45 protein-coding genes and 1 pseudogene (1 of these 46 running past the window's edge) are annotated in these 57,671 nt (G+C 65.0%); 17 read left to right on the forward strand and 29 right to left on the reverse strand.

The features are described 5' to 3' along the window. Positions 1-75 precede the first annotated feature (75 nt). Positions 76-2,013 (reverse strand): annotated as a pseudogene (locus AC0L2F_RS20145) (GAF domain-containing protein); the annotation flags it as partial. Positions 2,014-2,127: 114 nt separating this feature from the next. Beyond that, complete coding sequence (locus tag AC0L2F_RS20150; protein ID WP_473249717.1) at positions 2,128-3,783, reverse strand: thiamine pyrophosphate-requiring protein; 1,656 nt, start codon at positions 3,781-3,783, stop codon at positions 2,128-2,130. 262 nt (positions 3,784-4,045) lie between these two features. Here AC0L2F_RS20150 and AC0L2F_RS20155 point away from each other — a divergent pair, with 262 nt between their 5' ends. Further along, a complete protein-coding gene (locus tag AC0L2F_RS20155) occupies positions 4,046-6,556 on the forward strand; it encodes a cation-translocating P-type ATPase (RefSeq protein WP_473249599.1) in 2,511 nt (836 codons plus the stop codon). Between the two features lie 38 nt (positions 6,557-6,594). Here the strand turns inward: AC0L2F_RS20155 and AC0L2F_RS20160 are convergent, their stop codons facing one another. The 4 genes from AC0L2F_RS20160 to AC0L2F_RS20175 all read right to left on the reverse strand — a co-directional run bounded on the left by AC0L2F_RS20160 (position 6,595) and on the right by AC0L2F_RS20175 (position 11,184). Beyond that, complete coding sequence (locus tag AC0L2F_RS20160) at positions 6,595-6,921, reverse strand: hypothetical protein (protein ID WP_007608273.1); 327 nt, start codon at positions 6,919-6,921, stop codon at positions 6,595-6,597. Positions 6,922-7,133: 212 nt separating this feature from the next. Next, positions 7,134-8,729 (reverse strand): MBL fold metallo-hydrolase, encoded by a 1,596-nt coding sequence (locus AC0L2F_RS20165; protein ID WP_473249600.1) that lies wholly within the window; start codon positions 8,727-8,729, stop codon positions 7,134-7,136. Next, positions 8,726-9,646, reverse strand: coding sequence for a ribose-phosphate diphosphokinase (locus tag AC0L2F_RS20170; RefSeq protein ID WP_473249601.1), 921 nt, complete (start codon positions 9,644-9,646; stop codon positions 8,726-8,728). The genes AC0L2F_RS20165 and AC0L2F_RS20170 overlap by 4 nt, the downstream gene beginning before the upstream one ends. Next, positions 9,643-11,184, reverse strand: a complete 1,542-nt coding sequence (locus AC0L2F_RS20175; RefSeq protein ID WP_473249602.1) for a thymidine phosphorylase family protein — start codon at positions 11,182-11,184, stop codon at positions 9,643-9,645. The genes AC0L2F_RS20170 and AC0L2F_RS20175 overlap by 4 nt, the downstream gene beginning before the upstream one ends. A 243-nt stretch (positions 11,185-11,427) precedes the next feature. Here AC0L2F_RS20175 and AC0L2F_RS20180 point away from each other — a divergent pair, with 243 nt between their 5' ends. Further along, positions 11,428-12,873: a hypothetical protein gene (locus tag AC0L2F_RS20180; RefSeq protein ID WP_473249603.1), complete on the forward strand. Its 1,446-nt coding sequence runs from the start codon at positions 11,428-11,430 to the stop codon at positions 12,871-12,873. Between the two features lies 1 nt (position 12,874). Here AC0L2F_RS20180 and AC0L2F_RS20185 read toward each other — a convergent pair whose 3' ends face one another. From AC0L2F_RS20185 to ku, 7 genes are all read right to left on the reverse strand, one after another. Beyond that, on the reverse strand, positions 12,875-13,570 hold the full coding sequence (locus AC0L2F_RS20185) for a class I SAM-dependent methyltransferase (protein ID WP_473249604.1): 696 nt from the start codon (positions 13,568-13,570) through the stop codon (positions 12,875-12,877). Beyond that, positions 13,567-14,562 (reverse strand): glycosyltransferase family 2 protein, encoded by a 996-nt coding sequence (locus tag AC0L2F_RS20190; protein WP_007608284.1) that lies wholly within the window; start codon positions 14,560-14,562, stop codon positions 13,567-13,569. Before AC0L2F_RS20190 ends, AC0L2F_RS20185 begins: the two co-directional genes overlap by 4 nt. A 160-nt stretch (positions 14,563-14,722) precedes the next feature. Next, complete coding sequence (locus tag AC0L2F_RS20195; RefSeq protein ID WP_473249605.1) at positions 14,723-16,285, reverse strand: hypothetical protein; 1,563 nt, start codon at positions 16,283-16,285, stop codon at positions 14,723-14,725. 175 nt (positions 16,286-16,460) lie between these two features. Then, positions 16,461-16,625 carry a Flp family type IVb pilin gene (locus tag AC0L2F_RS20200; RefSeq protein ID WP_007608286.1) on the reverse strand — a complete coding sequence of 55 codons (165 nt, stop codon included), beginning with the start codon at positions 16,623-16,625 and terminating at the stop codon, positions 16,461-16,463. Positions 16,626-16,816: 191 nt separating this feature from the next. After that, positions 16,817-16,999 carry a hypothetical protein gene (locus AC0L2F_RS20205; RefSeq protein WP_035973941.1) on the reverse strand — a complete coding sequence of 61 codons (183 nt, stop codon included), beginning with the start codon at positions 16,997-16,999 and terminating at the stop codon, positions 16,817-16,819. Positions 17,000-17,172: 173 nt separating this feature from the next. Continuing rightward, on the reverse strand, positions 17,173-17,409 hold the full coding sequence (locus AC0L2F_RS20210; protein ID WP_007608288.1) for a hypothetical protein: 237 nt from the start codon (positions 17,407-17,409) through the stop codon (positions 17,173-17,175). 58 nt (positions 17,410-17,467) lie between these two features. After that, a complete protein-coding gene (gene ku / locus AC0L2F_RS20215; protein WP_063993055.1) occupies positions 17,468-18,451 on the reverse strand; it encodes a non-homologous end joining protein Ku in 984 nt (327 codons plus the stop codon). A gap of 233 nt (positions 18,452-18,684) precedes the next feature. Here ku and AC0L2F_RS20220 point away from each other — a divergent pair, with 233 nt between their 5' ends. From AC0L2F_RS20220 to AC0L2F_RS20285, 14 genes are all read left to right on the forward strand, one after another. Further along, positions 18,685-18,840: a hypothetical protein gene (locus AC0L2F_RS20220; RefSeq protein WP_007593402.1), complete on the forward strand. Its 156-nt coding sequence runs from the start codon at positions 18,685-18,687 to the stop codon at positions 18,838-18,840. Between the two features lie 231 nt (positions 18,841-19,071). Next, complete coding sequence (locus tag AC0L2F_RS20225) at positions 19,072-19,743, forward strand: response regulator transcription factor (protein WP_007608293.1); 672 nt, start codon at positions 19,072-19,074, stop codon at positions 19,741-19,743. 122 nt (positions 19,744-19,865) lie between these two features. Beyond that, the gene (locus AC0L2F_RS20230; protein ID WP_473249606.1) at positions 19,866-21,242 is read left to right on the forward strand and encodes an ATP-binding protein; all 1,377 of its coding nucleotides are present in this window, start codon (positions 19,866-19,868) and stop codon (positions 21,240-21,242) included. Between the two features lie 160 nt (positions 21,243-21,402). Continuing rightward, positions 21,403-22,803 carry a hypothetical protein gene (locus AC0L2F_RS20235; protein WP_473249607.1) on the forward strand — a complete coding sequence of 467 codons (1,401 nt, stop codon included), beginning with the start codon at positions 21,403-21,405 and terminating at the stop codon, positions 22,801-22,803. A gap of 101 nt (positions 22,804-22,904) precedes the next feature. Beyond that, positions 22,905-23,174, forward strand: coding sequence for a hypothetical protein (locus AC0L2F_RS20240; protein WP_007593394.1), 270 nt, complete (start codon positions 22,905-22,907; stop codon positions 23,172-23,174). Between the two features lie 131 nt (positions 23,175-23,305). Further along, entirely contained in the window at positions 23,306-24,421 is a 1,116-nt protein-coding gene (gene ccmI / locus AC0L2F_RS20245) for a c-type cytochrome biogenesis protein CcmI (protein ID WP_473249608.1), read from the forward strand. A gap of 40 nt (positions 24,422-24,461) precedes the next feature. Next, a complete protein-coding gene (gene ccmE / locus AC0L2F_RS20250; RefSeq protein WP_063993052.1) occupies positions 24,462-24,971 on the forward strand; it encodes a cytochrome c maturation protein CcmE in 510 nt (169 codons plus the stop codon). Then, the gene (locus tag AC0L2F_RS20255) at positions 24,968-26,950 is read left to right on the forward strand and encodes a heme lyase CcmF/NrfE family subunit (RefSeq protein ID WP_007608306.1); all 1,983 of its coding nucleotides are present in this window, start codon (positions 24,968-24,970) and stop codon (positions 26,948-26,950) included. Before ccmE ends, AC0L2F_RS20255 begins: the two co-directional genes overlap by 4 nt. A gap of 4 nt (positions 26,951-26,954) precedes the next feature. Beyond that, entirely contained in the window at positions 26,955-27,434 is a 480-nt protein-coding gene (locus AC0L2F_RS20260) for a cytochrome c-type biogenesis protein (protein ID WP_007608308.1), read from the forward strand. A gap of 141 nt (positions 27,435-27,575) precedes the next feature. Further along, on the forward strand, positions 27,576-28,919 hold the full coding sequence (locus AC0L2F_RS20265; protein ID WP_473249610.1) for a methyl-accepting chemotaxis protein: 1,344 nt from the start codon (positions 27,576-27,578) through the stop codon (positions 28,917-28,919). Positions 28,920-29,141: 222 nt separating this feature from the next. Next, complete coding sequence (locus AC0L2F_RS20270) at positions 29,142-30,725, forward strand: Do family serine endopeptidase (RefSeq protein WP_473249611.1); 1,584 nt, start codon at positions 29,142-29,144, stop codon at positions 30,723-30,725. A 295-nt stretch (positions 30,726-31,020) separates the two neighbouring features. Further along, positions 31,021-31,701, forward strand: a complete 681-nt coding sequence (locus AC0L2F_RS20275; protein WP_473249612.1) for a response regulator transcription factor — start codon at positions 31,021-31,023, stop codon at positions 31,699-31,701. Then, on the forward strand, positions 31,685-33,139 hold the full coding sequence (locus AC0L2F_RS20280) for a sensor histidine kinase (protein WP_473249613.1): 1,455 nt from the start codon (positions 31,685-31,687) through the stop codon (positions 33,137-33,139). Before AC0L2F_RS20275 ends, AC0L2F_RS20280 begins: the two co-directional genes overlap by 17 nt. After that, positions 33,136-36,123: a bifunctional [glutamine synthetase] adenylyltransferase/[glutamine synthetase]-adenylyl-L-tyrosine phosphorylase gene (locus tag AC0L2F_RS20285; RefSeq protein ID WP_473249614.1), complete on the forward strand. Its 2,988-nt coding sequence runs from the start codon at positions 33,136-33,138 to the stop codon at positions 36,121-36,123. The genes AC0L2F_RS20280 and AC0L2F_RS20285 overlap by 4 nt, the downstream gene beginning before the upstream one ends. On the opposite strand, the gene AC0L2F_RS20290 is transcribed toward AC0L2F_RS20285, so the two are convergent. From AC0L2F_RS20290 to AC0L2F_RS20310, 5 genes are read right to left on the reverse strand one after another with little or no spacing between them, the layout of a single operon-like run. Beyond that, positions 36,080-36,313 carry a formate dehydrogenase subunit delta gene (locus AC0L2F_RS20290; protein ID WP_007608319.1) on the reverse strand — a complete coding sequence of 78 codons (234 nt, stop codon included), beginning with the start codon at positions 36,311-36,313 and terminating at the stop codon, positions 36,080-36,082. The two genes, AC0L2F_RS20285 and AC0L2F_RS20290, sit on opposite strands and share 44 nt — an antisense overlap. Next, positions 36,303-37,130, reverse strand: coding sequence for a formate dehydrogenase accessory sulfurtransferase FdhD (gene fdhD, locus AC0L2F_RS20295; RefSeq protein ID WP_007608320.1), 828 nt, complete (start codon positions 37,128-37,130; stop codon positions 36,303-36,305). Before fdhD ends, AC0L2F_RS20290 begins: the two co-directional genes overlap by 11 nt. A 4-nt stretch (positions 37,131-37,134) precedes the next feature. Beyond that, positions 37,135-40,020: a formate dehydrogenase subunit alpha gene (gene fdhF, locus AC0L2F_RS20300; protein ID WP_473249615.1), complete on the reverse strand. Its 2,886-nt coding sequence runs from the start codon at positions 40,018-40,020 to the stop codon at positions 37,135-37,137. A gap of 10 nt (positions 40,021-40,030) precedes the next feature. Beyond that, positions 40,031-41,587, reverse strand: coding sequence for a formate dehydrogenase beta subunit (locus tag AC0L2F_RS20305; RefSeq protein WP_473249616.1), 1,557 nt, complete (start codon positions 41,585-41,587; stop codon positions 40,031-40,033). Then, on the reverse strand, positions 41,584-42,060 hold the full coding sequence (locus tag AC0L2F_RS20310; RefSeq protein ID WP_007608325.1) for a formate dehydrogenase subunit gamma: 477 nt from the start codon (positions 42,058-42,060) through the stop codon (positions 41,584-41,586). Before AC0L2F_RS20310 ends, AC0L2F_RS20305 begins: the two co-directional genes overlap by 4 nt. 224 nt (positions 42,061-42,284) lie before the next feature. Here AC0L2F_RS20310 and AC0L2F_RS20315 point away from each other — a divergent pair, with 224 nt between their 5' ends. Next, positions 42,285-43,178, forward strand: coding sequence for a LysR family transcriptional regulator (locus AC0L2F_RS20315; protein ID WP_473249617.1), 894 nt, complete (start codon positions 42,285-42,287; stop codon positions 43,176-43,178). A 3-nt stretch (positions 43,179-43,181) separates the two neighbouring features. Here the strand turns inward: AC0L2F_RS20315 and AC0L2F_RS20320 are convergent, their stop codons facing one another. The 11 genes from AC0L2F_RS20320 to AC0L2F_RS20370 form a co-directional block, all read right to left on the reverse strand. Next, entirely contained in the window at positions 43,182-45,512 is a 2,331-nt protein-coding gene (locus AC0L2F_RS20320) for a PAS domain-containing sensor histidine kinase (protein WP_063993042.1), read from the reverse strand. Positions 45,513-45,739: 227 nt separating this feature from the next. After that, positions 45,740-47,113: a cation-efflux pump gene (locus tag AC0L2F_RS20325; RefSeq protein WP_007608330.1), complete on the reverse strand. Its 1,374-nt coding sequence runs from the start codon at positions 47,111-47,113 to the stop codon at positions 45,740-45,742. Between the two features lie 286 nt (positions 47,114-47,399). Further along, on the reverse strand, positions 47,400-48,368 hold the full coding sequence (locus AC0L2F_RS20330; RefSeq protein WP_473249618.1) for a quinone oxidoreductase family protein: 969 nt from the start codon (positions 48,366-48,368) through the stop codon (positions 47,400-47,402). 25 nt (positions 48,369-48,393) lie between these two features. Further along, the gene (locus AC0L2F_RS20335) at positions 48,394-49,389 is read right to left on the reverse strand and encodes an NAD(P)H-dependent flavin oxidoreductase (protein WP_007593350.1); all 996 of its coding nucleotides are present in this window, start codon (positions 49,387-49,389) and stop codon (positions 48,394-48,396) included. A gap of 989 nt (positions 49,390-50,378) precedes the next feature. After that, positions 50,379-51,026 (reverse strand): hypothetical protein, encoded by a 648-nt coding sequence (locus AC0L2F_RS20340; protein ID WP_473249619.1) that lies wholly within the window; start codon positions 51,024-51,026, stop codon positions 50,379-50,381. Between the two features lie 70 nt (positions 51,027-51,096). Further along, the gene (locus AC0L2F_RS20345; RefSeq protein ID WP_007608336.1) at positions 51,097-51,297 is read right to left on the reverse strand and encodes a hypothetical protein; all 201 of its coding nucleotides are present in this window, start codon (positions 51,295-51,297) and stop codon (positions 51,097-51,099) included. A gap of 235 nt (positions 51,298-51,532) precedes the next feature. Further along, positions 51,533-53,605, reverse strand: a complete 2,073-nt coding sequence (locus AC0L2F_RS20350) for a phospholipase D-like domain-containing protein (RefSeq protein ID WP_473249620.1) — start codon at positions 53,603-53,605, stop codon at positions 51,533-51,535. Between the two features lie 175 nt (positions 53,606-53,780). After that, positions 53,781-55,187: a hypothetical protein gene (locus AC0L2F_RS20355; protein WP_473249621.1), complete on the reverse strand. Its 1,407-nt coding sequence runs from the start codon at positions 55,185-55,187 to the stop codon at positions 53,781-53,783. A 283-nt stretch (positions 55,188-55,470) separates the two neighbouring features. Next, a complete protein-coding gene (locus AC0L2F_RS20360; protein ID WP_473249623.1) occupies positions 55,471-56,259 on the reverse strand; it encodes a fumarylacetoacetate hydrolase family protein in 789 nt (262 codons plus the stop codon). Further along, on the reverse strand, positions 56,256-57,275 hold the full coding sequence (locus tag AC0L2F_RS20365) for a 2-dehydropantoate 2-reductase (protein WP_473249624.1): 1,020 nt from the start codon (positions 57,273-57,275) through the stop codon (positions 56,256-56,258). The genes AC0L2F_RS20360 and AC0L2F_RS20365 overlap by 4 nt, the downstream gene beginning before the upstream one ends. Positions 57,276-57,378: 103 nt before the next feature. Next, positions 57,379-57,671, reverse strand: partial view of a CBS domain-containing protein gene (locus AC0L2F_RS20370; RefSeq protein WP_007593342.1) — the 3' portion only. The gene runs 133 nt beyond the window's last position; only the last 293 of its 426 coding nucleotides appear in the window; the start codon falls outside the window, past its right edge; the stop codon is at positions 57,379-57,381.

Genomic DNA, 57,671 nt, shown 5'->3' on the forward strand with positions numbered 1-57,671 from the left:
TCTGGTTCGCCGTTCTCTGGCTCGGCGGGGTGAGCGCCGTCACCATCATTTCGTTCGGTCTCAGGCTATGGCTTGCGAGTCGGCGCGCCTGCCGTGCTGCACGATTTTCGCGAGATTGTCCTTCAGGAGCCCGGTCAGCTCGTCGACCTCGCTGCGGACGTCGTCCGCAAGCGGGACAGGCGCGAGCGCCTCGTTCAGCTCGTCCGTCAGCTCGGCGGAGAGCGATGCAAAATTGTTGACGAAGTTGAGCGGGTTCTTGATTTCGTGCGCGATGCCGGCGGTGAGCTGGCCGAGTGAGGCCAGCTTCTCGGTCTGGACCAGCCGGTCCTGGGCCGCGCGCAGGCCGTCGAGCGATTTGGCGAGGTCTCTGGTGCGGTCCTGCACCTCGTTGAACAGGCGCGTGTTCTCGATGGCGATCACGGCCTGGTCGGCGAAGGTCTTGAGCAGGGCGATCGCTTTGTCCGGGAAGGGACCGGGCTCCGGCCGCGTCACGCCGATGGTGCCGATCGCGACGCCGTCGCGCAGCATCGGGATCACGAGGATGCTGCGGTAGCCTCGCGTCCGCGCCAGCTCTCTCATGGCGTCCGTGAGGTCGCGCTCGTTCTGCATGTCGCCGCGGAATGCGAATTCTCCACTCGTCGCCACCCGGCTGTGAATGCCGGACGCCGACAGCGGCGCCGGGAACGAGCTGAGCAGCTCTTCGTTGCCGGCTTCGTTGTCGGTGCTGAAGGCGGCCAGGTGCAGCAGGCCGTCAATGACGCGCGTGACGGTGGAGGAATGTCCGCCGACCAGGGTCTTGGCGCTGTCGGAGATCGCCTGGAACACGGGTGTCACATCCGCGGGCGAGGCCGCGATCACCTTGAGGATGTCGGCGGTCGCGGTCTGCCGTTCAAGCGCTTCCCTCGTGGTGTTGAACAGGCTGACATTCTTGATCGCGATCACCGCCTGGTCGGCGAAGGTCTGCAGCAGCCGCACATGATGCTCGCCGAACGCGCCGGTCGCGCGCCGCGTGGCGATGATGATTCCGATGGCCTCGCCGTCGCTCATCAAGGGCGCGAACAGCATGCTGCGGTAGCCGCGGGCGCGCGCGATGTTGCGGGCCGCCGGTTCGACCTCGGTGTCGGGCAATTGCGCCGCCACACCACCGGCCACGAGTTGGTAGGGCGGGAACTGCGCGAATGGCGCCGGGAACGAGGACTGCAGCACGCGATCGCCGGCCGGATCGGTCGGCGTGAACGCCGCAAGGTGCGCGGCGCCGCCGATGTAGCGCAGCACCGCCGTGGAGAAGCCGCCGATCAGCCGGTTGGCGTTGGCGGCGATAGCGTCGAACACCGGCTGTACGTCGGACGGTGAAGCGGCCATCACTTTCAGGATGTCGGCGGTGGCGGTCTGGCGCTCCAGCGTCTCGCGCGTCTCGTTGAACAGCCGCGCATTCTCGATCGCGATTACCGCCTGGTCGGCAAAGGTCTGGAGCAGCTGCACGAGGTCGGCTGCGAACGCGCCGGGCTCGGCGCGCGTGACGCTAATCATGCCGACTGGCGTCCCCCGATTCATCAGCGGCATGAACAACACGCTGCGGAAGCCGCGCAGTCGCGCAAGGTTCCGGTTCAGCTCCGGGACCTCCACGGCTTCGCTATCGGGAAACTGGATCGTCTCGCCGCCGCGCACCAGCGCGAAGGTCGGAAAGTCGGCAATCTTGCGCGGGAACGACGTCTTCAGCCCTTCGTCCGCCTCGGGGCTCGTTGGTGTGAACGCCACGAGGTGGAGCTCGTCCTCGATGAACTGAAGCACGGTGGCGGAGAAGCCGCCGAGCAAACGCCGGGAGCTGGACGCAATCGCCTCGAAGACCGGCCGGGCATCGGACGGAGAGGCCGCGATGGTGCGCAGAATCCCGGCGCTGGCGCTCTGACGATCGCGCGCAGTCGCAAGCTCGCTTCGAAGCTGCGCGTTCTCGGCTGCGGCCGACTGCAACAGGCGCTCGAGTTCATCGACATCGTTGGAAGGGGTGGTCATTCGCATTCCGGCTCGATGCCGCGACATGCGCGGCACCAGGGCGGATTATCACATCTTCTGTGGCCGGAGCCAGCTGCCGCGACAGCGAGTTTTGCTGCCGGAATTCGGCCTGCTTCACGTGCCCGGCCGCGACACCTCGGTCTCCTTGCTGGTGATGAACTCCAGCAGCACGGGAACGCCTTCCTGCGTCTTCTGGATGCCGCGCCTGATCGCGGGGATGATGTCCTCAGGTTTCGTCACCCGCTCGCCATAGCCGCCGAAGGCGCGTGCCATCGCGGCGTAGTCGCCGGAAATGTCGGTCGACCGATATTTCTCGGTCGAGACCGGCATCACCTTCAATTCGATCGCCATCGAAAAATTGTTCAACAGGATCGACATGATCGGGATGCGCTCGCGCACCGCGGTCTCGAAATCCATACCGGTGAAGCCGATCGCCGCGTCGCCCCAGACATTGATGCAGAGCTTGTCGGGCCTTGCGAGCTTGGCGCCCATGGCCAGCCCAAGACCGTAGCCGAGTTGAGTCGTCTTGCCCCAGCCGAGATAGGTGAGGGGCTCGACCGACTTCCAGAACGGCGAGAGCTGGTCGCGCGGGCTGCCCGCATCGTGGGTGATGATGGTGTTGTTGATGTCGAGGGTGTGCTGCAAGTCCCACAGCACGCGATAGGGGCTCAAGGGCGCATCATTGCTGGTGAGCTTCGGCATCCATTTCGCCAGCCACTCCTTGTGCGAGGCCGCGATCTCGGCCGCGACCGCCGAGGCGTCGCGATCCCCGGTGACGGTCTTGCCGATCTCCTCCAGCAGCGCGTCGAGCACGAGCCCGGCATCGCCGACGAGGCCAATCCTGGCTTCCACGTCCTTGTTGAGATGGTTTGGATCGAGTGTGGAGTGGATGATGGTCTTGTCTTTCGGCATCGCGATGCCGAAGTTTGTTTCGGTGAAGGAGCAGCCGATGCCGAAAATGACGTCGGCGTCGGCCAGGAACTTCGGCACCGCGCGCGGCACCGCAAGGCCGCCGGAGCCGAGCGAGAGCGGATGCGTTTCCGGAAAGGACGATTTGCCTCCAAGGCTGGTTGTCACGGGAATGGCGAGCCGTTCGGCCAGCCGTTTCAGTTGCGGCCAGGCCTGCGCGTAATGCACGCCCTGGCCCGCATAGATCACCGGACGCTTGGCATTGACGAGCAGGTCGGCCGCTTCCCGCACATGAACAGGGTCCGCCCCAGAGCGGGTGCGCAGCACGGGCGTGTAGTTCAGCGGCTCCGGCACCTCCTCGTTCCACATGTCCGCAGGGATCTCGACGATGACGGGTCCGCCGCGGCCGTTCTTCAGCTTGGTGAAGGCGCGGCGAAAAATGTTGGCGACTTCCGCGGCGAGGATGATCGGCTCCGACGATTTCGAAAATGCTTTCATCGCCTCGCTGGAATTGAAGTTCGGCTCGATATGCGCGAGCCGGCGCTGATAGCCCATCGGCAACACCAGCACGGGAACGGATTCGCCGTAGCATTGCGCGACGCCGCCCATCGCATTCTCCGCACCGGGGCCATGCTGCATGCAGAACGCGCCGATCGAACGTCCCGATGTCACCCGCGAGATCGCATCCGCCATGTGGATGCCGACGCGCTCCTGCCGCACCATCACCGGCCGGATATCGGCCTTCGCCGCATGCTCGATCAGATGGTTGACCGGATAGCCGCAGAGGATCTCGATCCCCTCGCGCTTCATGATTTCCGCAATCGCGGTGCCGAGCTTCATGGCGTCTCTCTCCCTGGGCAGGCCGGTTAGCCCGGCTGATTAGGGGAGAGAGGATCAGGAAACTGGCGGAGGGTAAAGCGCGGCTCCATGCCCGCGCAGGTAGGTCAGCCATGCAAGGCAGCCGCGTCCTTCTGTCAGGTCGATGCTTGACGCAGCTCAAGCCGGCCGGCGGTTGTCGCATGCCATAATGGCCGCGGTGATGATGATGATGACACACCGCATCTTTCCATGAATTCCCGGGGACCCGGATGAGCTTCCAATACCTGTTGCTTGATCGCCCGCGATGCAGGGGCTGACCGCGTCCGAAGCGCAGGCCCGGCTCAGGGCCGAAGGCTTCAATGAGTTGCCTCGGACGGGCCGGCGTACGATCGTGGGCCTCATCCTCGAGGTTCTGCGCGAGCCCATGCTGCTGTTGCTGCTGGCCGGCGGGGCGATCTATTTTATCCTGGGCGATCTCGGCGAGGCCCTGCTGCTCCTCGTCCTTGCGTCGATCTCGATTGTCATCACCATCGTGCAGGAGGCGCGCACCGAACGCGTGCTCGAATCCTTGCGTGATCTGACCAGCCCCCGCGCGCTTGTGATCCGCGCAGGCGAACGCATCCGTATTCCCGGCCGCGAGGTCGTTCGCGGCGACCTGATCGTGCTCTCCGAGGGGGACCGCGTGGCTGCCGACGCCAGCGTCGTCCAATGCGACGACCTGCTGCTGGATGAATCGCTGCTGACGGGGGAGTCCGTTCCGGTCCGAAAGCAGGCAAGTCCCGCTCTCGAACAGCCGCGTGCGCCGCATGCCGGCGGTGACGACCAGCCGTTTGTGTTCTCCGGAACGCTGGTGGTGCGGGGCAGCGGCGTGGCCGAAGTCCTGTCGACCGGAATCCGGAGCGAGATCGGCAAGATCGGACAATCGCTCAGTGCCTTGGTGACGGAAACGCCACGCCTGCAGCAGCAGACCACGCGGCTGGTGACGATGTTTGCCATTGCCAGCGCCATCGTCATCGCGTTGACCGTACTCCTCTATGGAATCTACCGCGGCGGCTGGCTGGAGGGCGTGCTGGCAGGCATTGCGCTTGGTATGTCGATGCTTCCCGAGGAGTTTCCCGTCGTCCTGACGGTGTTCCTCGCCATGGGCGCCTGGCGCATCTCGCAGGCTCGCGTGTTGACGCGGCGCGCCTCGGCGATCGAATCGCTGGGCGCGGCGACCGTGCTCTGCACGGACAAGACGGGCACGTTGACGGAAAACCGCATGACGGTCGCGCGCCTGGTGCTGCCCGGTGGCGCGCAATACACGCCTGGCGCCGCGGCGCGCCCTGAGCCTGCGTTCGATCCGCTGATCGAAACCGGGGTTCTGGCCTGCGTCCCGGAGCCGTTCGATCCCATGGAGAAAGCGTTGCATTCGCTCGGACCCGGCACCGCGACCGGCCGACGCCTCGTGCAGAGCTACGGGTTGCGTCACAACCTCCTCGCGATGTCGAACGTATGGCGGGGAAACGGTGACGAATGCGTCGTCGCAGCAAAGGGGGCACCGGAAGCGATCGGCTCGCTGTGTGGAATGAGCGCGGAAGAGCTGTCTGAATTGCGGGCACGCGTCGATGCGCTCGCGCGGGAAGGGCTTCGCGTGCTCGGCGTGGCGCGGGCGACCTGCGCGGAGACGTCTCTTCCCGAGACGCAACGCGGCTTTGCTTTCCGCTTCTGCGGCCTGACCGGCTTTGCGGATCCCCTCCGGCCTGAAGTCGAGGGCGCCGTCGCCGAATGCCGTTCTGCAGGCGTCCGTGTCGTCATGATCACTGGCGACTATCCGGCAACCGCATCTGCGATCGCCACACGAGCGGGCCTCGATCCCCGGCGCGTCCTGACAGGGGCGGACGTCGAAGGCATGACCGATGCCGAACTCGCCCAGGCGGCACAGGGACAAACCGTCTTTGCCCGAATTGCGCCGGCCCAGAAATTGCGCATCGTCAATGCGCTCAAGGGTGCCGGGGAGATCGTCGCCATGACGGGCGACGGCGTCAACGACGCGCCCTCGCTGAAGGCTGCCCATATCGGCATTGCCATGGGCGGGCGCGGCACCGACGTGGCGCGCGAAGCGTCGTCGATCGTTCTGCTCGACGACGATTTCGGCTCGATCGTGAAGGCGGTTCGTCTCGGTCGCCGGATCTATGACAATCTTCGCAAGGCGATGAGCTTCATCCTAGCGGTCCATGTTCCGATCGCAGGGCTCGCGCTGTTGCCGCTGCTGACGGGGATGCCGTTGCTGTTCGGGCCGGTCCACATTGCGTTTCTCGAAATGATCATCGATCCTGTCTGCTCACTGGTTTTCGAGGCCGAGACCGAAGAGCGCGACGTGATGCGGCGGCCGCCACGCGCGCCGGACGAGCCGCTGCTGCCAAGGTCCCTGCTGGTCTGGTCGGCGCTGCAAGGCGGTCTTGCGCTGGCCTTGACCGGCGGCATGATGGTGACGGCGAATACCTACGGCATGCCGGAAAACGAGGTGCGGGCGTTGACGTTCTTCTCGCTGGTGCTGGTGATCGTGAGCCTGATCTTCGTCAATCGCTCGTTCTCGACATCGCTTCTCGAAGCCTTCACCAGGCCGAACCGGACACTGGCCGTCATCGTCGTGTTCGTGACCGCCGTGCTCGCCCTGAGCCTCGCTTGGCCATCCGCAGCGGAGCTGTTTCGCTTCGGTCCGCTGCATGCCGACGATCTCGCGATCACGGTGGCGGCAGCTGTGGTTTCCTTGGTGTTGCTGGAACTGTCGAAATACCCGTTGCGCCATCGCTGGCCTGCCCGAGCTCCGTAGCCGCATGGGAGTCTGCCCTGAGAACGGCAGATAGACGTCTATTTGCAGTTCTTGCAGATCGTCAGCTTTCTCTTCACCACGTCGTCTTCCTGATCGATCGATGACTGGCTGGCGCCATCCGGATTGGACCGGGAGCTCTTTGCTGCGCGTGACCTCGCGGACGGCATCCCCTGATTTGACGTGTCATTGTCGTCGCCGACGCCTGCGCTGAAGCCGTCGTAATCGGCGGCCGGATTGGGTGCCGGCGATGCATTGGGCGGAGCAATTGAAACTGGCGGCCTGATCGAAGTCTGTCCTGTCGCGCCGCCGTGCGGCCAGGTGCCGGCAAGCATGAGGCCGAGAGCCAAAAGCGTCGCGCTTCTCATCCGCATCCTTCAAACAGCTCTGGTTCATCGATTGGCAGGTTGGCTCATCGAGCCACGGTATGCTGAAGACTATCAGGACTCGCATGGCCGTCAAAGCGCCGTAGCCCATCCTCGTCATGGCTTCGTCCCAAGGGCTCCTCGCAATGACGGGATTGGGGAGGGCTTTGTCGCCAAACGTCATTCGGTGCCCCGCTATTGGTCCCCGCGCCCCGCTATCCATTCTCCTGCAGCGCCCGCCGCAGCCTTCGGATGATGACGCCGCGGGCGCGGTCGTCGGCGGCGGCGGCGACGCGGTCGTTGATGTCGAGCATGAGTTCCGACATCTCGTTGTGCCAGTCGAGACGGGTCACGGCTTCCGGCGCGAGCCTGCGCCGATGGTCGACGTCGAGCACGCGCGGTTCGGGGGTCGAGAGCTCATAGATGTCGTCCAGCACAGGCTGATAAATCTTCGCCGCCGGAAGGATGCGTTCGGTGACGCGCTCAGCAAGACCCGCGATCGCATTCTCTTCGCCATGGATCAGGAACAGCCCGCGCGCGATCGGGCGGCGTGCCGCGATCCAGCGGGCGATACCGGCGCCGTCGGCATGTCCGGAATATTCGTCGATCATCCGGATCCGCGCCGCGACCCGGATCTCCTCGCCCTGGATCCGTACCGCCTTGGCGCCGTTCTGGAGGAAGCGGCCGAGCGTGCCGTTAGCCTGGAAACCGGTGAGCAGCACGGTCGCATGCGCGTTCCACAGCCAGTGCTTCAGATGATGGCGGATCCGGCCGGCATCGCACATGCCGCTGGCCGCGATGATGATGTGGAAGCCGGAGAGCCGCATGATCGCCTTGCTCTCGGCCACCGTCTCGGTGAACTTGAGATGCGGCGAGTTGAGCAGACGGCTGACATCGACAGTCTGATCGAGGCTCGTGGCGTTCTGCCGGAACACCTCCGTTGCATGGATCGCGAGTGGGGAATCCAGGAAGATCGGCGCTGCAGGAATCTCGCCGCGCTCCATCAGGTCGACGAGGTCGACGATCAGTTCCTGGGTGCGCTCGACCGCGAAGGCAGGGATGAGCAGGGCGCCCCTGGCGGCCGCGGCATCGCGGACCTCTATCGCAAGATGTTGCCGGCGCTGCTCCGGCGTCGTGACGGCACGCACGCGGTCGCCATAGGTTGACTCGGAAATGACGTAGTCGAGGTCCGACGGCGCCTGCGGATCGGGCTGGAGCAGCTTTGCCTCGGGGCCGACGTCGCCGGAGAGCAGCACGCGCAACGGGCGCGTTGCACCCGCATCGGCAAATTCGAGCTCGATCGAGGCGGACCCGAGCAGATGGCCCGCATTCCAGTAGCGCGCGCGAACGCCGGAGATGACGTCGATCCAACGTTCATAGTCGACGGGACGAAACGATTGCAACGTTGCGAGCGCGTCTGCTTGCGTGTAGATCGGCTCGACCTCCTTGCGGCCGCGTGCCGCGTTGCGCCGGTTGAGTTGTGCGACTTCGGACTCCTGGATGTTGCCGGCGTCGGGCAGCATCCAGGAGCAGAGGTCGATCGTGCCGCGCGTTGCCAGGATCGGCCCGCCAAATCCCTCGCGCACGAGCTTTGGCAGCAATCCGCTGTGGTCGATATGGGCGTGCGTGAGAAGCACCGCATCGATATCGGCGGGCCGAAAGGGAAAACCGCCGTAGTTGAGCTCTTTCAGCGTCTTCTGCCCCTGGAACAGGCCGCAATCGACCAGGAAGCGGCCAGAGGCGGTCTGGAAAAGATAGCTCGACCCAGTCACGGTGCGGGCGGCGCCGCAAAATCGAACGGTGATGCTCATGTCGTCGTCTCCGGCGAAGGTGTCTTGCTCAGTTCGGGCCGCAGGGCAGCCGCGAGAATCTCGCTGAGCGCGATCGCGTTGGTCGGATGCGGCACGCTGTCGGTCGAGCGGACGGAGCGGATGCCGGCGTCGCTGAACGCCGCGACCATTTCGGGCGGAAACAGGGCATGCGTCACGATGGCGTCTATGCAGCTCGCACCTGCGGCTTCGAGGGCCTTCGCCGCAACCATCAATGTGGCTCCGGAAGAGATGATGTCGTCGACCAGCAGCGCCGGTCGACCGGAGAGCAGGCCGGGATCGGCAAGCTCGATTTGCACGGAACGATCGCCGTGACGCATCTTTCGGGCGACCGTATGCTGCAATTGGAGCCGCCGGGCGAGATCACTCACCCATGGCTCGGATTCGGAATCGGGACCGATCACGACGGTGGCCGGATCGACTCCAGTTTTTGCGAGGGTGTTCGCAATTGCCGGCATAGCGGACAGATTGTCCGCCTCGATGGCGGGAAACACGAGCTCGATCCTGGCCGTGCGGTGCAGGTGCGCATCAACGGTGACGACACGATCGACGATTCCTGCAAGGAGCCGGCCGATGGCGCGCTGGCTGATAGCTTCGCCCGGATGAAACGCCGCGTCCTGCCGCATATAACACAGATACGGCGCCACCAGGACCAAACGCTTTGCGCCGGCGCGTCGCAGTGCTTCACTGGCCAGCAGCAGGGCGATCAGCTTCTCGTTGGGCTGGTCCAGCGCGGCGTAGAGGATAACCGTGTCCGCGACCGGGCCGATCGTGATGCGCAGTTCGCCGTCGGGGAAATGGTGAAGATCAATGTCCTCGCAGGCAAGTCCGAGCTTCGTCGCCAGTCGCGCTGCCGAACCCGTGGCTGAGGACAGGCTCTGGAAGATGACGATGCTCACGGCGTGCTCCCGCGTTGAAGGGTACCCCGATCTTTGATGGCGTACCCGGCGTCGGCAGCGGTCGCAGTCGCCGCGAGATCGTACTCCGGCTGGTCGAAGCTGTAGACGCGGTAGAGCGGCTCGCCCTGCTCGACCCGGTCGCCGATCTTCTTGAACAGCCGGATGCCGGCGCCCTTGTCGAGGGGCGCGCCGGCGGTGCGTGCCAGGCGATTGAGCCGCAGGCAGTCGATTGCGGAGACGACGCCGTCGTGCGCGGCCTTGACGTCAAACGAAAGATTGCCGAGCTCGGTGCTGCAATTCGACGGGCCCTGGGCCTCGATGATCCTCTGCATCTGCTTCAGCGCCGCCCCGCTATCGAGCAGCTCGCGAGCCCGCGCATAGCCTGCGCCGCCGCGCAGCTTCGGATCGTGTTCCAGGAGATGCGCGGCGAGCCGCAGCGATTTCTCGCGCAGATCGCGCGGCGCATCCGGCTCGTTGCCAAGCACTGCCATCACGTCGTTGGCCTCGAGCACCGGCCCGATGCCGTTGCCGATCGGCTGGCGGCCATCGGTTGTGATCACCTCGATCGTGCGGGCGAAGCGATCGCCGACGAACTCGAACATTTTTCGCAGGCGCATCGCCTCGATGGCGCTGGTGACCTTTGCCGTCGGCCCGACCGGAATGTCGATCAACAGGTGCGTCGAGCCAGCCGCGATCTTCTTGGACATGATGGAGGCGACCATCTGCTCGCGGGTATCGAGACTGAGCGGGCGTTCGACCGAGATCAGGATGTCGTCGGCGGGCGACAGATTCACGTGCCCGCCCCAGATCAGGCATCCATTGCAGGTCGCGACGATCGTCTTCATCTCCTCGACCCCGACATTGACCCGCGCCAGCACCTCCATCGTGTCGGCGGTCCCCGCCGGCGAGGTGATGGCGCGCGAGGACGTCTTGGGCATCGGCAGGCCGTGCGCGGCGACGATGGGTACCACGACCATCGAGGTGCGATTGCCGGGGATGCCGCCGATGCAATGCTTGTCGACGACGATCGGGGTCGGCCACAGCAGTTGCGTGCCGGCCTCGGCCATCGCAGCGGTAAGAGACAGGAGTTCATCACTGGTGATGAAGCTCGCCGAACCGATCAGGAATGCGGCGATTTCCATGTCGGAGTAGCGATAATGTGCGAGATCATCGATGATCGCGCCGATTTCCGCCCGAGTCAGCGTTCGTCCGCGAATTTTGGCGCGGACCGCCTCCAGGCTCTCCGGAGGGGAGGCGGGCGTTACCGTGACCCGCGTGCCGGCGGCTTGCGCGAAACGCCGGAACGCAGGCTCGGAGAGGCCGATCTCGTCGGGGGTGGCCAGTGCGTCGTCGTCAGTGATCAGGAGCGTCGCGAGCAGCACCTTGCCGTCGAGTCGAAGCTCGACGCGGCTGAAGCCGCGAAAGATGTCCGCACGTAGCGCCTTCGACCGCCTGGAAATGACGACGACGTTCTCGCGGCCGGTATCGAGATTGACACGGCGGATCTTGAGTTGGGGACGGGAGGGATCTGGATGCATGAAGGTGCCGGCAGGGAGGCTGGGCCTCCATATTTACCTGCCGCAATCTTCATGCACTTGACGCAGATCACGTCCGACGCCCTGGCCCAGCATGGAGCTCGGGTCGCTTGCGGTGACGAGCAGCAGGATCTCGAACGCACGCCAGGAATATGGTTCATAAACAGTAACCGTCCGCCGCGCACTCCCCAACGGCCGTGAACGTCAAAGAGGAATTTAACGGTTGCGCCCTAACTTGCGCTCGCCATGAGTGACCAGGCCGTCCACAGCGAGGTTCAACCGTTTTCGGCGCGTGCTGCGCTTCCCTGGCTGGTGAGCCTTGGCGTTTATGCCCTGCTGCTGATCCTTGGACCGCGGCTGCTCAATGATCCCGACAGCTATTCGCACATCGAGGTGGGGCGCTGGATCATCGCGCACGGCACGCTGCCGGCGACCGACCCATTTTCTTTTTCGAGGCACGGCGCCCCCTGGATCACCTTCGAATGGCTCTCGGAGATCATCTACGCTGGAGCCTACGCGCTTGCCGGCTGGCAGGGCGTCCTCGTCGTCGCCGCCGCGGCGATAGCGCTCGCCTTTGGCCTGTTCACGTTCTTCCTGCTGCGCGAGCTTTCGCCGACCCAGACGCTGCTCATGGTGATCGCGGCCGTCATCCTGTTGGCGCCGCATATGCTGGCGCGGCCACACGTGCTGGTGCTGCCGCTGATGGTGACCTGGGCGGCTGCCCTGGTACGCTGCATGGATCGTGGAGGCCCCCCGCCGTACTGGGCCCTTCCGCTGTTGGTCGTGTGGGCCAATCTGCACGGCAGTGTGGTGCTGGCGCTTGGACTGATCGGCCCTGCTGGGCTCCAGGCCCTGCTGCGCGAAAAGCGCAGCGAATGGCCACGCGTATTCCTGCGTTGGCTACCGTTTACGGCGCTCGCGGTCGCGGCGTCGTGCCTGACCCCCTACGGGCCCGAACCGCTGCTGATGCCGCTGACCACACTCGGCCTCGGCCCCGCGCTCGGTTGGATCGCGGAATGGCGGCCGCAGGATTTCAGCCACATAGGTTTCTTCGAGTTGCTCTTGCTGGCCGGCATCTTCGCGCTCTCGCGCGGCGTGACGCTGCCGGTCGTGCGGGCCCTGGTCGTGATCGGCTTGCTGCATTTCGCGCTGGCCCAGATCCGCAATGCGGATCTGCTGGCCATGCTGGCGCCGCTCTATCTGGCGGCTCCGCTGGGGCGAAAGTTCGGCGGACCGATTGGGGAAGACGAGGCGGGCTCGTCGCGCGGCCTGAACCTGGCCACGCTCGGTGTGTTGATCGTGGTGAGCGGGGCGACGCTGGCGCGTGATCTGCGGCCAGCTCCGGCCATTACCCCTCGGGCTGCCATCGCTGAAGCCAAACTCGCCACGGCGGGGCACGTGCTCAACGATTACTCGTTCGGCGGCTATTTGATCTTTGCCGGCATTCCCACCTTTATCGACGGTCGCGGTGAACTGTACGGGGGAGCGTTGATCAACCGCTACAATTGCGCCCTGGCGCTGGTCGATCTGGGCGACTTTCTCAAATTGCTCGACGAATACAACATCGGCGCGACGCTGCTCGCGCCGGGGACGCCGGCGATAGCGATGCTGGACCGGCTGCCCCAATGGCAGCGCGTCTACAGCGACGACGTGGCGGTCGTGCACAAGCGGCGAGATATGCCGCAAAGATAGATCAAGCGGTCCCGTAGGCGGCGTATTGGCCGCCGAGCGGCACGCCGCTCAGGGTCGCTTCGAGGCGCCGCGCCGGCCTGGTGTCCCAAGGCAGCAGCAGGAAATGGCGCGCACCGATCTCGCGCAAGCCGCCGGCAGCCATCAATTTTCGGGTTGTGCCAGCCCCGAGCAAGACGGCGTCCCGGTCGAACTCACAACGCGCGACGGCAAGGCGGGTCAGCGGGTTGTACGGATTGTGCTCGATGACGCAGACGAGTCCCCCGGGGCGCGTCACACGCCGCATCTCCGCGATGAATTGCGCCCATTCGGCCGGTACGACGTGGTGCATCACGCAGACGGCCGTGACCAGATCGAAGCTGGCATCGTCGAAAGGAAACGTGCGGCCGTCAAACTCACGGTAGTCGACCCCGCCATTGTCAGCGCGTGCCTGCGCCAGGCTGGCCGAAGAAACGTCGATACCGCTCAAGCGCCCAACCATGTCGTGCAGCAGGGGATGAAGGCTGCCGACGCCGCAGCCGACGTCCAGCATGTCGGGCCTGTTCGTGTCGAGCCGCTGCGCGATCAGGATGCCGAGCAGATCGGCCTTGGCGCGCATGAAGAAGTGATGCGGCAAACCGGAGAAGTCGATCGAGGATTGGACCACGTCACGGTAGTTGTCGTGATAACCGTCGAAGAGCTCGGTCATGCGCTGGGTCATTCGTTGACGGCGTGGATCGCGGGTGCGGCCGCCGCCTCGTTGCGGTCGAAGCCAGCGCGCGTCTGCACCACATAGAGCGGGCGACGTTTCACCTCGGCATGGATGCGGCCGACGTAAAGCCCCACGATGCCCGTCATCAGCATGTTCATTCCGCACAGCAGGGACACGACAACGATCGTCGAGGACCAGCCGGTCACGAGATGACTATCGTTGCTGAGCCACAACAGGATCACCCAGCCGCCATAGAGCAGTGCCAGACCCGAGACCGTCAATCCGCACCAGATCGCGAGCCGCAAGGGCAGATCGGAAAAGCCGAGCGCGGCGTTCATCGCGAGCCGCACCATCTTGAACAGCGGATATTTGGTCTCGCCCGCTGCACGCTCGAGGCGGTGGAACGCGACCTCGGCTTGCCGGAAGCCGAGCCAGGCGATCATGCCGCGTACGAAGCGGTCCTGCTCCGGCATCTGCCGAAGCGCGTCGAGCACCTTGCGATCGATCAGGCGGAAGTCGCCGACATCGGCGGGGATGCCGACCGAGGACATCCTGCCGAGAAGCCGGTAGAACAGATGCGCGGTCGCGCGCTTGAACCGGCTTTCGCCGTCGCGCGACAGGCGGCGGGCGTGGACGATGTCGTTGCCTTCCTGCCATTTTGCGATCAATTGCTCGATCACTTCGGGCGGATCCTGCAAGTCGGCATCCATGACGATGATCGCTTCACCTTGCGCGGCGTCCATGCCGGCGGTGATGGCGATCTGATGCCCGAAATTTCGCGACAGGCCGATATAGCGGAAGCGCGGGTCGCGCGTGGCGAGCGCCTGTAGCACGATCGAGCTGGAGTCCCTGCTGCCGTCGTCGACGAAGATCGCCTCTGCCGGCCCGTCGAGCCGGGACAAGACCAGGTCGAGCCTGCGCAGCAGCACCGGCAGCACGGCTTCCTCGTTGAACACGGGGATGACGAGGCTGTAGCGGATCGACTGGAAATTGGCCGCCATGCGAGAGAGTCCAACTCGTTGCAGGAGCGGAAGTCTATGCCGGCGGTGGTTAAGGTCGCCTTGCCACAACCATTAAGGATATGGGACGCCCGGGAGCTTCCAATGAAGCGGGTGAAGATGGTGATGCCCGATTAACCACGCTGGCGGCCGCGGCTTCGGCCTAGGACTTGCGGCGGATCTTGTAGAGAACAAATCGCTCCGAGGTGTCCAGCGCTTCCAGCAGATCCGGCAGCGGGTTTGCGACCCCCGGCCCGAGGACGTAGAGATAGTCGAAGTCCTGGTGCCAGGTGCGGACGAACGGCGGAACGCCAGCTGGCGGCCGGCTTGCCGCAATCGCGGTCAGCACGCCCAGCGGCACCGGCCCCCCGTAGGGAATGGCAAGACGGCGCACGTCCTCGCGTGGCCGCACGGGCTGCTTGCCCGCTTCCGTGAATAGATTGGGCACGAACGCGTTAGCATAGTGCACGGCGAGCGTAGGCGCATAATACATCGGATATGAGGTGAGGTCGGCGAAGGGCGGGTCTCCATTGTCGTCCGTGCTGGCGACGAGGATGCGCGAGCCGCGATCGATCTTGTTGAACGACGCGACGATGGCCGCATAGTCGGTGCGGTAAGGCAGCCATACCGCGAGCACGACGGCGAGATTGATCAGTATGACGCCACTGATCGCGGCGAGCGCCGCCATTCTCCATGCCCGGCTGGGCAGCGTCAGCGAGCAGAAGGCGGGCAGGATCAGAGCCGCAGCGGGAATCACGCGAAGGTCGACGAACGAGGTTCCGAACAGCTTCGAGGGAATGACGACGTACAGCACCGCGAAGCCGATCGCGAGCCAGATCCCGGCTGCCTCGAGCTTGAGGACGCCGCGTCTTGCGGCAAAAAAGAGCGAGATCATCAGCGCAAGCCCGGTTGCCGCCGCGACCGTCAGATTGTAACCGTTCATGATGCGCAACGGCCAGATCGGCTTGAATTCGAGGAACCAGTTCGTTCCTTCGCTTCCGATCGATCCCGCGGTCATGCGCATGATCCCAAACAGGGCAAGCGCCGGTATGGCCAACGCGCCGAGCCGCGCGGCGGCGACCCCGTACGATTTTCGCTCATGGCGGATGCGCGAGAGCTCGTAAAGGCCAAGCGCCGCGCCGTAGATGCCGAGGGAGAAGAAATGTGCCGCAAACAGCGCAGCGACAAAGACCATGTTGACGACGAAACGCAGGGGCCATGGGCGTTCCGCCAGCATCAGATAGACGGCGATGCCGCAGACAGCGAGGCCCAGTCCGAACTCGAAATTCACGAAGCCCCAGCTGAACGGCAGACAGTAAAGGAAAGCGAGGGCCGCAAAGCCGGCGAGATGGATCCGTCCCTTCCGCGCCCATTCGAGCGAAAGCGCGCCCCCGACGATCAGCAATTGGCTCAGGAGCAGAAACAGCCGTGTGGCATTCTCGACGCTGATCAGCCGGGCCATTTGCGGGACCAGCAGATCCATTCCAAGGTTGGGGTAGAATGCCCAAGCCACTTCGTAGTGCGGATTGGCGTTGGGGGTGCCGTTCTGGCTCAGAATATACATCCGGGCGAGGTGATTGGGATAGTCGACCATCGCGGGGATAGGGGTCAGCAGCACCGGAAGAAACGACACGGCCGCCAGTACAGCGAGAACGGTGATCACCACCGACCGGTCCGAGCCAAGACGAGCCCGGATTGTCGAAATCGGCTTGTCGGAAGGAATCATGTCATCGGGCCGCTGGAGTTCGAGGTTACGCTCTACGATGGCGCAACCGCCCGACACAACGCCATAATGCGAACTTCGTGAGAATTAAGCTGGGCTCGCCGCCGCATCGGAAGGAGGAGCCCGTCATCCGACGCGCTGCATGCGGACTTGTGCTGATGAGATTGCGGCGCGCCGGCTACTTCATCGCCGCGCTGATCGAGTTGAATTTGCCGCTCAGGAGTGCGCTGCCGGTGTTGTTCACGGCCACGATGATCGCGAACGCGATGCCGGTGGCGATCAGACAATACTCGATGGCGGTGGCACCATTTTCATCGGCAAGAAATGACTTGAGCAAAGTCATCGTCAACTCCTGTTCATCCGTCCAACCTAGGCTGGTGCCGTTTTCGGAATGGTAAATTGATTCACTGATTTTTCGTGGGCGCGTCAAAATGCAGGTGGATGGTCCTCACCTGCCGTTTGATATGGTGTCATCGATTGACTTAAGGTTTCGTCACCCAATTCGGACGCATTTGGCGATGTCGTCGTCGCGTCTCAGGACGATATCTGGCGTTCCGGCGCGGCCTTGCCCGGGCGTTTCAGTACTATCGCCAGACGTCCGACCAGATAGCTGACCACGGACGGCTGCGCCCGCGCGGAGCTGCCGGCGAGGCTTTCTTCCTCGGCCGCGTCGTTGACGATGCCGATGTAGTTCCTTCTGGCGTCCTGCTGCTGCACGAGCCTGCAAACCCCGAGTTTAATCGAGGGGCGACCATGCTGCGCTGAGCGGGAAGCGTCGGTTAATTTTGTCTTCCGTAGAATTACGTACCGCCGCCGGCCGCAGGTAGACGCCGAAAGCACGGGATTGGCTTAACGGATTGTTGAGCCTGTTATCGAGCGGGGTGCCGGGCTCACTCGCGCCGACCGTCCGCATTCAGCGCCCGTAACACCGCGATGCGGGCGAACATCATCCAGCCGCCGCCGGTCTCGGCTGCGTTGATCAGGGTTTCGATCGCGGTCTGCCAGTGGCTCGCATGCTGCGTATCCTCGGGCAGTCGCATGATGTGATCGGCCGCTTCTTGCAGCGTCCGCAACTTGCGCCCGCCACGTAACGAAATGGGGTCGTCGAACGCGGTCGACCAAGGCATGTCAGGTCGGCCGATCGGCGAGGGGAGGCATCACGGCGTAGCCGCTGGTGCGATGCTGCTAGCCGGCCTTCTTCGCCCGCGCCTGCGCGCGCACCGGCTTGTCGGCTTTTTTGGGAGCCGCTTTCGCAGCAGCGTCCTTGCCGCCCTTGCCGGCAATCGGCAGCAGCATCTCGCGCTGGCCTTCGACGCGCTTCTTCGGCTTCTTGCCCTTGGCGGCGTCCTTGGTCACATCCTTGGCCACCTTCGCCGCGGGGCCTGCGTCCTTCTCGTTGGCGATACTCTTCTTCAGCGCGTCCATGAGGTTGATGACGTTGCCGCCGGTCTTGGGCGCGGCCTTCGCGGTGATGGGCGCGCCGCTGCGCTTCTTGTTGATGAGGTCGATCAGCGCGGTCTCGTAATGGTCCTCGAACAGCTCGGGCTCGAACGCGCCGGACTTCTTCTCGACGATGTGCTTTGCGAGGTCGAGCATGTCCTTGGTCAGCTTCACTTCCTGGATGTCGTCGAAATAGTCCTTCTCGCCGCGCACCTCATAGGGGTAGCGCAGCAGCGTCCCCATCAAGCCGCTCCCGAGCGGCTCCAGCGCGATGATGTGCTCGCGGTTGGTCAGCACCACGCGGCCGATCGCGACCTTGTCCATGCTCCGGATCGTCTCGCGGATCACCGCAAAGGCGTCGTGGCCGACCTTGCCATCGGGCACGAGATAATAGGGGCGGATCAGATAGCGGCTGTCGATATCGGTCTTCGGTACGAACTCGTCGATCTCGATCGTGTGGGTGGACTCCAGCGCGATGTCGTCGAGCTCGTCCTTGGTGACCTCGATATACGTGTCTGTGTCCACCTTGTAACCCTTGACGATGTCCTCCGAAGTCACCTCGTCACCGGTCTCGGCGTCGACCTTGAGGTACTTGATCCGGTGGCCGGTCTTGCGGTTGATCTGGTTGAACGAGACCTTCTCGGTATCCGAAGTGGCCGGATAGAGCGCGACCGGGCAGGTCACGAGGGACAAACGCAGAAAACCCTTCCAATTGGCGCGGGGGGCCATGGGCTACTCCAAACGCAACGGGGACAGAAGACGAAGATACCATCGAGGAACAACGAATCATAGCAAGGCGGATCGCTGAATCTTGCAACTGCGTTAACCGGCCGCCCGGCGCGCGGTTGCAACCTGACCCGGCCGCAGAGGCCGGAACATCATATCCCATCATGCGTTGCCACGAGACATTCCGCCGCGAGGAGTCGCGGCCATCCGACGCGACAGCCAGAATTGAGGTCACCATGGCAACCACGCGAGACCAACGTCAGATCGTGGAAACTCCAACCGAGGCGCGCCAGGGCGAGCCCGGGCCGTCGGTGGCGGCGCTGCTCGCCATATCCACCGGGCTCGCGATCCTGATCCTCGCCGTCATCTGGTTCGTGTTCTTCCGGACCTGATCGGCAGATCGACCGGACGGTTCGCACCTTCCGACTCGCCGCGTAACGCGGCACATTGCGCCCGCCATGCCGCCGGTTCGTCCGATGGCCTGGCGGGCGCAGTGCGTTGACCGCGAACAGGGTCGGATATGACCAAAAAGTAACGCGGCCGGTTCCCCGTGTTCATATTCAGTTCACGCCGGAATTGCTCATCTGTGCGGGTGTTCATACGGCCCAGTTCTGGAGAGAAGCGTGCGCCTGCTCGTCGTTGAGGACGACCCCGATCTCAATCGCCAGCTTACCAAGGCGCTGACCGACGCCGGCTATGTCGTCGATCGCGCCTTCGACGGGGAGGAGGGGCATTATCTCGGTGACACCGAGCCCTACGACGCTGTGGTGCTCGACATCGGCCTGCCGAAGAAGGACGGCATCTCGGTGCTGGAAGCCTGGCGGCGTAACGGCCGCACCATGCCGGTCCTGATCCTCACCGCGCGCGACCGCTGGAGCGACAAGGTCCAGGGCTTCGATGCCGGCGCCGACGACTATGTCGCAAAGCCGTTCCACCTGGAGGAGGTGCTGGCGCGGATCCGCGCGCTGCTGCGCCGCTCCACCGGCCACGCCCAGAGCGAGCTGAGCTGCGGCCCCGTCACGCTCGACACCAGGACCGGACGGGTCAGCGTGTCGGGTAATCCCATCAAGATGACGTCGCACGAATATCGGCTTCTGGCCTACCTGATGCACCATTCGGGCCGCGTCGTATCCCGCACCGAGCTGGTCGAGCATCTCTACGACCAGGACTTCGACCGCGACTCCAACACCATCGAGGTCTTCGTCGGCCGCATCCGCAAGAAGCTCGACGTCGACATCATCCAAACCGTCCGTGGCCTCGGCTATCTCCTGACCCCGCCGGCCCCCGGCGCCTGAAGCGTGGTGTCTCGAACTATCTTGTCTAGACGTATCTTGGCTTGACGGGCGGCCCCGACAGGGGCCTTGGTCGGGTCATGAGTTCCGACGCTATGCCACCCCGCGCCTCCGGGATCATTCCGATGCCCGCCAGCTCGCTTGCGAACCGCCTGTTCCTGTCGGCGACCGCGTGGCTCGTGGTGATCCTGGCCATCACCGGCGTGGTGCTGTCGTCGGTCTACAAGAACGCCACCGAGCGCGCCTTCGACCGCCGGCTCAATCTCTATCTCCGCACGCTGATCGCCGAGGTCGCCACCCCCGACGAGCCGCCGGACCGCCAGTTCCAATCGCTCGGCGAGCCTCTGTTCGAGCTGCCGTTGTCCGGCTGGTACTGGCAGATCACCCGGACCGACACCGAAAAGCCGGAGGTGCGGTCCTCGCGCTCGCTCTGGGACAAGAAGCTGCCGAAGCTGGAAGAGCAGGGCACCGAGCTCACCGCCGCCGGCATCCGGATCGCTTACGTCGACGGTCCCGAGGGACAGAACCTGCGGATGGTGGAGCGGCCGGTCGATCTCGGCGCGGACGGCAAATTTCTCGTCAGTGTCGCCGGCGACGATACCGAGATTTTCGACGAGACGCGCAGTTTCGATTACTACCTCGGCGGCACCTTCACCGCCCTCGGCATCGTATTGCTGCTGACCACCGTGTTTCAGGTGCGCTTCGGTCTTGCGCCCCTCAAGCGCATCTCCGAATCCATCGCCGACATCCGGTCCGGGCGGGCGGAGCGGCTCGAGGGCGAGTTCCCGGTCGAGATCGCGCCGCTGGCGCGCGAGACCAACGCGCTGATCGATGCCAATCGCGAGATCGTCGAGCGCGCACGCACCCACGTCGGCAATCTCGCCCACGCCATCAAGACGCCGCTCTCGGTCATCGTGAACGAGGCCGGCGCGCATGCCGCCGATCCGTTCGCGGCCAAGGTGATGGAGCAGGCCGACGTGATGCGTGACCAGGTCGCCCATCATCTCGAGCGCGCGCGCATCGCGGCGCGGGTCTCCGTCGTCGCGACGGTGACGGAGGTTGCACCGGCCATCGAGGCACTGCGGCGGACCATGGAGAAGATCCACCGCGGCCGCGGCATCGTGGTCGAGGCCGAGGCCGATCCGTCGGCGAAATTTCGCGGCGAGCGGCAGGATCTGGAGGAGATGGTCGGCAACCTCGTCGACAACGCCTGCAAATGGGCGGCCTCGCGGGTCTTCATCGAAGTTCTGGTGGAAGCGCCGCATCAGGCGAGCACCGGTCCGCGGCTGCATATCATCGTCGACGACGACGGCCGCGGCCTGTCGGAGGCCGAGCGCTCGCAGGTCTCACGGCGCGGCCAGCGGCTCGACGAGTCCAAGCCCGGATCGGGGCTTGGACTGTCGATCGTGACCGAACTCGCTGCGCTCTACGGCGGCAGCCTCTCACTCGGCCGCGCACCGACCGGGGGCCTGCGGTCGGAGCTGGTCCTCCCCGGAATATAATCCCTTGTTCCGATACGACTATTTGGCCTGCGGCACGTCGATCCCGACGAAACCAGGGGTATTCGGAACGACTTCCTAAACGGCTTCTTAAGTGGGGCCCATTTATGATCGAGCAGGACGGATCCCACGTCCGCCATTTTACCGTTCACTACCCGGGCGCATGAGCCAGACATCGATCGAGCGGCTGAGGGACTATCTCGCGCAGCTCCCGCCGCAGGCGCAGGCACTGCTGATGCGGGAGTTCGAGCGTGCGCTCGAGCGCGGCCAGGACACGGCCGTGGCAACCCTCGTGCTCGACCAGCTGCGCAAGATCGTCCGCAAGACGGAAGCCGACGCGGCCCCACCGCCGCGTACGGACGATCTGTCGCGGCTACTGTTCCAGGTGCTGGAACCATTCCTGGTCGAAGCGGGCGCCCCGATCCGGGCCGGGCAGATCCGCCGCTCTTCGCTGGCTCCGATATGGCAATGGCTCGGCCGCGACGGTGCTCCGGCCAAGCTGAGCGAATTCGAGGCGGCGCTGGCGCGCATGCCGGCCGACAGTGCAGCGCAGGTCGAAGCGCTGGCCTCGAAGCTCCAGGCGGTCGCCGCGGATGCCATCTTCGAACTGACCGGGCCGGGCGGGGGTGACAAATCGCGTGCGCTCGCCCGCGTCGGTCCGCCCAACGTGATCGAGGATCTCTATTCGACCGGGGCGGTGCTCGCGGTCCGCGACGCCATCGCCACCTTGAACGAGAAGCTGCCGCGCTCCCTGCGCGCCTTCGGCGATGCCCAGATCGCCTCGGTGACTGCAGCGCTCAACATTCCCGTCCTCCAAACGCCGCAGATGCTGCCCTTCGCGCTCTCGATCGTCGTGCAGCGGATGACCGCGCCGTGGCAGATCATCCGCCTCGCCATCAAGATTGCCGCGTCCGACGATGAGATCCGTGTCGCGGCAACGCCCTATGGCGTCGCCGTCACGATGGCGCTGCATGATCTGTCCTGCGTGGCCGCCATCCTGCGCATGGACATCAAGCGCGGCCATTTTGACAATGTCGCCGGCAATCTCAAGACGCTGCACGACGGCGTCCGAGGCCTGCGTACCGAGCTCGACCTGCGCAACGATTCCGCCTGGGGCAAGCAGTTGACCTCGATCCGGGCCGACATCTCCAACGCGCTGCAATCCGAGATCGACAGTGTTCCCGGCCGCGTCCGCCGCATCCTGCGCCAGCGCGCCGAGAAGGACATTCCGCCGGGCGCGCGGATCGACAGCACCGAGGTCGAGGAAACTGTCGCGCTGATCGATTTCGTCGCGACCTGCCGCAATTATGCGAGCGAGCTTGCGATCAATGAGGTGACACTGCGCACCTATTCCGACCTCCAGCAATATGTCGAGCGTTCGACTGAGCAGCTCGTGCAGTCGCTGCGCGGCGCCGATCACAAGGTCCGCACCTATCGGCAGCAGCAGGTGCAGGCCGCGATCCGCTTCTGCCAGGTGCTGTTCGGCGATGATTATGCCTCGCTGATGAGCCGCGCCGCGGAGAATGCGGCCACGGGCGAGCGCAAATCGTCGCGCGCGAGCTGACTCAAGGCGCATATTTCAGTAGTCACAATTTCAGGTTGACGGTGTCGGTGGCTGGCCCTACGGTCGCCGTGCAACTTTTTGATATTTCTATCTGTGGGCGCATGAAATCCGTTATCAGTTCCATCGAAATCGAGAATCGCGTCGTCGTTGCCAAATATCAAAGGCTGATGGTCGGCGCGAAGGTGGTGCTGGTCGAGAAGGCAAGCGGTCGGCAGCTTCCTGAGACCGTCACCAGGGTTGCATCGCCCGTTCCCGTCGGGGCGTTGCGCATCAGATTGCCCGACGCTATCGAGCCGGGAACATACTTCCTGAAGGCCTTCAACGGGCATGGCGAGGACGCCGCTCAAAGCGCGGACTTCGAGATCGGCTAAGCCGTTGGATTTTCACCATTTCGGGACTGTGCGCGGTCGCGCCGAATTGACAATTGTCAATTGCCGCATCGTCCGGCCGTGGTGTAAAGCGACCTGTGGGCGCGGCTTGCGCGCTGCCGGAAGCTTGCCAGATGATGCTATGGTTCGTGTTCGCGCTGATGACGGTCGCGGCGATCTTCGCCGTGCTTTTGCCGCTCGGCCGTAGCGGACGCGCCCATAACCAGGGCAGCGAGGTCGCGGTCTACAAGGACCAACTCGCCGAGATCGAGCGTGATCTTGCCGCAGGGCTAATCGCGGCGCCCGAAGCCGAGGCCGCGCGCGTCGAGGTCAGTCGCAGGCTGCTCGCCGCAGCCGGCAGCGAGCCCGCAATCGCACCGAAATCCAGCCTCAAATGGCGCCGCGCGGCGGCCGTGCTTGCGCTTGCCGGTTTGCCGCTGGTTGCGATCGGCGTCTATGTGCCGCTCGGCTCGCCCAGGCTTCAGGACTTTCCGCTGGCGCAGCGGGAGCGCGGATCCGGGTCCGGCATGGCGCAGTCGCTCGAGAATCTGGTCGTACAGGTCGAGCAACATCTGGAAAAGAATCCGACCGACGGGCGCGGCTGGAACGTGATCGCGCCCGTGCTGGAGCGGCTTGGTCGCTTCGACGACGCCGTGCGCGCCTATCGCAACTCGCTCGCCTACAATGGCGAGAGCGCGGAGCGCCGGTCCGATCTCGGCGAAGCGATCTCGGCCGCCGCCGGTGGCATCGTGACCGCCGAAGCCAAGACCGAGTTCGAGCGCGCGCGCGCGCTCAGCGCCGATGATCCGAAAGCGAACTACTTCCTCGGTCTCGCCGCCGAGCAGGACGGCCGCAAGGACGATGCCGCCAATATCTGGCGCGCGCTGCTGGCGAAAGCGCCGGCGGATGCGCCGTGGCGCCCTCTCGTGCAGACCTCGCTCGCGCGCGTCGGTGGCGGTGGCGTGACGATGCCGGCGCTGTCGGATGAGACCCTCGCAGCTTCCAAGGACATGAAAGAGGGCGATCGCAACGCGATGGTTCGCGGTATGGTCGAACGGCTCGCCACGCGCCTCAAGCAGAACGGCGACGACGTCGAGGGTTGGCTGCGCCTGGTGCGCGCCTATCTCGTGATGGGTGATCGCGACAAGGCGGTGGGGGCATCGACCGATGCCCGCCAGGCGGTTGCCAACGACGCAGCGCGGCTGCGCCAGCTCGATGAGGGCCTCAAGACGCTCGGGCTCGACGGATGATGATGATGTCAGGACGAGACGGGCAGGGAATGGATACGCCATGACGCGCAAGCAGCGACGTATGACCATCATCGGCGGCTCGCTTGCCGTGCTCGCGCTCGCGGCCGCGCTGGTGCTCAACGCGTTGCGCGACTCCATCGTGTTCTTCTCGACGCCGACCATGGTCGCCGAGAAGCACGTTGCGCCCGGCAAGCGGTTTCGCCTCGGCGGCCTGGTGCAGCCCGGCTCGCTCCGGCGCGGCGACAATCTCGCAGTGACCTTCGAGGTCGCCGACGGCGGCGCAAAGCTTCCGGTCGCCTTCAAGGGCATTTTGCCTGATCTGTTCCGGGAAGGGCAGGGCGTCGTCGCCGAAGGCGCGCTCGACGCCGATGGCGTGTTCAAGGCCGACACCGTGCTCGCCAAGCACGACGAAACCTACATGCCCAAGGACGTTGCCGATGCCCTGAAGAAGCAGGGGCACTGGAAGGATGACTACGGCGCCAAGGCTTCCGATAGCGTCAAGCCCGCGGCCACGACCGCGCAGGGCAATCCGCAGGGAGCAGTTCGGTGATCGCAGAGTCAGGACATTACGCGCTGGTGCTGGCGCTCGGACTGGCACTGATCCAGTCCATCGTGCCCCTGATCGGCGCGCGGCTGCGCGATGACGCGCTGATGAATGTGGCACGCTCCACTGCGCTGGCGCAGCTCCTGTTCGTCGGTGCGTCGTTCATCGCGCTTGTGATGCTGCACGTAGCTTCGGATTTCTCGGTCGTCAACGTCTACGAGAATTCCCACTCCATGAAGCCGCTGCTCTATAAGATCACCGGCGTGTGGGGAAACCATGAAGGCTCGATGCTGTTGTGGGTGTCGATCCTCGCGCTGTTCGGCGGATTGGTCGCGGCCTTCGGCAACAATCTGCCGCTGTCGCTGCGCGCGCATGTGCTGGCCGTACAGGCGTGGATCGCCAGCGCCTTCTATCTCTTCATCCTGGTGACCTCCAACCCGTTCCTGCGCATCGCCAACCCGCCGATCGAGGGACGCGATCTCAATCCGGTGCTTCAGGACATCGGTCTCGCCGTGCATCCGCCGATGCTCTATCTCGGCTATGTCGGCTTCTCGATCTCGTTCTCTTTCGCGATCGCGGCGCTGCTGGAGGGGCGGATCGACGCCGCCTGGGCGCGTTGGGTGCGGCCGTGGACGCTGGTCGCCTGGATCTTCCTGACGCTCGGTATCGCCATGGGCTCGTACTGGGCCTATTACGAACTGGGTTGGGGCGGCTGGTGGTTCTGGGACCCGGTCGAGAACGCTTCGCTGATGCCGTGGCTTGCCGGCACCGCGCTGCTGCATTCGGCGCTGGTGATGGAGAAGCGCAACGCGTTGAAGGTCTGGACCATCCTCTTGTCGATCCTGACCTTCTCGCTCTCGCTGCTCGGGACCTTCCTGGTGCGCTCGGGTGTCATCACCTCGGTGCATGCCTTCGCGACCGATCCAACCCGCGGCGTGTTCATTCTCCTGATTCTCTGCCTTTTCATCGGGGGCAGCCTGTCGCTGTTCGCGGGGCGCGCGACGTCGTTGAAGCAGGGCGGCCTGTTTGCGCCGATCTCGCGCGAGGGCGCGCTGGTGCTGAACAATCTGCTGCTCACGGTCGCCTGCGCGGTGGTGCTGTTCGGCACGCTCTATCCGCTGGCGATGGAAATGCTTGTCGATTTCAAGATGTCGGTCGGTGCTCCCTTCTACAACCTCACCTTCGCTCCGCTGTTCACGCTGCTGCTGCTCGCCGTGCCGTTCGGGCCGTTACTGGCATGGAAGCGCGGCGATCTGCTCGGCGTGACGCAACGCCTGCTGGCGGCTGGCGTTGCCGGGCTTGTTGTCGCCGCTCTGGTCTGGGGCTGGGCGCGCGGTGGCAGCGCGCTGGCGCCGCTCGCGATCGGGCTTGGCATCTTCGTGATCGCCGGTGCCGTCACTGACATCGTCGAGCGCACCGGCCTCGTGCGGCTACCGTTCGCAACGGCGCTGCACCGGGCCCGCGGCCTGCCGCGCTCGGCCTGGGGCTCCGCGTTTGCGCATGCCGGCCTCGGCATCGCGCTGATCGGGATCGTCTGCGAGACCACCTGGAACAGCGAATATATCGCGACCATGAAACAGAACGACGTCGCCCATGTTGCCGGTTACGACGTGAAGCTCGATGGTTTGTTTCAGCGCCAAGGCCCGAACTTCCGCGAGATGATCGCCGAATTCAATGTCAGCCAGGACGGCGAGAAGCTCAGCGTGATGACGCCGTCCAAGCGCAGCTTCACCACCCGCGGCTCCTCGACCACCGAGGCCGCGCTGCTGACGCGCGGCGCAAGCCAGCTCTACATCTCTCTCGGGGACGCCACCGGCGAGGGTGCCATCGCCGTGCGCATCTATCACAAGCCGCTGGTGCTGCTGATCTGGTGGGGACCGGTGCTGATGGCATTCGGCGGCGTGCTGTCGCTGTCGGACCGGCGCCTCCGGGTGGGCGCGCCGAAACCGGCGCGGGCCAAGCAGCGCCTGCAGCCGGCGGAGTGATCCAATGCGTCGAATGATGGCCGCGTTCGTCGCGCTGCTGCTGCTGGCCTTGCCTGCGGCGCATGCCGTGCAGCCCGACGAGATCATGTCGGATCCGGTGAAGGAGTCGCGCGCACGCGACTTGTCGCGCGAGCTGCGCTGCATGGTCTGCCAGAACCAGTCGATCGACGATTCCGATGCGCCACTGGCGCGCGATTTGCGGCTCCTGGTGCGCGAGCGCATCGCGGCCGGCGACAGCAATTCGCAAGTGCTCGATTTCCTGGTCGCGCGCTACGGCGAGTTCGTGCTGCTCAAGCCGCGCTTCGAGCGCCAGAACATGCTGCTGTGGCTGCTCGCGCCGCTGCTGCTGATTGGCGGCGGCCTGGCGCTATGGCTGCAAATCCGCCGGCGCTCGCGAAATGGTGCAGATGTACCGGCTCCGCCGCTCACGCCCGACGAGGAAGCGCGGCTCGCAGCATTGATGGCGGACGAAGCCAAGTCTTAGGGTGCTTCGCGCCTTGGCCACTTCAAATTGTCCTGGTTACGCAATGATACGTAGCTGCTTGCCACTGCATGTTTCATGCTCTGTTGACCTTTGTCTGAAAGCTTGTCGCGAGATTCGATTCCAGACTTTGAGTCCTCAATTATGTTCGCGAACAGCAATCTGACGATCCGCTTCCTAGTCGGCGCCGTCGTCGCTGCATTATTGTTCCTGCTGGGCATCGGAGGCGGCACCGGCTTCGTCGCGGTGCTCTATCTCAACAACGAGATCACCAGCCTGTCGTCGGACTTCGCCGCGCTGAGTGGTCCCGCGCACGACCACGCGATGCAGATCTACCAGCAGGCGCAGACCGCGTTCTCCTATTTTCTGGTCGCTTGCGGCGTGATCGCCGGCGTCGCCATCGCGATCTGCCTCGTCACCTGGTTTGCCGTGCGCAACGGCATCCTCAATCCTCTGGCGGCGATCGTTCATGCCATGCGCGAGGTCGCCGACCAGAGGTTCGAGACTCCGGTTCCGGGTCTCGGCGGCACCAACGAGATCGGCCTGCTTGCCGGCGCATTGGAGGTGTTCAAGACCAATGGTGTGGAGCGGCGCCGCCTCGCCGAGCTGCAGCTCCACGAGGCGCAGCATCAGGCCGAGCGATCGAAATTCCTGGACGCGCGGATCAGGCGCTTCAACGATCTCGTCGCCAGTGTCGTCGACCGCGTGGCGTCGTCGGCCGTGCATCTCGAGAGCAACGCCGAGACGTTGTCGCGGACGGCCAACGATACCACCACCAAGGCCGACGCCGTGGCAAGCGCAGCGAGCCAGGCCAGCGGCAGCGTGCAGACCGTCGCGGGCTCGGCGGAGGAGATGACGAATTCGATCGGTACGATCAGCCGTCGCGTCACGGACGCGACCCAGCGTGCCGAGGGCGCGGCGACGCAGGTCGAGAAGAGCCGCGACACCATCCACACGCTGTCGGACGCGGCCGACAAGATCGGCGAGGTCGTGCAGCTCGTGCAGGCGATCGCGTCGCAGACCAATTTGCTCGCGCTCAACGCCACCATCGAGGCGGCGCGGGCTGGCGAGGCCGGCAAGGGATTTGCCGTGGTCGCCTCCGAGGTGAAGAATCTGGCGCACCAGACCAGCAAGGCGACGGAGGAGATCACGTCCCACGTCGCCAGCATCCAGGGCATCACCGCACAGACGCGCGGCGCGATCGACGGCGTCTCGCAGACGTTGTCGGAGATCTCGTCCATCATGTCCGGCATCGAGATCGACACCGCCCAGCAGCGCACCGCCACGCAGGAGATCACGCGCAGCGCCAAGGACGCCGCGCGCGGTACGCTCGACGTCTCCAATCACATCGTCCAGATCACCTCGACGTCCGCCGAGACCGGCCGAATGGCCGCCGAGGCGCGCGATTCCGCGGTCGACCTGTCGCAGCAGGCCGAGACTTTGAAGCGCGAGGTCGACGAATTCATCGTCAGTGTGAGGGCGAGCTGAGAGCCCTGAAAAAAAGCGCTTCCGCGCTGCCACCGGAACTCGATTAAGTTCCTGTAAGACAAAGACTTTCTCTCTGCGATAAACTGCCGCATCCGCATTCCCGTTCATTACAAAAGTTTAACCCCGCCGCCAGCCCACGGTAAGGCGGCAGCCCCCATCTTCAGGTTCGTAAGGTGCCGCCGTCAGGTACCAAATGGATTTCAAGGCCCTGGAGATCTCTGCATGACCGACCGTTCCGACCTCTCGAACCTTCCATCCTACCGGCAGCCCCGCCGGTCGATTTTCTCGGCCCGCAAGTTCGCGCTGATGGCCTCGGTCGTCGCCGGCCTCGGTGCCGCCGTCTACGGCTTCGGCACGTCGACCTCGCCGGCCGACCTGTTCTCGAGCCCGGCGCACGCACAGGTCAACAACGAGGTCCGCAAGGTCGAACGCCCGATTGGTTTCGCCGACATCGTCGAGCGCGTGAAACCGTCGGTGATCTCGGTGAAGGTCAACATCAAGGAAAAGACCGCGAGCAATGATGATGGCGATGACGCGCAGTCGCCGTTCCAGCCGGGCTCGCCGATGGAGCGGTTCTTCCGCCGCTTCGGCGGACCGGATGGCATCCCGGGCCTGAAGGGTGGTGGCGGTCGAGGCCGTGTCGTGCAGGGCCAGGGCTCCGGCTTCTTCATCTCGGCTGATGGCTTCGCCGTGACCAACAACCACGTGGTCGACGGCGCCGACAAGGTCGAGGTCACGACCGACGACGGCAAGACCTACACCGCCAAGGTGATCGGCACCGACCAGCGCACCGACCTCGCCTTGATCAAGGTCGAGGGCAGCTCGAGCTTCCCGTTCGCGAAGCTTGCCGACGGCAAGCCGCGGATCGGCGACTGGGTGCTCGCGGTCGGCAACCCGTTCGGCCTCGGCGGCACCGTGACTGCCGGCATCGTTTCGGCCAGCGGCCGCGACATCGGCAACGGCCCCTACGACGATTTCATCCAGATCGACGCGCCCGTGAACAAGGGCAATTCCGGCGGTCCGGCCTTCGACACCAACGGTGAGGTGATGGGCGTCAACACCGCGATCTACTCGCCTTCCGGCGGCAGCGTCGGCATCGCGTTCTCGATCCCTGCCAGCACCGTGAAGAGCGTGGTGGCGCAGCTCAAGGACAAGGGCTCGGTCAGCCGCGGCTGGATTGGCGTGCAGATTCAGCCGGTGACATCGGACATCGCCGACAGCCTCGGCATGAAGAAGGCAGAAGGCGCGCTGGTTGCCGAGCCGCAGGCGAATGGTCCGGCGGCGAAGGCCGGCATCGAGTCCGGTGACGTGATCACGTCGGTCAACGGCGAAGCGGTCAAGGACGCCCGCGAGCTCGCCCGTACCATTGGCGGCCTAGCGCCCGGCGCGACCGTGAAGCTCAACGTGCTGCACAAGGGCCAGGACAAGGTCGTGAACCTCACCCTCGGCCAGCTGCCGAACACGATCGAGGCCAAGGCCGACATCGACAAGGACAGCGGCAAGGGCGCGAGCCGCGGCACCGATGTGCCCAAGCTCGGCATGACCGTCGCGCCCGCCGATTCCGTGGCCGGCGCCGGCAAGGAAGGCGTCGTAGTCACCGAGGTCGATCCGAAGAGCGCGGCTGCCGAACGCGGCTTCAAGGAAGGCGACGTGATTCTCGAAGTCGGCGGCAAGAGCGTGAGCACCGCCGGCGAAGTCCGCGACGCCATCAACACGGCGCGGACCGACAACAAGAACAGCGTCCTGATGCGGGTGAAGAGCGGCGGCCAGTCGCGCTTCGTCGCCGTGCCCATCGCCAAGGGCTAACGAAGGGCTAACCAAGGGCTCGGCCTGAGGAGGCCTCCGAGATGAAGGGTGTCGCCGGCATCAGTCGCCCCCGCCGACGGCGCCCTTCGGGGGAGCAGCGCAACGTTTGCTTCCCCTGTCTACCTTCCGGTGGAATACGCCCCCCTCCGTCGGAAGGCCTAGGGCGGTGAAGTCCCCCCAGCTTCACCGCCCGCCTTTTTTCTCGATGCCAGAGTCTCTCACTCGGCTTGCATGCGATTGCCGCTCGCGCCATGTTTAGAGAAGGTTCACTCCCTTGACCGTTGCCGAACGCACGATGCGCCTCCTCATCATCGAAGACGACCGCGAATCCGCCAACTACCTCGTGAAGGCGTTTCGCGAGGTCGGGCACATTGCCGACCACGCCGCCGACGGCGAGGAAGGCCTCGCCATGGCCGAGAACGGCGATTACGACGTGCTGGTGGTCGACCGCATGCTGCCCAAGCGCGACGGCCTGTCGGTGATCGGCGCGCTCCGCGAGAAGGACGATTCGACGCCGGTGCTGATTCTCTCCGCGCTCGGCCAGGTCGACGACCGCATCAAGGGCCTGCGCGCCGGCGGCGACGACTATCTGCCGAAACCCTATTCCTTCGCCGAGCTGTTGGCCCGGGTCGAGGTGCTGTCACGCCGCCGCGGCGGTCCGGCCGAGGACACGCTGTACCGCGTCGGCGATCTCGAGCTCGACCGACTCTCCCACCGCGTCGCTCGCGGCAAGGACGAGCTGACGCTGCAGCCGCGCGAATTCCGCCTGCTCGAATATTTGATGAAGCATGCGGGCCAGGTGGTGACCCGCACCATGCTGCTGGAGAATGTCTGGGACTATCATTTCGATCCGCAGACCAACGTCATCGACGTGCACATTTCGCGGCTGCGCTCCAAGATCGACAAGGGTTTTGAGCGGCCGCTGCTGCACACGATCCGCGGCGCGGGATACATGATCCGTGACGGCATTCGGTAAACTCGTCCGCACCACGGCATTCCGGCTGACGCTGGTCTATTTGCTGTTGTTCGCGATGTTCGCGGCCTCGCTGCTGGCCTATTTCGCCTGGAATACGCGGCGGCTGATCACCGAGGAAATCACGCAGACGGTCAATGCCGAGACGTCGGAAATCAACGAGATCTACGACCGCCGCGGCTTGCGGAGTCTCGTGCTCGCGATCGAGTACCGCGCGCTGCGGCCGGGCGCCAACCTCTATCTCGTGACCACGCCGACCGGGCAGGCGATCGCCGGCAATGTCGGCTCGCTGGCGCCCGGCGTGATGGCGACGCGCGGCTGGTCGGAGACGGCGTATCGGCGCATCGAGGATGCGGACGAGCGCGACCATCGCGCCCTGGTGCGCGTCACCGAGCTCGAGAATGGCTTCCGGCTTCTGATCGGCCGCGATCTCGCCGAGCGGCGGCGCCTGTTCGGCATCGTTGCCAAGGCCGCGCAATGGTCGGTGCTGATCGTCGTGGTGCTTGGCCTGGGCGGCGGGATCTTCGTCGCGCGCAGGGTGCTCAGGCGCATCGACGCCATGTCCGGGACGGCCCATCGCATCATGATAGGCGATCTCAGCGAGCGTCTGCCGGTAGGACGCAGCGGTGACGAGCTGGACCGCCTCGCTGAAAACCTCAATGCGATGCTGGAGCGCATCGAGGCGCTGATGGCGGGGCTGAAGGAGGTCTCCGACAACATCGCCCACGATCTCAAGACGCCGCTGACACGCTTGCGCAACCGCGCCGAGGAGGCGCTGGCGAAATCAGGCAGCGAGGCCGATTACCGCGCCGCGCTGGAGCGGACCATCGAGGAATCCGACGGCCTGATCCGTACATTCAACGCGCTGCTGATGATCGCGCGCGCCGAGTCCGGTCAGGCGCGTGGCAACATGAACGATTTCGACGCGGCCGATGTCGCACATGGCATCCACGAGCTCTACGAGCCGCTGGCTGAAGACGACGGCATGACGCTGAAGGTCAAGGCCGATCCGACGCCGGTGCACGCCAACCGCGAACTGATCAGCCAGGCGCTCGCCAATCTGGTCGAGAATGCGATCAAATACGGCAAGCCGGTCGCGCTAACGGGTGGAACCGTGGTCAGCCTGGATTCAAGGCAGATCACGATCGAGGCGAAACGCGAGGGCGACCAGGTGCTGCTCAGCGTCACCGATCGCGGCCCCGGTATACCCGAGGCCGACCGCAAGCATGCCGTCGAGCGATTCGTGCGGCTTGAAGCCAGCCGCACGCTGCCGGGCTCCGGCCTCGGCCTCAGTCTTGCCTCTGCGGTTGCAACGCTGCATGGCGGCGAATTGCGGCTGGGCGATGCCCATCCGGGCCTCGTCGCCACCCTGGTGCTACCGGCGCGCGCGGGCGACAGGGTTGCTCCTCCAATACCGGATGTGCCACAGAAGGTGGCATGAACAACTCCGCGCCGGGAAACGCGGACAAGCATGGTGAGAGACTTGCCGCACGCTTCGCGGAGGCTCCCCATATTGCCGCTTCCGTCACCGACCAAGGACGTTTTGAAAGCTGGCTGGCCGAGCTCGAGCCCGCGCAATCTGCCCATCTTGAAGCTCTGCTGGCTCATCCCTTCGCGCGGAACACACTGGCCGGCATCGCGGAATTCTCGCCTTATCTGTTCGAACTGGTGCGGGCTGATTCGCAGCGCCTGATCCGGCTGCTGGAATGCGATCCGGATGCGCATCTCGCCACGCTGATCGCGGAGGCGAACGGCGCCGTGCTCGCGGCATCCGACGAAGCCGAGGTGATGCGGCTGCTTCGCCGCATGAAGGCGGAGGCCGCGCTCCTGATCGCACTGTGCGACATCGGCGGGGTCTGGCCGGTGATGCGGGTGACCGCAGCGCTCACCGATGTCGCGGTGTCCTCGGTGCGGGCGGCGCTTCAGTACCTCCTGCGGCAGGAAGCCGCACGGGGCAAGCTCTTGCCGCCCAATCCCGAGGCGCCGGAGGAGGGCTGCGGGCTGATCGTGCTTGCGATGGGCAAAATGGGCGCAGGCGAGCTGAACTATTCCAGCGACATCGATCTCATCGTGTTCTTCGATCCCGACAATACGACGCTGGCCGCGGATATCGAACCCCAGCCATTCTTCGTGAGGGTAACGCAGGGGATGGCACGCATTCTCCAGCAGCGCACCTATGACGGCTACGTCTTCCGCGTCGATCTGCGCCTGCGTCCCGATCCATCTTCGACGCAGGTGGCGATTTCGCGTGATGCCGCGCTGAACTATTACGAGCGGGAAGGGCGTACCTGGGAGCGCGCCGCGATGATCAAGGCGCGCGCCTGCGCCGGCGATCCCAGGGCGGGCGAGGCGCTGCTCGCGGAAATCGCGCCCTTCGTCTGGCGCAAGCATCTCGACTTTGCCGCGCTTGCCGACGTTCACGACATGAAGCGGCAGATGCAGACCTATCGCGGCCAGAGCGAGGTTGCTGTCGAAGGGCACAACGTGAAGGTCGGGCGCGGCGGAATCCGCGAGATCGAGTTCTTCGCCCAGACCCAGCAATTGATCGCCGGTGGCCGCCATCCTGAGCTGCGCGTGCGGCCGACGCTCGCCGCGCTTGGCGTGCTCGCTTCCAGCAATTGGATCACGTTTGCGGCGCGCGACGAGCTGACCACGGCGTACCAATTCCTGCGTCGGGTCGAGCATCGCCTCCAGATGATCGCAGACGAGCAGACCCACACGCTGCCCGAGGACAAGGAGGCGGTCGAGCGTTTCGCCTGGTTCTTCGGCTATCCGGATCGCGAGGCCTTTGCCCGCCACCTCTTGCGCCAGCTCGAGATCGTCCAGGGCCACTACGAAAAACTGTTCGAGGGCGACGATCCGACCGGCACGGCCAAGCTGCCGGCGCTCGACTACAGTGCGGGTCCCGACGATCCGCGGCTGCTTCAGTACCTGGCGACGCTCGGTTTCAAGAAGCCCGCCGCCGTCGCGCAGACCGTGCGTGACTGGATCACCGGCGACTACCGCGTGTTCCGCAATGAGGCGACGCGAAATGCCTTCATCGAATTCGTGCCGGCCCTGATCGACGGTCTCGCTCATGCCGAGGAGCCGGATCGGGCCGTCGTGGCGTTCGACCATTTCCTTGGGGCGCTTCAGCGGGGCGGTCGACTGATCACGCTGCTCGGGCAGAACCGCGATCTCGTTGCGCTGGTCGCCCTGGTGCTGGGCGCGGCGCCCCGGCTCGGCGAGATGCTGGCGCGGCAGCCGCAACTCATGGACGGCCTGATTGATCCGCGCTTCTTCGGCGCCATGCCCGACAGGCAGGAATTGTCGGGGCGGCTCGCGAGCACGGTGCAGGATGCCGGCTCTTACGAAGAGTTCCTCGACCGCCTGCGCCTGTTCGGACAGGAGAGCCTGTTCCTGATCGGAACGCGCATTCTCTCAGGCACGGTCTCGGCACAGCAAGCGAGCACGGCCTTTGCCGACGTCGCCGAGGGCATCGTGCATACCGTGCATGGCCTCGTCGCCGATCGCTTCGCCGCCCAGCATGGCCGGATCAAGGGGCAGGAGACCGCGATCATCGCGATGGGCCGGCTCGGTAGCCGCGAGATGACAGCGTCGTCCGATCTCGACCTGATCCTACTTTACGATTTCGACAGCGACAATCCGGACTCCGACGGTGCGAAGTCATTGCAAGGTGCGCATTACTTCGCCCGCTTCACCCAGCGCCTGATCAGCGCGTTCACGACGCGCACCAATTACGGGGTGCTTTACGAGATCGACATGCGGCTGCGCCCCTCGGGGCGCGCCGGCCCTGTGGCCTCGAGCCTCGTCTCGTTCGCGGACTACCAAGCCAACGAGGCCTGGACCTGGGAGCACATGGCGCTGACCCGTGCGCGCGTCGTGTCGGCTTCGCCCGAATTCCGGGAACGGATCGAGCGCGTCATCCGCGATATCCTGACCCGTCGCCGCGATTCCGCAATCACCGCCAACGACGTCGCCGACATGCGGCGTGCGATCGCCCAGGAGAAGGGCGAGGCCGATTGCTGGGATCTCAAATATGCCGCCGGCGGCATGGTCGACATCGATTTCATCGCGCAATATCTTCAGCTCGTGCATGCGCACGAGAAGCCGGAGATTCTCGACGTCGCCAGCATGCAGGTGCTGGAAAATGCATGCAGGCTCGGCGTGCTCGCGCAATCGGAGACCGAGATATTGCGGGCCGCGGCGCGGCTGTATCACGATCTGACGCAGATCCTGCGGCTCTGCGTCAACGACCGGTTCAAGCCGGAGACCGCCGGCACCGACCTCCTGCGCGTGATGGCACGCGCCGGCGATGCGCCGCATTTCTCCTCGCTGGAGGCGCGCGTGAAGGAGACGCAGAGCGAGGTGCGCCGTGTCTTCAGGGCGCTACTGGAAGGGACGTCGCCTGCTGCAGCGAGGTGAGCGCGTCCCGCACGTTCGGCTCCAGGCCCGCGCCGCCGGCATCGAGATGGGCGAAGATCGCGCGCTTCATCCGCGGATCCCAGAACTTCTTGATGTGGTCGGCGATCCCCTGCACGGCCTTGTCGTGGCCCTGGCTCCGGAAGAACGTGCCGATCTGGTTGGCCATGTAGATCAGGCGGTCAGGCGACATCGAGAACCTCCGTGGCATGACGGGCGACAACCCGGCCGCCATGCGAAAACACTTCGAACCCGTCCTGGCGGGCAATGGCAATCAGCGTGATGCCGGCGGCCTCCGCGGTGCGCACCGCAAGAGCGGTCGGCGCAGAGACGGCGACCATCACCGGCGCGCCGATGGCGGCGGTCTTCTGCACCATCTCGACCGAGACGCGGCTCGTCAGCAGCACGATGCCGCCGCTTGCAGCCGTGCGGCTGCGCGCCAGCGAACCGGCGAGCTTGTCGAGCGCGTTGTGGCGGCCGACATCCTCGCGCAGCGCAACGATACCGCCGGCAGGCGACCAGAACGCGGCGGCGTGAACGGCGCGGGTTTGCAGATTGATCGATTGCAGTGGTGCGATGGTCTGCATCGCCGCCATGATCTGCTCGGGCGCAAACGTCTGTCCCTGCGGCACGATGGCCGCAGGCCGCACGGCTTCGGCAATCGAGTCGATGCCGCAAATGCCGCAGCCGGTCGGGCCGGCGATGTGGCGGCGGCGCTCGCCGATGCGCGCGGCATCTTCCGAAGCCAGCCACATGCGCAGCTCGATGCCGTCGTCGAGGCGGACCATTTCGAGCGACTTGATGTCATCGACGGATTTGATGATGCCTTCGTCCAGGCTGAAGCCGACGGCAAAATCCTCGAGGTTCTGCGGCGTCCCCATCATGACGGCGTAGGTGCCGCCATTGTAGGTCAGTGCCAGCGGCGTCTCCTCCGGAATCAGCCGCGCTCCTTCAGACGCGGCACCGTCGCGCCAGATCTCGCGGTCGATGGCCTGGACCGGCACGTGCATGCCGCTACTCCGCAGCCTCGGCCGGCGCGATGCGGCGGGAATGCCGCGCCTGCGCGCCGTAGGCCTTCTGCCAGTCGGACGGGCCGTTCGACGGCGATATCTGCACCGCCGTGACCTTGTATTCGGGGCAGTTGGTCGCCCAGTCCGAATAGTCGGTCGTGATGACGTTGGCCTGGGTGTCCGGATGGTGGAAGGTGGTGTAGACGACGCCCGGCGCGACGCGATCGGTGATCTCCGCACGCAGCGTGGTCGCGCCGGCGCGGCTCTTCAGCCGCACCCAGTCCCCATCGCGCACGCCGCGCTGTTCGGCATCGTGCGGATGGATCTCCAGCCGATCCTCGGCATGCCAGACCACGTTCTCGGTGCGCCGGGTCTGTGCGCCGACATTGTACTGGCTGAGGATGCGGCCTGTGGTGAGCAGCAGCGGATAGCGCGGGCCGGTGCGTTCGTCGGTCGCGACATATTCGGTGACGACGAACTTGCCCTTGCCGCGGACGAAGCCGTCGATATGCATCACCGGCGTGCCCTCGGGCGCCTTGTCGTTGCAGGGCCACTGCACCGAGCCGAGCTCGTCGAGCTTGGCATAGGAGACGCCGGCGAAGGTCGGGGTCAGCGCCGCGATCTCGTCCATGATCTCGGAAGGATGGCTGTAGTTCATCTCGAAGCCCATGGCCCTGGCGAGGCCGATGGTGACCTCCCAGTCGGCGAGGCCGTTCCTCGGCGTCATCACCTTGCGGACGCGCTGGATGCGGCGCTCGGCGTTGGTGAAGGTGCCGTCCTTCTCGAGGAAGCTGGAGCCCGGCAGGAACACATGGGCGTAGTTCGCGGTCTCGTTCAGGAAGAGGTCGTGGACGATGACGCATTCCATCGCCGCTAGTGCTGCTACCACATGCGTGGTGTTGGGATCGGATTGCAGGATGTCCTCGCCCTGCACGTAGATCCCCATGAACGTGCCTTCGACCGCGGCGTCGAACATGTTGGGAATGCGCAGGCCCGGCTCGGGGTTGAGCTTGACGTTCCACAGCGCCTCGAACTGGTCCCGCACGGCATCGCCCGAGATGTGGCGATAGCCGGGGAGCTCGTGCGGGAACGAGCCCATGTCGCAGGAGCCCTGCACGTTGTTCTGGCCGCGCAGCGGGTTCACGCCCACGCCGGGACGACCGATATTGCCCGTGGCCATCGCGAGGTTGGCGATCGCGATCACGGTGGTCGAGCCCTGGCTGTGCTCGGTGACGCCGAGACCATAATAGATCGCGCCGTTGCCGCCGGTGGCGTAGACGCGCGCTGCTTCGCGCAGATCGTTCGGATCGACGCCGGTGAGGATGGCGGTGGATTCCGGGCTGTTGTTTGGTTGGGCGACGAACGCCGCCCATTCCTCGAATTCGCTCCAGTCGCAGCGCTCGCGTACGAAAGCTTCGTTGGCAAGGCCTTCGGTGACGATCACATGCGCCAGTGCCGTCATGAGCGCGACGTTGGTGCCGGGCATCAGCGGCAGGTGGAGCGCCTTCACATGCGGCGATTCGACCATCTCGGTGCGGCGCGGATCGATCACGATCAGCTTGGCGCCCTGGCGCAGCCGCTTCTTCAGGCGGGAGGCGAACACCGGGTGGGCCGAAGCGGGGTTGGCACCGATGATGACGACGACGTCGGTGTGCTCGACCGAGTCGAAATCCTGCGTGCCGGCAGAGGTACCGAACGTGGTCGAGAGGCCATAGCCGGTCGGGGAGTGGCAGACGCGCGCGCAGGTGTCGACATTGTTGTTGCCGAAGCCGGCGCGGATCAGCTTCTGCACCAGATAGGTCTCTTCATTGGTGCAGCGGGACGACGTGATGCCACCGATGGCATCGCGGCCGTATTTCTTCTGGATGCCGCGCATCCTGTCGGCGGCAAACGAGAATGCCTCGTCCCATGACACTTCGCGCCAGGGATCCTCGATCCGCTCGCGGATCATCGGGTTGAGGATGCGTTCCCTGTGGTTGGTGTAGCCCCAGGCGAAGCGGCCCTTGACGCAGGAATGGCCGCGATTGGCCTTGCCGTCCTTGTACGGCACCATGCGGACGACTTCCTCGCCGCGCATCTCAGCCTTGAAGGCGCAGCCGACGCCGCAATAGGCGCAGGTGGTGACGACCGAGTGTTCGGGCTGGCCGATCTCGATCACGGATTTCTCGGTCAGCGTGGCGGTCGGGCAGGCCTGCACGCAGGCGCCGCAGGAGACGCATTCGGAGCCGAGGAAGCTCTCGCTCATGCCGGGCGAGACGCGGCTGTCGAAGCCGCGGCCGGAGATCGTGAGCGCGAAGGTGCCTTGCACCTCCTCGCAGGCGCGGACGCAGCGCGAGCAGACAATGCACTTGGAGGGATCGTAGGTGAAGTACGGGTTGGAATCGTCCTTCGGCATCCAGGCGGCGTTGATCTCGCCATTGGACTTGCCAGGTGTCTTGGCGAAGACGTGGTTCTCGCCCTCATAGCCGTAACGCACGTCGCGCAGGCCCACGGCGCCGGCCATGTCCTGCAACTCGCAATCGCCGTTGGCACCGCAGGTGAGGCAGTCGAGCGGATGGTCGGAGATGTAGAGCTCCATCACGCCCTTGCGCAGCTTCTTCAGCCGCTCGCTCTGGGTGTGCACGATCAGGCCGGACATGACAGGCGTGGTACAGGAGGCCGGCGTGCCGGCGCGGCCCTCGATCTCGACGACGCAAAGCCGGCACGAGCCGAATGCGTCGACCATGTCGGTCGCGCAGAGTTTCGGTATCTGATGGCCGGCGTCCATCGCCGCCCGCATGATCGAGGTGCCCTCGGGCACCGTGACCTGGTTGCCGTCGATGGTCAGCGTCACCATCGTTTCCGATTTCGAGCGCGGCGTACCGAAGTCGATTTCTTCGATCAGAGACATTGTCGTTCTCCTATTCCGCGGCCTGAAGCGTGGTCGGGGCCGGGACGAAATCCTCCCGGAAGTGCTTCAATGCGCTGAGCACGGGGTAGGGCGTGAAGCCGCCGAGCGCGCAGAGCGAGCCGAATTTCATGGTGTTGCAGAGGTCCTCGACGAGTGCGAGGTTTTCGCTCACGCGCTCGCCGTTGATGACCTTCTCGATCGTCTCGACGCCGCGGGTCGAACCGATCCGGCACGGCGTGCACTTGCCGCAGGATTCGATGGCGCAGAATTCCATGGCGAAACGCGCCTGCTTCCGCATGTCGACGCTGTCGTCGAACACGACGATCCCGCCATGGCCGATCAGGCCGTCGCGCGCGGCGAAGGCCTCGTAGTCGAACGGCGTGTCGAACAGCGCGCGCGGGAAGTAGGCGCCCAAGGGACCGCCGACCTGCACCGCGCGGATCGGACGGCCCGTGAACGTGCCGCCGCCGATGTCGTCGACGAGCTCGCCGAGCGTGACGCCAAACGCGGTCTCGAACAGCCCGCCGTGGCGGATGTTGCCGGCGAGCTGGATCGGCATCGTACCGCGCGAGCGACCCATGCCGAAATCGGCGTAGGCCTTGGCGCCTTCGGCCAGGATGAAGGGGATTGCGGCGAACGACAGCACGTTGTTGATGACGGTTGGCTTGCCGAACAGGCCGTGATGCGCGGGCAGTGGCGGCTTTGCGCGCACGAGGCCGCGGCGGCCTTCGAGGCTTTCCAGCAGCGAGGTCTCTTCGCCGCAAACGTAAGCGCCGGCGCCGACGCGGACCTCGAGATCGAAGCTGTAGGTGGAGCCGCCGATGTTCGCGCCGAGATAGTCGTCGCGCTTCGCAGCCTGGATGGCCGCGTTCATCGCCTCGACCGCGTGCGGATATTCGCTGCGGATGTAGATGTAGCCCTTGGTCGCGCCGACGGTAATGCCGGCGGTCGTCATGCCCTCGATGACGAGGAAGGGATCGCCTTCCATGATCATGCGGTCGGCGAAGGTGCCGCTGTCGCCTTCGTCGGCGTTGCAGACGATGAACTTGCGATCCGCTTTCGCCTGCGCGACCGTCTTCCACTTGATGCCGGTCGGGAAGCCGGCGCCGCCGCGGCCGCGCAGGCCGGACGCCGTCACTTCATTGAGGATGGCTTCCGAGCCGAGCGACAGTGCGCGTTCGAGGCCCTTGTAGCCGCCATGGGTGCGGTAGTCGTCGAGCGAGCGCGGGTCGATCACGCCGCAGCGCGCGAAGGTGAGGCGGGTCTGGCGCTTGAGCCAGGGGATCTCGTCCGTGGCCCCGAGCCGCAGCAGATGCTGCGTATTGCTCGCGAGCGCGTCGAGCAGGGAGGGCACATCGGTCTCGGTCACAGGGCCGAACGCGATCCGGCCCTGCGGCGTCGCGACCTCGACCAGCGGCTCGAGCCAGTACAGGCCGCGCGAGCCGGTCCTGACGATCTCGACGGCAATGCCACGCTTGGCTGCAGCCTGCTCCAGTGCCAGCGCGACCTCGTCGGCGCCGACTGCAAGCGCACCCGCATCGCGAGAGACATATAGACGGATGCTCATCGCTGCACCTGCGCAACGAGAGCATCGATGCGCTTTTCGTCTAGCCGGCCGATAAGCCGGCCGTCGAGCATCGCGGACGGCGCTGTTGCGCACAGTCCGAGGCAGTAGATCGGCTCCAGGGTGACGCGGTCATCGGCGGTGGTGTGGCCGAGCGACACGCCGAGCTTCGCCTCCGCACGCGCAGCCAGCGCGTCACCGCCTGCCGCCTGACAGGCCTCCGCGCGGCAGAGTTTCAGCACATGGCGGCCGGCCGGCTTGTGGCGGAAATCATGGTAGAACGTGAACACGCCATGCACTTCGGCGCGGGACAGATTGAGCGCTTGCGCCACCATGGGAATGGCTGCCACCGGCACGTAGCCGAACGCCTCCTGGAGCGCGTGCAGGATGACCAGCGTCGCGCCTTCCTGCTTGCTGTGTTCGGCGATAATCTCGGCCCCGCGCGTTTCGTCCCAAGGCTCGTAAACCGTTGTCATTCTTCGTTCTCGACCAGAGCGTCTGCTGATCGCAAACTATTTGGAATCGTTCGAAGATCAATAAAGCTGTCTCATGCTGCGATTGCGGATTCAGATCGATTTGCGATGGCAATCACTCGATTTGAAATTGCGATTGGAGCCGTCCGCCATGCGGTTTTTGCGTGTTGGAAGGGGGAAGGCCATGCTAGCTTGTATGCCACCACACGATCCGAGGGGATGAACGGTTGCTCGATAAGCTTGAACTGCTGCTGGCGCTGGCGAAGGAGCGGCATTTCGGCCGGGCCGCCGAGGTGTGCGGTGTGACGCAGCCGACAATGTCGACCGGGCTGAAGCAGCTCGAGGAGATCCTCGGCGTCATGCTGGTCCAGCGCGGCTCCCGCTTCCAGGGTTTTACGCCGGAAGGCGAGCGGGCGCTCGATTGGGCGCGGCGGATCGTGGGTGATGCGCGCGCGATGCGTGACGAGATCAACGGGCTGAAGCATCAGCTCTCCGGCGAGATCCGTATTGCCGCGATCCCGACCGTGCTCGGCATGGTCGCCGCGCTGACGACGCCGTTCCGCGCCAGGCATCCCGAGGTGCGTTTCCGCATCCAGTCCACCACCTCATCCGAGGTGCTGGGGCTGCTCGAGAATCTCGAGGTGGATGCAGGGCTGACCTATATCGAGAACGAGCCGATCGGCAAGGTGCGCACCATCCCGCTCTACAGCGAGAGCTATCGTCTGCTCACCGCGCCGGATGGAATGTTCGGCGATCGCGAGACGGTGACCTGGAAGGAGGTAGGGCAGGTGCCGCTGTGCCTGCTGACGCCCGACATGCAGAACCGTCGCATCATCGACCGCGCGTTACGTTCGGTCGGCGCCGAGGCGACGCCGACCCTGACGTCGAATTCGCTGCTCGTGCTGTTCACGCATGTGAAGACGGGGCGCTGGGCCAGCGTGATGCCGGCCAAGCTCGCCGAGACGCTCGGCCTTTCCGATACTGTGCGCTCGATCCCGATCACCGATCCCGATGTCAATTACAGCATCGGCATGGTGATCCCGCAGCGTGATCCGATGACGCCGCTGATCGCGGCGCTGGTCAGTGTCGCGCGGGAAGTCGCGCCGTCGCTGCAATCGTAGCCATCAGGCCGCGGCCGATATTCCGGACGCCGCCTTGATCGCGTCGCGGGGCAGGGTGACGCGCACGACGGTGCCGACCTCCAGCTTGGAGCGCAGCCGCATCGAGCCGCCATGGAGCTGCGCCAGCGAGCGGGCGATCGCCAGCCCCAGTCCCGAGCCGTGATAGGTCTTGGTGAGCTGGCTCTCGACCTGCTCGAACGGGCGGCCGAGCCGCGCCAGCGAATGCGGCGCGATGCCGATGCCGGTGTCGGCGATCATCAGCACGATCCTGTCGTCGAGCTGTCGGCTGCGCACCACGATGCGTCCGCCGTCGGGCGTGAACTTCACGGCGTTGGAGAGCAAATTGACGATGATCTGCTTGGTGGCGCGGCGGTCGGCGACGACGGAGATCGATTTTGCGATGTCGGCGTCGAGCGTCAGGTGCTTGTCCTGTGCCCGGCCGGTGACGACCCGCAGGGATTCCGCCAGCGTCTGCGCCAGGTCGAGCTCTTCCATGTCAAGCTTCATGCGGCCGGCCTCGATCTTGGACATGTCGAGAATATCGTTGATGACTTCGAGCAGATAATGCCCGCTGGTCAGGATGTCGTGGCAGTATTCCTGGTACTTCTCCGAGCCGAGTTCGCCGAACATGCCCGAGCCCATGATCTCGGAGAAGCCGATGATCGCGTTCAGCGGCGTGCGCAGCTCGTGGCTCATATTGGCGAGGAATTTCGACTTGGTCTGGTTGGCTTCCTCGGCGCGGGTCTTCTCGCGCTGGTATTTCTCGGCGAGATCGGCGAGTTCGCCAGCCTGGCGCTCCAGGGCTGCCTGCGAGCGCTTGAGGTCGATGACGGTAGCGCGCAGGCGTAGATCGTTGTCGACCAGCTTCTGCTCGTGCTCCTTGATGCGGGTGATATCGGTGCCGACCGAGACGTAGCCGCCGTCCTTGGTACGGCGCTCGCTGATGTGCAGCCAGCTGCCGTCGTCGAGCTGCGCCTCGAAGGTGCGCGCGCCGGGGCCCTGGCTCGCAGTCTCGTTGTGCCGGGTGCGGACCTCGGGCATGCGGCCGACCTCGAGCACGGTCTCGTAGGAGGTGCCGGGGATGACGGCGCTGTCGGGCAGCTTGTGCAGGCGCTGGAAGTGCGAATTGCAGAGCACCAGGCGGTCGCTCGCGTCCCACAGCACGAAGGCTTCGGGAATGGTCTCGATCGCGTCGCGCAGGCGCAAATCGGCTTCCACGGTCCGCTCGGCGAGGCTCTTCTGCTCGGTGATGTCGACGGCGATCCCGATCAGGTGAACGCTGGAGTCGGTCGCGCCACTGGTCTTTTCGCAGCGGACGCGGAGCCAGATCCAGTGGCCGTCGACATGCTGCATGCGGAAGGTCTGGTCGATGTGGTCGATCTTCTCGGAGATGAGCTGGTCGGCGATCTCGAACAGGTCGATGTCGTCGGACTTCACCAGCGCGTTGACCTCGCCGAAGGTGAGGAGCTCGTTGCGGCCGTCGAGGCCGAGCATCGAAAACATCGACTGTGACCAGAAGATGCGGCCGCGCGACAGGTCCCAGTCCCACAGCCCGCAGCGGCCGCGGTTGAGCGCGGTGTCGATGCGGCCGCGCACGGCGTCGTTGATCAAATCGCCCTCGCGGGCACGGGTGGACTGCCAATGGAAGGCGAAGCCGAGGATCAGGACCACGAAGCCGGTAGTGGCCGACAGCGTCACTGACAGCGCGGCGTCCGAACCCCAGATCGGCTCGTTACGCTCCTGGATCACGGTCACGAAGCCGGGCAGCGACTTGATCTGCCGCGAGGTCGCCATTGCGGCGTTGCCGTTCGGCAGGGTCATGTCGGAGATATTGTCGTCGCGCGGCGGCGCCGCCAGCAGTTGCGCCGTCGTGATTGCGTCGAGCAGGCGGTCGTTGCCCGAGGGATCGCTGTCGATCGGGATGCGGGCGAGGATGCGGCGGTCGAGTCCGGCCGACGTGACGATGACGTGGCGGCCCGAGGCTGTGCCCCAGGATGGAATGAGATCGGGCAGCAGCGCCGGCAGGCTCTCGATGTTCTTCAGCCGCTCCTGTCGCCCGGAGGTGAGGCGGTCGATACGCTCGGCGAGCAGGTCGGCGAGCGCCGAGATGTCGTGTCGGATGACCAGCCGCTTCTGGCGTGTCTGGTCGACGACCTGCACGAACGCGCCGAGGCAGATCGTGATCAGGAACGCGATGATGAGCGTCGGCACGGCACGGCGCAGCGCTGGCTCCGCGATCAGGAGCCGATGATAGGCAGGTTTCGCGATCGATTGCGCCAATCCCTTGATCGAATCGGATTGGACGCACGCGTTCGCGGCGTCTGCACGCGACATGCCTAAAGCCCCCTGGAAACCTGCTTGCAACTTGAGTTCGGAAGCAGCCCCACATCGCTTCCGAATCATGATCGATTTGAATCCAGATTTCGCGGGCTGTCGAGAGTCAACGAATCGTTAACGCGAATTTATTCTTATCCAACGCGCAGTTTGCGCGTCGCGCGTCCGCAAACCTACGTGCGCGGCGAGTCCGAAACGAGAACGTGTGACTCCTCGCACATTCTCTGTCACGCGCGCGGCGGTTCGGCGTGACTAATGACGCGCTTCACGCTCGGGAACGCGCGCCGCAATGCGCGCTCGATCGCGTCGACATGCTCGTGCACCTTGATCACGCTCATCGACGGCTCGGCGCGGCAGTGGAAGTTGACGATCTCGCCGGCATCGGTGTTGCGGACGCGGACATTGTGGATGTCGTGGATCTCGCTGCCGGCGGCATATTCCGTCAGCGCGGCGGCAATGGCCCGCACCCGTTCCGACGCGGCGTCGACCCCGAACGGTAGTTCCGGTTCCAGCGGCTCGATGTGGACGTCGACTTCGACGTCCGCGCCGAACTCTTCCTGGATGTTGCGTTCCAGCGTGTTGGCGACGTCATGGGCGGCGTCGAGCTGCATCCCGGCGTCGACCTCGAGGTCGATGCTGACGATCAGCTTGGCGCCGAGATCGTGCACCGTGACGTGGTGGACGGCGAGGCCCGAATTGTGGGCGATGACCATGATGCGGTCGCGCACGGTCTCGTTGTCGCGCGCCACGGGGACCGCGGTGAAGGTGAGGTCGGCATCGCCGAAGGTCTTCTCGACGGCTGCTTGCGCATTGCGCTTGATGTCCTCGACCCGGTCGATGGGATAAGTCCGGGGCACCTTTGCGATCGTGTCGATAAATGTGGTTGCCCCGACCATGCGCACGCGGAGTCGCTCGACGTCGATCACACCCGGCACGCTGCGGATCGCGGCCGTGGCCGTCTCATGCGCGCCTTCCGGGGCGCGGTCGACCAGCGTCTGCACCGTCGAGCCGGCCATGCGCAGGCCGAGCAGGGCGATCATCACGGCCACCGCGGCGGCGGCAGCCGCGTCGCCCCACCAGAAGCCGAGGCCGGCGAGGATCAGGCCTATGATAACGGCGAACGAGCCCATCACGTCGGAGGCGAAATGCAGCGCGTCGGCGGCGAGCGCCTGGCTCCTGGTCTCCCGCGCGGCACGGTGCAGGGCACGGGCGCGCCAGAGATTGACGACGATGTCGATCACCAGCACCACGAAAGGCACGGCCGAAATAGTCGGCGGCGCGGTTCCCTCCCGCAGCCGGCTGTAGGACTCGACCAGGATGCCGCCGGCGAGCACATAGAGCAGGGCGGTGACGCCCAGCGCCGAGACACTTTCGAGTTTGCCGTGGCCGTAATGATGCTCCTCATCCGCCGGCTTGTCGGACACCCGCACCACCGCCCAGGTGATGATGGTGGCGACGAGGTCGATCGAGGAATGCAGCGCCTCGGAGATCAGCGCCAGCGAGCCGATCGCTATCCCGACCGCGAACTTGGCCGCCGCCATGCCGCCACTGGCGAAGATCGAGATCGCTGCGACCGAGGTCTTGTTGTGTTGGGAGCTCATGGCGGGGATTTAGCAGCCTGTGACTGAACATCAAGCGACGATCCACAGCTGTAGACGCTAGTGAGTTGCAGGAGCGGGGGCCTCCAACTCCGTCATGCCCGGGCTCGCCGTCTTCGCTAAAGCTTCGCCGGCTCAAGACCGAGTGCCCGGCGAAGCCTTGGCGTAGTCGGGTCCCGGGCATCCACGATCTTTCTCAATCGCGGGAACGACGTGGATGGCCGGGTCAAGCCCGGCCATGACGAGCGGAGGGAGTGGGACCTACAGCTCTTGCTCCGCTGCCGCCCCCTCACACCCTCACCACAATCTTCCCGAGGTGCTTGTTCGCCTCCATGTGCTCGAATGCCTTGTCGATATCGTCGAAGGCAAACACCTTGTCGATCGGCAGCTGCAGTTTTCGCGACTCGACCGCGCCCCAAATGTCCTTCTTGACCTCGTCGAAGATCTCCCGGACCTCCGCGATGGTGCGGGTGCGGAAGGTGACGCCGACATAGTCGATGCGGCGCGCCGCGTGCAGGTCGAAGTTGAAATCGGCATGGGTGCCGCCGAGCCGGCCGACATTGACGATGCGACCCTTGACCCTGGTCGCCGCGAGGTTCTGGTTGGCGACTTGGCCCGAGACCTGGTCGACGATGAGGTCGACACCTTCGCCGTTCGTCGCCTTCAGCACCTCGTCGACCCATGTGGGGTCGGAGGAATCGACCGCGAGGTCGGCGCCATACTCCTTCAGCCGGCCGCGGCGGGCGGTATCGGTCGAGGAGCCGATCACGAGTCTCGCGCCCTTGAGCTTCGCAATCTGCATCGCCATCAGGCCGACGCCGGAGCTTGCGCCCTGGATCAGCACGGCCTGCCCGGGCTGCACGCCGCCGATGGTGACGACGGCGTTGTGCATGGTCGCGAGCGCGACGGGCAGGGTGGCGGCTTCCTCGAAGTTCATGTTCGAGGGCGCGCGGAACAGCCGGCCGTGATCGGCCAGCGTGTATTCGGCAAACGCCGCGCCGCCGGAGCCCATGATGCGGTCGCCGACCTTGACGCCCTTGGCATCCGGTCCGAGCTCGGCGACCTCGCCGGCCCATTCCATGCCGAGCACGGTGCCGGCGCCGCCGGCCGCGCCATGGGCGTGGCCCTTGCGCATGCCGGTGTCGGCGCGATTGAGGCCGCAGGCGCGGACGCGGACCAGCACCTGCGTGCCTTCAGGCTTTGGTTGAGCGACGTCGGAAATTGTAGCGCCACCAGGGCCGTAGACATAAGCCTTCATGTATTGCTCTCGCTTCTTGCAGTGATTATTCCGCAGCCTGCGCTGTCGGATGAACGATCATGCCTTCGAGCCGGCTGCGGATGATGGCCTCCGCTTCGCGCACGATGCGGGAGATCAGTTCGGCGCAGGTCGGGATGTCCTGGATCAGGCCCTGGACCTGGCCCGCCGACCAGATGCCTTCGTCCGAGTTGCCGGTCGCGTAGACCATCTTGCCGCGGGCGCCCGCGACGAGCTCGCGGATATCCTCGAACTTGGCGCCTTCCTTCTCCATCGCGACGACCTTGGTCGAGATCTCGTTCCTGGCGACGCGGGAGGTGTTGCGCATGGTGCGGAAGATCAGCTCGGTCTCGCGCTCGTCATTGGCGACGATCTTCTCCTTGATGAGCTGATGAATGGGGCTCTCTTTGGTCGCCATGAAGCGGGTGCCCATGTTGATGCCTTCGGCGCCCAGCGCCAGTGCGGCGACGAGGCCGCGGGCGTCGGCAAAGCCGCCGGAGGCGATCATCGGAATCTTGATCTTGTTGGCGGCGGCCGGGATCAGGATCAGGCCGGGGGTGTCGTCCTCGCCTGGATGGCCGGCGCATTCGAACCCGTCGATCGAGATGGCGTCGACGCCCATGCGCTCGGCCGAGAGCCCGTGACGGACGCTGGTGCATTTGTGCACGACCTTGACGCCGTGCTTCCTGAACTCGTCGACATGCTCCTGCGGCTTGTTGCCGGCGGTTTCGACCACCTTGATGCCGCTCTCGATGATGGCGGCGCGATATTCGGCGTAAGGCGGCGGCTTGATCGCGGGCAGGATGGTGAGGTTGACCCCAAACGGCTTGTCGGTGAGATCGCGGCAGCGGGCGATCTCCTTCCTGAGGTCTTCCGGTGTCGGCTGGGTCAGCGCCGTGATGAAGCCGAGCGCTCCGGCATTGGCGACGGCGGCGACCAGCTCGGCGCGCCCGACCCATTGCATGCCGCCCTGGACGATCGGGTGCTCGACACCGACGAGCTTGGTGAACCGGGTCTGCAGCATGATCTGTTTCCTCCGCCTGTGTGGCGCTCTGTTATCGTTTGATGGCGACAGGATGCCGCCCGGGTCGGGAAAAGTCTATTGGGAGGGCGTGCGGTGGAGGCGGGGCGATCATGCGGGGAGTGGGGGGATTCCGCAGGGTGGACAATTGAGGTGGTAACACCGGGGTGGCGCGTTTTGTGCGCCGCCGCTTCAACACCGTCATTGCGAGCGCAGCGAAGCAATCCAGGCTGTCTCCGTGGAGGGATTCTGGATTGCTTCGCTGCGCTCGCAATAACGGAGGATGAGGAGCTTTCGGAGACCATCAACTTGCATTTCCGTCGCAAGACACACCTTCGCATCCTCGCGGCGCATTCCGCCCGAGCTTTGCCTGGTCGCATCGCCCTCCTCGTGACAAGGGCGCAGGGAAGGCCGGGCGCCGGCTGGCACCCGCAAGTCCGTGCGCCAAAGGAATGCACACGGGGTGGACCACAGGTCAGCCAATCGCCCGGCCTTCCCTGCGCGATGGTTTACGGCTTACTTCGCGCTCTCCTCGGGGAGCGATGCACTATTGCCCCCGTCGCCCCGCAGATGGCTGATGCGCGCGCCCGGTCGGGCAGCAGGCACCACTACAGGACTTGACGCACAGACCCCGGGCGTCAGGACCACACGACTTCGCCGTCCGCGCACGTCCTCGCTGGGCCTTCGAGAGCTGGCGTGTGCTCGCACCCGAAACCATGCGAAGACGCTGTCGGCGCCGTGTCGTAGGCGCGAAAGCCTGTGCTCACGGTTTCCCGCCCTGCAAGGCTCGCCGCGCCCGACGCCGTCGCGTCCATCGCTGCCCAACCCGCGGTTCGTGACGATCGCGATCCGCCCCTTGTCCCGGGTCAGGGTATCGCGTACGTACGACAAATCCGAATTTCGGTAAAGCGGAATATTTTGACGGGCGGGGATTGACAGGCGGGGTGGGAAATTTGTGCGGGTGTTTTGCCCGACGGGCAAGAGGACTTCAGCTACTCCGTCGACAGCCGCACCATCTGGCGGCCGCCGTTCATTTCCTTGAGGCTGTTGACGAAGTTTTCCGGGCGCTGCCAGCGGTAGGGGACCTTCAATCCCATGTACTCCGCGATGTCGCCGATGAAGCCGGTACAATTGGTGGTCTCGGCGTTCCAGACCGGCGAGTTTGCCTGCAATTTCTTGATATAGGCAAACACGCGCTTGGCGTCCGCTTCGTTCAAATAGACGCGGTAGTTCGCGGTCAGATAGTCCGGGTCGAGATCGCCGTAGCTCGCACCGGTCTCCGCCGGCACCCAGGTGAGGTGACCGAGCACATAGGCCCAGGTGTCGCCGGCGGGCGTGAGCCCTGCCACCTCGACGGCGCGCTCGCTGGTCTTGCCGTACCAGACGAAGGCGTGGCCCCAGCTCGCTGCCGTGCGGGCGCGGAAATCGACGTAGTACGGACCTTTCTCCGCGCGCGCGACCGCGCGCCGTGTCGATGGCGTCGGCCGTGATACGGCGTCGGTCGTGGCAAGCGCGTTTGCGTCGGCAACGCGCTTGTTCGCTTCGTGGGCAGAGGCCGAGGGTGTCGTACACGCGAGCATGGCCGCGAGCGCAAATCCCGCAAGGATGCAGGGTCCCGATCGATCAGGTTTGTTCGTCACGCTATGCCCCTCGACTGTCGGCCACTCACGCAGAGTCTACGCTTGCTTCTGCGCGTATTTCGCTAGCGCGTCAGTAGCGCGCCGCGACCGGGCCGGGCGCCTTGCCGATCGGGGCCTTTCCAACCGGGCTCTTGCCAATCGGCATCTTGCCGATCGGCGCCTGCTCCGAATAGACGGGAACGGGCTGGCGGCGCGGCAGATCCGCAGCATTCGCAACCGTCACCAGAGCAAGCGTAGCACCCACGACAAATACAATCTTCTTCACAGTCATACCCCTAGAAGGTTTGGTCCAAACACGGCACCGCCGTGCCCCCAGACACGCCTCACAGAAGGGCGGCCGAATGCGACCACAGTGCGGCATCCGCGAGACATGTTGGCGGCATCTGCCGGGCGCGCGGAGATGTGATGTGTACTGGATGGTCGGCGGTGCGCGATACCAGCGGCGCCGCAGACCTTGCCCGGACGGGTTTCGCTTCGCTTGACCCATCCGGCGACGTCCACACCGCTCAGGAGAATAGCAGCCGATCCTTGATCTTGTACCCGACGGCGAAGTCGTCTTCAAACCACGGCTTTTCGTCTTGGGCCGGTGGCCGCGCCAGATGCAGCTTCTTCCCCTTTTCGTTGGCCTTCTTTACAGCCACCCGGAATGAGTAATGGTCGAACAGGCTGAGCGCCTCGATCATGTAGGACACGGCGATGCGCCGGTCCCTGATGACCAGGAGATTCTCGCCGTTCTGGCGATCGGCGGGTTTGGAGAAATTGTAGGATCCCAGATAGACCCGTGCAGCCGGCTTGTCGAAGTCGATCACGGTGAACTTGTGGTGCATGCGCGTGCCGGTGCCGCCGGTGGGCTCCGACTTGAAGGGCTCCGGCACGTTGTGGGTGAGCTCGGCGGCAAACACTGGCGTGACGTTTCCGTCCGGGTTCTGCACCTCGATGCCGCCAACTTCCTTGTCGGATATGCCGTAGACAAAGATCGTGCTGTCGGCGGTAAGGTCGGCGATGGCGTCGGTCACGGCGCCACCCGTCTGGGCCAGGAAGGCAAGCGAATACAGCACAGACGATGTCGCGCTCTTGAGATCGGCTCCGATCTTGTCGAGCTTGGCGTTGGCAGCGCTGTGCGGCGAGAACGCCACCTTGGCATCGATGCCGGCAAGGCCGAGATCTTGCCAATCGGCGGAGGGCGTTGCGCCGAAGCTCGCGACGGCGTTGTTGCTGGCAAGGTAGCTGTCGAATGCCGCGAAGGCGAGGTCGACCGGCTTCTGACCGGTCACCACCAGAGCATTGTTGGCCTGAACGTAGAAGCCGCGCCAGGACAGGTTGGTCGAGCCGAACACCACTTTCTTCACGTTGGGACCGTTCACCGCGATCGTCTTGTTGTGCTGGAGGTTGCCCATATGCTGGCGCCGCACGTTCGTGCGCCCGGCCGAGGCAACCAGGAGGCTCTCCGCAGCGGTCTCCGCGGAATCGTCATCGCCATGCGGGTCGCTGTCGTCGATGATGATCTTGAGCGATGGGCCGAGCTGCACGAGGCGGTCAAGTATCTCCGGCAGATTGAAGTCGTAGGCAACGATGCGGACCTCGGCATCGTCGGCGATAGCCTGATCGAGGGTTTCCAGGATTGCGGCGCGCGCCTCAAAACCCATCCAGGCCAGCGCGGCCTGCGCATCGGGATGCGTCGGCTTGAAGTTGAGCCCGCCGGCAGCGACGGGCGCCACCAGCGTATTGATCGGGCCGTGCTTCAGATAACGATCGACGAATGCCTGCGAGGAGACGAAGCCGCGGGTGAACGTGACGTTGGCGACGCCAGGATAGGTTTCGCGCGCGAGCTGGATCGCCGCCTGTTGCGCCTCGCCCTTGCTAAGTTTGCCCTGGGCGTCCATCGACATAGGTGTGATGCGGTAGATGAAGTCTCCGACCAGCTCGGCATTACGGGGGAAATGCACCCAGCGGAATTTCTGGATTGGCGATTGCAGGGTCGAAAGCTTCTTGGGGTTGACGTTGCCGGAGGCGTCGAGAAAACCGAGCCGGTTGTTCAGCGCAAAAAACCGCTTGCCGCCGGGCTCCTGGTACTCGATCGCAAAGCCGACGAAATCTTGCGGCGGCTGGCCGGCCTTCCAATTCATTGCGATCAGCGTCTTGCCGTCTCCACGATGCAGCTTCAGCGAGAACGGCGCATTGACGTTGGCGCCAACCACCTGGAAGCCCGACGTCGCGCCCGGTGCCGCGGTTGACGGAGCGGCCGAAGTCACAACGGGCGGCAAGCTCGGGGCCGGCGGTTTGGGCGGTTTCGGTTTGGACGTGCCGGTCTTCTTGCTGGTCTTGGACGAACCAGCCTTGGGTTTCTTGGTCTTGCTTGCCTTCTTGGTCGTCTTTGACTTGTTGCTGGTTTTGGACTTGCCCGTCTTGGACTTGCCCGTCTTGGACTTGCCCGTCTTGGACTTGCTCGCCTTGGACTTGGCCGTCTTGGACCTCGCTGACTTCGACTTGCTGGACTTGGCGGCGGCCTTCCTGACCTTTACTGCCGATTTTGCCTTTCTGGCCTTCGATGTCTTCGCTTTGTGTTTCCTGGCGACCATGGAGTCTTCCTCCGATTATGAATGACGCCGCGTCGCTTTTTGGCGCCGGCGATGGAAATGAGGGCAGAAAAAACGGAAGCCGAAATATTCCCGCCAAGATTGTATCACGAGCCGTGCAACACGGAAATGCCCTCGTGCTCCATTCGTCTCGAAGCACGGGCAAGTGGGGAGCTTCTCACCCGATCCGGTTCAGGCTGTTCCGGATCGTCGAGAAGATGCCGCCGATGTCCTTTCGCAAGCCGTCGAGCGCGTTGAAATTGTCGAAGATGCGGGCGATGCGGTCTTCGACCTCGCGCTTGCTCCTGGTCAGCGCGTCGACGCGCGAGGCGAGGGTGACGTCGCCGCTCGCCTCGATCTCGCCGACGGTTTTGGCGAGGAGATCGCGCGTGGTCCCGACATCCGCGATCAGGGCCTCGATGCCGAACACGGGGGCCTTCAGCGGGACGAGGTCGGCCTGCGACTTCGACAGCTCCGTCTTGAAGGCGTTCAGCGTCGCCAGCGTCTCCTGTAACGCGCCGAGGCGCTGGCGTGACTGGAGAACAAAATCGTTCAGCGCATTCTGGCGGTCGACAAGCGTCTTGCCGTCGGCGTCGGTCTCGACACCGGCGAGCGAACGGTCGAGCTGAGCCTGGCGCTGGCCGAGCTCTTCGAAGTCGAGCCCGATGCCTTTCAGGATGTGGAAGCTGTCGTCGATGCGGGCCAGGCGCTGCTCGATCTCGATCTTGTTCTTCGACAGGGTCTCGACGCGGGCGCCGAGAGGGACTTCGCCGCCGGTTTCGAGCTCGTCGACGCTCTTGGCGAGGCGCTCATGACCGAGGCTCAGCTCGCCGATCAAGGCATTGAGGCCGGCATCCGACGCGCGCAGTGGCACCAGCTCGGCGTGGGACTTCGCTAGATCTTCTTTGTACTGGTTCAGGGTCGCAAAGGTGTTCTGGACCGTGCCGACCCGCGACAGCAGCATCGACACGTCGCGCGCGATATCCTTCAGCCTGTCGGCGAGGTTGTTCTTGCGGTCGTCAGTCTCGAGGTCGTGCAGCGAGCGTTCGAGCTGGTTCTGGCGGTCGCGAATCTCGGTGAAAACCGGCTCGACGGCGCGACGCTGCTCGGCGACCTTGCCGACCATGTCGCGCAGCTCCTGCTGGCGGCGGCGGATTTCGGCGAGCTGGTCGTGCATGTCGGTGGATTCGTTGCGGCCCCGCTGGAGCAGGGCGCGCTGCTCGGTCTCGCCCAGCTTGTCGTGGAGAGCGGAGACGGCCTCCCGGGGATCGCTCTCGATCAGGTGCTGGACGGTGGCGTCGAGGTGGTTCTGCAGGGCGTGGGCGACGACGACGTCCTCGCGGGTCTTCTTGAGGCGGTCGCGCAATGTGTCGAGGCGCCGGTCCTGGCGCGAGAGCCGCCAGGCGGAGGCGCCGATCAGTGCCAGCGCCAGCGCCAGGATCGCGCCGGTCGCAAACCGCTGCGGGACAGGCAGGCCTCCGAACCAGGCGGGCAGGTGGCCGATATCGTAACCGAGCGCCTGTTGGGCGAAGATCGCGACGGCGGTGAGCAGAACCAACCAGGCAACCAGGAAAAACAGCCACATCGTGACTTCCTCACGCCGGCACACATTATCGCCATAATTGCTATTGGAGAGCGGAACCGAGATCAAGGGCGGCGGGGGCTTGCCGGAGAGGTCCGGTCCCACGATCCACGGCTGAATGCGTCAGCCGATCGGTGGAGGGGAAGTGGGTCGCCGGGGTTTTCAAAGGTTGGACGGAGTGTTCCGTAGCCTGGATGGAGCGAAGCGCAATCCGGGTTCTGCTAGCCTTGAGAGCCGGCCCCGGATTGCGCTTCGCTCCATCCGGGCTACCGCACCGCGTTGGTGGCTAAAGCCGAAACTCATTGGTCAGCTCGCCGATGCCGTCGATCGCGACGGTTACCGTGTTCACCGGCTCTTTCATCACGCCGACGCCGACCGAGGTGCCGACGGCAATGAGGTCGCCGGGGAGCAGGGTCATGTCGTGGGAGATCCTGCTGACCAGCTCCTGCGCGGTGAAGATCATGTCCGATATCGGATAGTTCTGCCGCTCCGCGCCGTTGAGGATGGTGCGGACCACCAGCTTGGCCGGATCGAGACCGGTGGCGATGACGGGGCCGAACGGGCCATAATCGTCGATGCCCTTGGCCCGCGCCCATTGCGGGAAAGTGGGATCGCTGGTCAGGATGTCGTTGGCGGTGATGTCGTTGACGCAGGTGTAGCCGAAGATGAAGCTGTCCGCTTCCGCCGGCGACACCCGGGCGCACGTCTTGCCGATGACGATGCCGAGCTCGCCTTCATACGTGGTCTTGCCGTCGTAGTAAGAGGGGCGGCGGATCACCGCGCCGGGTGTCGTGATGCTGGTGGTGGCCTTCAGGAGGTAGAGCGGCTCCGGCGGCTCGGGCTGGTTGAGCTTGGCCGCGAGCGCATGAAAATTGTTCCAGAGCGCGACGATCTTGCTGGGCACGCAGGGCGCGAGCAGTTCGACCTCCGACAGCGCCAGCGTCTTGCCGGTGGCTGCATGGCGGCCGAACATCTCGCCCTCATGCACGCTGATGCCTGACGAATTCAGCGTGCCGAAGCCGGTCGCACCGCTCTTGCGGAAGCGAAGCCATTGTTTGATCTCGCCAGCCATCATGCCACCGCCAGCGCGCGCGGATCTGATGGCGTCGAGATGCCATCGTAGAGACCGGCAATGCGGGCGCGCTGGGTCACCATCGCCAGCACGGAATCGAGCGCGGGGGTGGCGACGCCGGTGAGGCGGCCCATCTCCTGCACGACGGTGACGAGCGGGTCGATCTCCATCGGGCGGCCGCGCTCCAGATCCTGGAGCATCGAGGTCTTGTGCGCGCCGACCTTGCGGGCGCCTTCGATGCGGCGCTCGACGTCGACGCGGAATCTGACGCCGAACGTCTCGGCGATGCCTTGCGTCTCCATCATGATCGCGCGCGACAGCGCGCGGGTGGCCGGATCGGTGCAGATCACGTCGAGTGTTGCATGGGTGAGTGCGCTGATCGGGTTGAAGCAGACATTGCCCCACAGCTTGAGCCAGATCTCGTCGCGGATGCGGTCGAGCACCGGCGCTTTCAGCCCGGCGGCGACGAAGAGATCGGCGAGGCGTTGCACGTCCGGGGTGGTCTCGCCGGAGGGCTCGCCGAGCGGAAAGTTGTTGCCGTAGACGTGACGGATCACGCCGGGCGCCTCGATCTCGGTGGCGGGATAGACGATGCAGCCGATGGCGCGCGCGGCGCCTATTTCGCGCCACTGCCGTCCGCCGGGGTCGATGCTCTCCAGCGTCGAATTCTCGTATTGGCCGCCGTGCTTGTAGAAGTACCAATAGGGGATGCCGTTGACGGCGGTGACGATGCGGGTGTGGGGTCCGAGCAGCGGCTGCATCGTCTCGATCACGCCGGTGATCGAGTGCGCCTTCAGCGTGATGATGATGTAGTCCTGCACGCCGAGCTCGGCCGGATTGTCGGTGCAGCGCGGATGCACGGTGCGCTTCTCCTCGCCCGCGAGCAGGGTCAGGCCGCGCTCGCGCATCGCGGCAAGGTGCGCGCCGCGTGCGACCAGGCTGACGTCGGCGCCCGCGCGCGCGAGCTGAACCCCGAGATATCCGCCGATTGCGCCGGCGCCGTAGATGCAGATCTTCATGGAATCCTCGCGAAGCAGCGGAAGCCGGATTTCGGGACGAAAGATCCGGTCCGGCTCGGAAGGTCCGAGCCGGGGACGGTAGTCGCAGGGGAAGTGAGGCGCTTTAAGCTGCTTGCGGCGTGCCGTTGATCGCTTCGTCCATGAAGGATGCGATGTCGCGCATGCTGATGACCGAGACGAGGCTGTAATCGTCGATGACAGGCAGGTGCCGGATGTGATTCCGGTTCATCAGATGGCGGACGTGCTCGATCGTGTCGCTCGACGTGCAGGACACGAGCTGCTGCACCGAGACGAGCTGCGAGACCTTGACGTTGACGGCATTGGCGCCGTGCTCGGCGACGGCGCGCACGACGTCGCGCTCGGTGAACATGCCGACCGCGGTGTTACCCTCGGAGC

This window comes from Bradyrhizobium sp. Ken64 (assembly GCF_055807555.1).

Bases quoted from the DNA above. Each gene is read 5' to 3' on its own strand.
- AC0L2F_RS20360 (WP_473249623.1), bottom strand. From the start codon at position 56,259: ATGATGGCTGGCGAGATCAAACAATGGCTTCGCTTCCGCAAGAGCGGT.
- AC0L2F_RS20200 (WP_007608286.1), bottom strand. From the start codon at position 16,625: ATGACTTTGCTCAAGTCATTTCTTGCCGATGAAAATGGTGCCACCGCC.
- AC0L2F_RS20160 (WP_007608273.1), bottom strand. From the start codon at position 6,921: ATGAGAAGCGCGACGCTTTTGGCTCTCGGCCTCATGCTTGCCGGCACC.
- AC0L2F_RS20265 (WP_473249610.1), top strand. From the start codon at position 27,576: ATGTTCGCGAACAGCAATCTGACGATCCGCTTCCTAGTCGGCGCCGTC.
- AC0L2F_RS20155 (WP_473249599.1), top strand. From the start codon at position 4,046: ATGCAGGGGCTGACCGCGTCCGAAGCGCAGGCCCGGCTCAGGGCCGAA.
- AC0L2F_RS20210 (WP_007608288.1), bottom strand. From the start codon at position 17,409: ATGCCTTGGTCGACCGCGTTCGACGACCCCATTTCGTTACGTGGCGGG.
- AC0L2F_RS20285 (WP_473249614.1), top strand. From the start codon at position 33,136: ATGAACAACTCCGCGCCGGGAAACGCGGACAAGCATGGTGAGAGACTT.
- AC0L2F_RS20270 (WP_473249611.1), top strand. From the start codon at position 29,142: ATGACCGACCGTTCCGACCTCTCGAACCTTCCATCCTACCGGCAGCCC.
- AC0L2F_RS20235 (WP_473249607.1), top strand. From the start codon at position 21,403: ATGAGCCAGACATCGATCGAGCGGCTGAGGGACTATCTCGCGCAGCTC.
- AC0L2F_RS20220 (WP_007593402.1), top strand. From the start codon at position 18,685: ATGGCAACCACGCGAGACCAACGTCAGATCGTGGAAACTCCAACCGAG.
- ccmE (WP_063993052.1), top strand. From the start codon at position 24,462: ATGACGCGCAAGCAGCGACGTATGACCATCATCGGCGGCTCGCTTGCC.
- AC0L2F_RS20335 (WP_007593350.1), bottom strand. From the start codon at position 49,389: ATGCTGCAGACCCGGTTCACCAAGCTCGTCGGTGTCGAGCACCCGATC.
- AC0L2F_RS20185 (WP_473249604.1), bottom strand. From the start codon at position 13,570: ATGACCCAGCGCATGACCGAGCTCTTCGACGGTTATCACGACAACTAC.
- fdhD (WP_007608320.1), bottom strand. From the start codon at position 37,130: ATGCACGTGCCGGTCCAGGCCATCGACCGCGAGATCTGGCGCGACGGT.
- AC0L2F_RS20320 (WP_063993042.1), bottom strand. From the start codon at position 45,512: ATGTCGCGTGCAGACGCCGCGAACGCGTGCGTCCAATCCGATTCGATC.
- AC0L2F_RS20330 (WP_473249618.1), bottom strand. From the start codon at position 48,368: ATGAAGGCTTATGTCTACGGCCCTGGTGGCGCTACAATTTCCGACGTC.
- AC0L2F_RS20275 (WP_473249612.1), top strand. From the start codon at position 31,021: ATGCGCCTCCTCATCATCGAAGACGACCGCGAATCCGCCAACTACCTC.
- AC0L2F_RS20230 (WP_473249606.1), top strand. From the start codon at position 19,866: ATGCCCGCCAGCTCGCTTGCGAACCGCCTGTTCCTGTCGGCGACCGCG.
- AC0L2F_RS20175 (WP_473249602.1), bottom strand. From the start codon at position 11,184: ATGCATCCAGATCCCTCCCGTCCCCAACTCAAGATCCGCCGTGTCAAT.
- AC0L2F_RS20325 (WP_007608330.1), bottom strand. From the start codon at position 47,113: ATGAGCTCCCAACACAACAAGACCTCGGTCGCAGCGATCTCGATCTTC.
- AC0L2F_RS20305 (WP_473249616.1), bottom strand. From the start codon at position 41,587: ATGAGCATCCGTCTATATGTCTCTCGCGATGCGGGTGCGCTTGCAGTC.
- AC0L2F_RS20195 (WP_473249605.1), bottom strand. From the start codon at position 16,285: ATGATTCCTTCCGACAAGCCGATTTCGACAATCCGGGCTCGTCTTGGC.
- AC0L2F_RS20260 (WP_007608308.1), top strand. From the start codon at position 26,955: ATGCGTCGAATGATGGCCGCGTTCGTCGCGCTGCTGCTGCTGGCCTTG.
- ccmI (WP_473249608.1), top strand. From the start codon at position 23,306: ATGATGCTATGGTTCGTGTTCGCGCTGATGACGGTCGCGGCGATCTTC.
- AC0L2F_RS20355 (WP_473249621.1), bottom strand. From the start codon at position 55,187: ATGTGGCTGTTTTTCCTGGTTGCCTGGTTGGTTCTGCTCACCGCCGTC.
- AC0L2F_RS20190 (WP_007608284.1), bottom strand. From the start codon at position 14,562: ATGGCGGCCAATTTCCAGTCGATCCGCTACAGCCTCGTCATCCCCGTG.
- AC0L2F_RS20345 (WP_007608336.1), bottom strand. From the start codon at position 51,297: ATGACTGTGAAGAAGATTGTATTTGTCGTGGGTGCTACGCTTGCTCTG.
- AC0L2F_RS20310 (WP_007608325.1), bottom strand. From the start codon at position 42,060: ATGACAACGGTTTACGAGCCTTGGGACGAAACGCGCGGGGCCGAGATT.
- AC0L2F_RS20365 (WP_473249624.1), bottom strand. From the start codon at position 57,275: ATGAAGATCTGCATCTACGGCGCCGGCGCAATCGGCGGATATCTCGGG.
- fdhF (WP_473249615.1), bottom strand. From the start codon at position 40,020: ATGTCTCTGATCGAAGAAATCGACTTCGGTACGCCGCGCTCGAAATCG.
- AC0L2F_RS20180 (WP_473249603.1), top strand. From the start codon at position 11,428: ATGAGTGACCAGGCCGTCCACAGCGAGGTTCAACCGTTTTCGGCGCGT.
- AC0L2F_RS20350 (WP_473249620.1), bottom strand. From the start codon at position 53,605: ATGGTCGCCAGGAAACACAAAGCGAAGACATCGAAGGCCAGAAAGGCA.
- AC0L2F_RS20165 (WP_473249600.1), bottom strand. From the start codon at position 8,729: ATGAGCATCACCGTTCGATTTTGCGGCGCCGCCCGCACCGTGACTGGG.
- AC0L2F_RS20290 (WP_007608319.1), bottom strand. From the start codon at position 36,313: ATGTCGCCTGACCGCCTGATCTACATGGCCAACCAGATCGGCACGTTC.
- AC0L2F_RS20240 (WP_007593394.1), top strand. From the start codon at position 22,905: ATGAAATCCGTTATCAGTTCCATCGAAATCGAGAATCGCGTCGTCGTT.
- ku (WP_063993055.1), bottom strand. From the start codon at position 18,451: ATGGCCCCCCGCGCCAATTGGAAGGGTTTTCTGCGTTTGTCCCTCGTG.